Here is a 53,353-nt window from a genome sequence, read left to right as displayed (position 1 = left end):
GGCCATGACTTCGACGGCTGGTTCCGCTCGTCCGAGGGGTTCGAGACGCTGCGCGATGCGGGCCAGGTCGCCTGCGCGGAATGCGGGTCGGTGCGGGTGGATCGCGGGCTGATGGCCCCGGCCGTCACCGAGAAGCGCACGCCCCTGACCGCGCCGCGCAGCCCCGCCGAGGCCGCGCTCGAGGCGCTGCGCCGCAAGATCGAGGACAGCTCGGACTATGTGGGCCTCAGCTTTGCTGAGGAGGCGCGCGCCATGCATGACGGCGACCGCCCGGCCCGCGCCATCCATGGCGAGGCACGCCCCGACGAGGCGCGGCGCCTGATCGAGGACGGCGTGCCCATCGCCCCCCTGCCCTTCCTGCCGCGCCGCCGCGCCAACTGACGCCACCCGCGCGAACCGGGGTCACCCGCGCCATGGCGCGAACGGACGTCACGTCCTGCGGCCCCTTGCCCTTTCCGCCCCGCCCTCCTAAAAGCCCCGCCGACGCATACCTTTGGGCGGGGGGCCTTTTATGCCGCTTCTGGTGATGAAATTCGGCGGCACCTCGGTGGCCGATCTGGACCGGATCAGGAACGCCGCCCGCAAGGTGCAGCGCGAGGTCGAGCGTGGCCATGACGTCATCGTCATCGTCAGCGCCATGTCGGGCAAGACCAACGAGCTGGTGGGTTGGGTCGAGCAGACCTCTCCGCTGTTCGACGCGCGCGAATACGACGCGATCGTCAGCTCGGGCGAGAACGTGACGGCGGGGCTGATGGCCCTGACCCTGCAGGAGATGGGCGTGCCCGCGCGCAGCTGGCAGGGTTGGCAGGTGCCGATCAATACCACCGCCGCCCATTCCGCCGCCCGCTTCGTCGAGATCCCGCGCAAGAACATCGACCAGAAATTCGCCGAAGGCTTCAAGGTCGCGGTCGTCGCAGGCTTTCAGGGCGTGGCGCCGGACGGGCGCATCACCACGCTTGGGCGCGGCGGGTCGGACACCACCGCCGTGGCCTTCGCCGCCGCCTTCGACGCCGAGCGCTGCGACATCTACACGGATGTGGACGGGGTCTATACCACCGATCCGCGCATCACCTCGCGCGCCCGCAAGCTGCCCCGCATCGCCTTCGAGGAGATGCTGGAGCTGGCCTCGCTTGGCGCCAAGGTGCTGCAGACGCGGTCGGTCGAACTGGCGATGCGCTACAAGGTGCGGCTGCGGGTGCTGTCGTCCTTTGAAGAAACCGACGAGACGTCTGGCACGCTGATCTGCGATGAGGATGAAATCATGGAATCGAAAGTCGTCAACGGCGTCGCCTCTTCGCGCGACGAGGCCAAGATCACGCTGGTCACGGTCGAGGATCGCCCCGGCATCTCGGCCGCGATCTTCGCGCCGCTGGCCGAGGCGGGGGTGAACGTGGACATGATCGTCCAGAACATCTCGGAAAAGGATTACGACGATCACCCGGGTTCGGTGACCGACATGACCTTCTCGGTGCCGATCAACCAGGTCGAGCGCGCCAAGCGGGCCATGGAAGAGGCGCGCCAGTCCGGCCATATCGCCTATGACGAGCTGGTCGTGGACACCGAGGTCGCCAAGGTCTCGGTCGTGGGCATTGGGATGCGCAGCCATGCGGGCGTCGCCGCGCGCATGTTCAAGGCGCTGGCCGATGAAAACGTCAACATCAAGGTCATCGCCACCAGCGAGATCAAGATTTCGGTGCTGATCGACCGGAAATACATGGAACTGGCCGTGCAGGCGCTGCATGATGCCTTTGAGCTGGACAAGGCATAGACCTTGACGGTCCGGCCCCGAACGGGGCCGGTGAGCAGGCGGAAGGCGGGCCCAGGCGATGCAGGATCGCACCGATAGCGACTCGCGCAAGCTGCTGCGGCGGCTTAAGGATATCCTGGCCGCCGCGGGCGGCGGGCAGGATCGTCTGGACGAGATCACCCATCACATCGCCGATTCGATGGGGACCGAGGTCTGTTCCATCTACCTCTTCCGCGATGCCGACACGCTGGAGCTGAGCGCGACCGAGGGTCTGCGCCCCGAGGCCGTGCATCAGACCCGCCTGCGCTTGGGCGAGGGGCTGGTGGGCCGCGTGGCCCGCACCGGGCGACATGTGAATACCGCCAATGCGCCGTCCCAGCCCGGCTTCCGCTTCATGCCCGAGACCGGCGAGGAGGTCTTTCCCGCCTTCCTGGGCGTGCCGATCCAGCGGGTCGGCGAGCGGCTTGGCGTCTTGGTCGTGCAATGTTCGACCGCCCGGCAGTTCAGCGATGACGAGGTCTATGGGCTGGAAGTTGTCGCCATGGTGCTGGCCGAGATGACCGAGCTGGGCGCCTTTCAGGGCAGCCAGTCCGACAGCCTGCCGCTGGCCCATCGCTTCCCCCTGATGCTGCGCGGCGCCACCGGGCAGGAGGGCGCCGCCGAGGGCCATGTCTGGCTGCACGAGCCGCGCGTGGTGATCGCCAACCCGGTGGGCGACGATCCGGACAAGGAACATGCCCGTCTGCACGAGGGCGTCGAGACGCTGCGCCTGACCGTCGACAAGATGGTCGCCGCCGCCGACATGGGCGGGGATGGCGAACATGCCGCCGTGCTGGAAACCTATCGAATGTTCGCCCATTCGCGCAGTTGGTTGAAGCGCATGGAGGAGGACATCCGGCTTGGCCTGTCCGCCGAGGCCGCGGTCGAGAAGGAGCAATCAGCCGCCCGCGCCCGGCTGGAGATGGCCGCCGACCCCTATCTGCGCGACCGGCTGCACGATCTGGACGACCTGTCCAACCGCCTGCTGCGCATCCTGACCGGACAGGGCAGCGATACCGGCGCCGAGATGCCCCCCGATCCGATCCTGGTCGCCCGCAACATCGGCCCGGCGGAACTGCTGGAATACGGCCGCCGCCTGAAGGGCGTGGTTCTGGAGGAAGGCTCGGTCGGCAGCCATGCGGCCATCGTGGCCCGCGCGCTGGCCATCCCACTGGTCATCCATGCGGCCCGCATCACCTCCGAGGCGCTGAATGGCGACGCGATCCTGGTCGATGGCGATCAGGGCGTGGTGCATCTGCGCCCCGAGGAATCGGTCGCCAAGGCCTTCCAGGACAAGATCGCCATGCAGGCCGAGGCGCAGGACCGCTATGCCAGCCTGCGCAGCCTGCCCGCCACCGGCACCTGCGGCACGACGATCCAGCTCTACATGAACGCGGGGCTGATGGCCGACCTGCCCTCGCTGGAGGGGTCGGGGGCCGAGGGGGTGGGCCTCTTCCGCACGGAACTGCAGTTCCTGATCCGCAGCCATGTGCCGCGGCGCGCGGAGCTGGCGGGGCTTTATGCCCGGGTGATGGACAATGCGCAGGGCAAGCCGGTGATCTTCCGCACGCTGGACATCGGGTCCGACAAGGTCCTGCCCTACATGAAGCCGCAGGACGAGCCGAACCCCGCAATGGGCTGGCGCGCGATCCGGGTGGGCCTGGACAAGCGCGGCGTGCTGCGCATGCAGCTGCAGGCGCTGATCCGGGCCTCGGTGGGCCGGCCCCTGCATGTCATGTTCCCCTTCATTGCCGACATCACCGAATACGAGGCCGCGCATCGCATCCTGATGCAGGAGATGGCGCGCGAGCAGCGGCTTGGCCATGCGATGCCAAGCGACATCCGCGTGGGCGCCATGCTGGAGACGCCGTCCATGGCCTTCGCGCCCAAGCGGTTCTTCGAGATGTGCGACTTCATCTCGATCGGCGGCAACGACCTCAAGCAGTTCTTCTTTGCCGCCGACCGCGAGAACGAGCGCGTGCGGCGGCGCTATGACACGCTGAACGTGTCCTTCCTGTCCCTGCTGCGCCTGATCATCGCGCGCTGCGACGAGGCCCGCGTGCCTTTGTCCTTCTGCGGCGAGGATGCGGGGCGCCCGGTCGAGGCGCTGGTCTTCGCCGCCCTGGGCATCCGGCGGCTGTCGATGCGCCCGGCCTCGATCGGTCCGGTCAAGCACCTGATCCGCCGCGTGGACATCGCCGGGCTGCGCCGGGTGATCGACCAGGCCGAGGCCGAGGGGCTGACCAGTCTGCGTGGCCCGGTCACCGCCTGGCTGGCGCGGCAGTAGGCATGACGGGTGCGCGGGCCCACCCCGGGCGCTTTCCGGCTTGCGAGCGGGGCCGATTCCTGCCGATACTGAAACGACTTGGTGAGCGCGCTTGCTGCGTTGCAGCGGCGCGTCTATAGTCCAACGGTTCCATCGAGACATTCCCACACATGAAGCGCCGTCAATTCCTGAATGCCGCCACAGCCCTTGCCGCCGGCGGGTCCCTGATGGCGGTTCCTGCACAGGCCCAGACCTCGGCCGACGAGCAACCGGCCGGATTCGGCCCGCCTGCGCCGGCACCGTTCGATTTCGAACAGGTCGCGGCCCTGGCGGCCGAACGCTCGACACGCGTCTATGTCCAGCCCATTTCGGAACTCGTCGGCAGCTTTGCCGATCTGGATTACGACCGGTATCGCGGCATCCGCTTTCGCCGCGATCTGGATCCGCTGGCCGGGCAGGACCTGTTCGGCGTGGACCTGCTGTCGCCCGGCTCGATCTTCTACGAGCCGGTGCAGATCAACCTTGTCCGCGACGGCATCACCCGGCCCATCCCCTTCGATCCCGCGATGCTGGAATTCGATCCCGCGCAGTTCCCCGACGGCCCCGATCTGGAGACGATCGGCAACATGGGCTGGTCGGGCTTCCGGATGCGCACCTTCCTGAACCGCCCGGGCATCATGGACGAATTCGTCGTCTTCCAGGGTGCCAGCTATTTCCGCGCCGTGGCGCGGGGCACGCTTTACGGCCTGTCGGCGCGCGGGCTGGCGATCAAGACCGGCAGCCCGGACGGCGAGGAATTCCCGCTCTTCACCGATTTCTGGATCGTCGAGCCCGAGCCCGGCCAGACCACGGTGCGGATCTATGCGATCCTTGACAGCCGATCGGTCGCGGCCGCCTTCCAGTTCGACATCTCGCCCGGTGCGGTGACGATGGTGCGCACCCATGTCGCGCTGTTCCCGCGCACCGACCTGCGCGAGACGGGCATCGCGCCGCTGACCTCGATGTTCTGGTTCAGCCCGGCCTCGCGCCGCGAGGTGGACGACTATCGCCCCGCCTGCCATGACAATGACGGGCTGCAGATGCAGACCGGCGCCGGAGAGGCGCTGTGGCGCGGGCTGATGGCGCCGCGCAAGATCCAGATCTCCAGCTTCACCGACCGCAATCCGCAGGGCTTCGGGCTGGTCCAGCGCGCCCGCGACTTCGAATCCTTCCAGGATGCCGAGGCGATGTACCATCTGCGGCCCTCGGCTTGGATCCAGCCCGAAGGGGACTGGGGCGAGGGCGAGGTGCGGCTGATCGAGATCCCGGTCGAGAACGAGTTCAACGACAACATCGTCAGCTACTGGCTGCCCGAGGAGCCGCTGGTCCGGGGCGAGCGCCGCGATTTCCGCTATCGGATGAGCTTTGCCGCCCTGCCGCCCAGTGAACTGCCCCTGGCCAAGGTGCGGCAGGTCCGCTCGGGCCGCTCGATCAACGTCGAAACGACCCGCAGCTATGTCATCGACTTCGATCTGGGCCTGTTCCGCGAGACGCTGCCCAACTATCAGGTCAGCGCCTCGGAAGGGCGGATCGTGCATGCCTATATCAAGCTGCTGCCCGAACAGAACGCCCTGCGCCTGGCCTTCGAATTCGAGCCCGGGCGGGTCGTGCTGTCCGAATTGCGCGCCGTCCTGACCGATCCCGACGGGCTTGCGCTGAGCGAGACCTGGCTGACCCGCTGGACGGCATGACTGCGATGTCCGACCCGAGGCCGCCCGTCGGGCGCGAGGCTGCGCCGCATGACGCAAGCCACCGCCCGGCCGTGCCCCCCCTGGCGCCGCTGGACATGCCGGTGCAGGATTTTGCACGCGCAGCGCAGGGCGGTCCGGGCCGGGCCCAGAACAGCATGCGGGTCTGGATGGCGCGGCTGATCGCCTTCGGGGGCATGGCGGCGCTGGCCGTCACCGGCTTCTGGCAGATGCTGGCCGCTTTCGGGGCCAATCCGACGCCGATGCAGATCGCGCTGCTGGTCCTGTTCGTGCCGACCTTTGCCTGGGTCGGATTTTCCTTCTGCGGCACGCTGGCCGGGTTCCTGGCCCCGACGCCCACCACGCCCGAAGGGCCGAACGACGCCCGGCTGGTGGTCGTCATGCCGATCTATCACGAGGATGTGGCGGTCAGCACCGGCCTGCTGGTGGCGCTGGCGCGCGAGCTGGACGCGCTCGGGCTGGGCCACCGGACCGAGATCTTCGTGCTGTCCGACACCCGCAATCCCCAGATCGCGGTGACCGAGACGCTGGTGATCGAGGCGGCGCGCAGCCTGTCGCCGCTGCCGATCTGGTATCGCCGCCGCCTGACCAACGAGGACCGCAAGTCCGGCAACCTGGCGCAGTTCATCCGCAGCTGGGGCGGGCGCTATGACCAGATGGTCGTGCTGGACGCCGACAGCGTCATGTCCGGCGCCACCATCAAGGCCCTGTCGGCCCGCATGAACGCCGATCCGCGCATGGGCCTAATCCAGACCATGCCGGTGCTGGTCGGGGGCGAGACGATCTTTGCCCGCCTGACCCAGTTCGCAGGCCGCGTCTATGGCCCGATGATCGCGCGCGGCGTGGCCGCGTGGTCGGGCAATACCGGCAATTACTGGGGCCACAACGCCATCATCCGCGTCGAGGCCTTTGCCCGCGCCTGCGGGTTGCCCAGCCTGCCCGGCAAGGCGCCCTTCGGCGGCACGATCCTCAGCCATGACTTCGTCGAGGCGGGGGCGATGGGCCGGGCCGGCTGGACGGTGCGGCTGGACCATGACCTGCGCGGCAGCTACGAGGGCTGCCCGCCGACCCTTCTGGACATGGCCGCGCGCGAACGCCGGTGGGCGCAGGGCAACCTGCAGCATTCCCGCCTGCTGGGCATGCGGGGCCTGCGCGGCATCAGCCGGGCGCATTTCATCATCGGGATCATGGGATTCCTGATGAGCCCCCTGTGGCTGGCGCTGATCCTGGTGGGTCTGGTCCTGTCGGCCACGGTGCTTCTGTCCACCCCGGAATATTTCCCGAACTCGTATCAGCTGTTCCCCGACTGGCCGGTCTTCGACAGCCGCCGGATGCTGTGGCTGTTCCTGGGCGCGATGACCCTGCTGCTGCTGCCCAAGTTCATCGCCACCTTCCGCGCCTGGCTGCGGCCTCTGGCGCGGCAGTCGGGCGGGCGGGTGCGGATCTTTGCCAGCGCCCTCTTCGAGACGGTCCTGTCGGCCCTAATCGCGCCGGTGCAGATGCTGGTCCAGACGCGGCAGATCTTCGAGATCCTGTCGGGCCGCGACAGTGGCTGGGACGCGCAGACCCGGGCGGGCTCGATGCCCTCTTGGGGGGTGGTCGCGCGCCATCACTGGGCGCATGTGGTCCTGGGGCTGGCCACGCTTGGCGTGCTGGCCCGCTTCTCGCCCGAGCAGCTGATCTGGCTGTCGCCGATCCTGGCGGGGCTGATCATGTCGCCGCTGACTTCGCGCCTGTCGGCCAGCCCGGTCTTTGGCCGGTGGGCCCGGATGCGCGGCCTTCTGGTCACCCCCGAGGAACGCGATCCCCCGGCCATCCTGACCCATGCCGCCGCCATCACCCGCAGCCTGCCCCAGCCGGTCGCAGGCGCCACGGCGCTGATGCGTCTGGCCGAGGACCCGGACCTTCTGGCCCGGCACAGCGCCATGCTGTCCCCCCTGCCCGACGACCTGCCCCGCACCCTGCGGCTGGCCCGGGTCACTGCCGCCGCCAAGATCGACCATGCGGTCAGCCGCGGCGAGGCCCTGCAGGATCTGGACCCCGGCGAAACCGACGCCATGCTGCTGGACGCCGACCTTCTGACCCGCTGGAGCCGGCTGCCCGCATGAACCGTCTCATCGCGCTGGACATGCTGCGCGGCTACGCGCTGGTCAGCATCATGGTCAATCACATGCCGATCTCGGCCATGCGGCAGGTGACCCTGCCCAATTTCTCGATCTTCGACGCCTCCGAGATGTTCGTGCTGCTGTCGGGCTTTCTGGTCGGCATCGTCTGGCGGGCCGTCGAGGCCCGCGAGGGCCGCCGCATGGCGCAGCGCCGCTTCGGCCGCCGCGCCTTCGAGGTCTGGCGCGCGATGATCGTCGGTGCCGTGCTGATGGCCTTGCTGTCGGCGGCCCTGCTGGCGCTGGACCGGCCCCACACCGCGATCTGGAACCAGTATGCGATCTGGATCCTCGACAATCCCCTGGGCTTCGCCGGGACGGTCGCGACCTTCTGGGTGCAGCCCAACATCATCGACGTGCTGGCGCTGTACGTGATCCTGATCGCCCTGTCGCTGCTGGTCGTCCCGCTGATGCTGCGCGCGCCCTGGGCAGTGGCCGGGGCCTCGGTCCTGTTATGGTGGTACGCCCCGGGGCTGAACGCGATGGTTCCCAATCACCGGGTCGAGAACGGCTTCCTGTTCAACCCCTTCGGCTGGCAGATGCTGTTCTTCACCGGCGTGGCGATGGGCCTCTACCGCGAGAGGATCATGGCGACCCTGTGGCCATGGCGGCATCTGCTGACGGTGCTGGCTTTGGGCATGTTCGCCTTCGGCAGCGCCATCGTCATCGGCGCCAAGATCGGAGAGCCGGGCTTGGCCTTTCGCCAGGCGCTGAAGCTGGTCTATGGCAGCATCGACAAGTGGAGCCTGGATGGCACCCGTTATTTGGCCATCGTCGCCGCCGCCTGGCTGGTGGCCGTGCCCTTCGCGCGGCCGATGGAATGGCTGGCCGCCACCCGGCTTGGCGTGGCGCTGCAGCAGATCGGGCGGGGCGGTCTGCTGACCTTCGTGGCCTGCGTGCTGCTGTCGGTGCTGGGCGACGCGATGCAGATGACGCCCGCCGGACAGACGATCTGGCGGCGGCTGGCGGTGGACCTCTGGGCCTGCCTGGCGCTGTGGTGGATCGCGGCCCTGTGGCTGCAGCACGGCGCGCCCTGGCAGCGCGCCCGCAAGGCCGCCCAGGCGGCCCGCGCCGAGGCCCGGCGCCGCCTCCCCCCGCTCAGCTAGGGGCGGCTACAGCGCGACCGGCACGGTGCGGGCATATTGCAGCTTGCGGCCATGCCCTGCATCGGTGCCGCCCGCCGGGCCCGCCGCCCCCCGGGTCCACCACAGATCGAAGGCCAAGGTGTTCGCAACCGGATCATGGACCGGCACGAAGGACGCCTTGTAGAGGCAGGCGGGGCGCGGATGCAGCAGGGGCGTCAGGCTCCATTCGACCTCGGTCCAGGACCCCGGGGCGAAGATCCCGAAATAGAGGTTCCCGTCCTGGCGGGAATAGAGCAGGCAGACCAGCCGGTCGCCCACCCATTTCACCTCGTGGTGATGCGGCACCCGGAACAGGTCCAGCGGGATCTGTGCCTCGTCCAGCGTCCAGGGCCCCTGCAGCGCGGGCGCCGTCCAGTGATGCATCGCGGGCCGGTGGATCGTCCACATGTGCCACAGGCCGGTGTCGGGATCGAAGATCATCGTGGGCGACAGCATGATGTTGCGATCCGCCGGCATCCGCATCAGCTCGGACGGCTCGGACCAGCGATGGCCGTCGCGCGTCGTGCGGCACTTGAGCACCACGTCGGAATTGGCCACCCCCGGATCGCCCTCGGACCGGGGCTCGTAGGACCGATAGCCCACGACCAGCACCCCGGCGACCGGGTCATGGGTGAGGAAGGTGTCGCTGTTATAGGCGCCCTGCACCGGCTTGCGGACATCCAGCGGCTGCGGCGCATCGGCCAGAAGCGTCCAGTTCAGCCGGTCGTTCGAACCGTAGAGGAAGGGATCCTCCAGCGCGGGACCCGTGGGATAGGCGGTGATGGCGCAGAGATAGCGATAGCCGCAGACATCGACCGGCAACTCCACCATGCAGGGATGGATGACGTTCTCGCCCGGGGCATAGGTCGTCTGGAGGCTGGCGGCATAGGCCAGGCCCGCCGTGGCCACGCGCCCCAGCCAGCCGGTGCCGGGCCGGAAGTCCGGATCGCGATACAGATCCAGCGGCGCCGGGGCCCCTTGGTCGGCGAGGGCCTTCAGGGCATCATGGGCCTGCGGGGCGGGACGGCGGTCCAGCGGACAGGGCGCGGGCGCCAGCGGGGCCGGGCCCGCGGCCTGCACCGGGCCGATGACGTTCGAGGCGACCCATCGCCGCCCCGTGGCGGGACCGCGCGCCCGCACCCGGAGCCAAGCGCCCCGAAGGTCCTGCCCGATCGGAAGGCCGGGCGACCGGGCCCCGGGAATGGGCGTCCAGCCCTCGCCGCCCAGACCGGTGTCGTGGCGCTGCCACTGAACATCGGCGATCAGGCCGGCCGCGCGGCCCAGATCGACGCTCAGCAGGTCCTCTGCCCGAGGCTGCCCGCGAAGGGTCGGAAGGACCGGCACGCCGTCCAGCGCGAAGGCCCGTTCCACTCCCCAGAAAGGCTCGCGGTCGTACAGCGCCGCCATGCGGCAGGACCGCGACCGCAGAACCAGCCAGCCAGCCTCGACGGTCAGCGCAGACGCGCCCGGACCGGGCCGGAAGGTCGCCCCGAGGGGGCGTTCCTCGCCGCCGTCATCCTCGGGCTCGGCCAGATCGACGCGCCGCCACCACCGGCCATCCGCGTCCTTCAGCCGCCGGTTGGTCTCCTGACCGCTGCGCGGCCCCGCCTCGGGCAGCCAGACGCGCAGGCGCGGCACATGGGTCACCACCAGACCGCAAGCGCCGGGGATGGTCTGCGCGCGCGGCGTGCGGTCCCGGACGGCGACGGGGTTCAGGGCCGAGATCAGCCGGATCTGGTCGATGATCGCGGGCGCCACCTGGTCCGGGGCGGTCCCCTGCGCCAAGGCCGCCAGCGGAACCCGCTCTGACGCGCCCCAGCAGGGATAGCCCTTGAACAGCGGATCGTCCGGCTGATTGGGGCCGCGAATGACCAGATCGCCCTCCTCCAGCGAGAAGATGCGGCGCAGGCCGGGCCGTGGCGGGGCCGCCAGCACAGCGTCGCGCGAGGGAAAGAACCGGACCGCATGGGCCAGAAGACCCGGATCCAGATGCGCCACGACCTGCGCCAGATCGGCCGGAGGGGGGGTGCGGAACGGGGCCGACAGCGCGGACCAGACGGTGTGCAGGGCATCCGATCCCGTTGCGAGGCGGCCAGCGGGCGCGTCCATGGTCATGCCTGGACTCTTCCGCCGTCTGGCCGAACGCCGCGATTCGCCTGAAAGGATGCGCGCAGCGGACCGTCCTTCAACCGTGGGATGACAGGAAGATGCTGGAACGCCAGCTGTCTTAGAGAAGAAAACATCACCAAATACCCAATTCGAAAGATCAAGACGCCCTTTCGCCCGATCGCCGCAAATCACGCTCCGGTTGCCGGAAAAAAGGCGCTTTAAACCACCGGACACCAGACAGTTCATTATATCAAGTTTCCCAGGGGTGCGAGACCGGCGGCAAACTGTCTTTTCCTGCAGCTTCGCAAAATAAGGACCTATCGCTTTGGATAGGTCGCAGCTGTGCAATTTAATCTTTGATAATTACACGCCAATGTTTTCCTGATCTTTTGTACAGGTGCGCTGATCTCGACGTTTTGTATGAAACGGTTTAGATCATTCTCATCTGATCGCCCTTGTTTTGCTGGCCATGCCAGAGGGCAGAGCCGGGGGCCGGGGTCGGCGTTCGATCCTTTGATCCTTAAATGGTGGGTGATTTTTTATGCACGAAAAATGGCGTTTGCCCCCGGCTGACATCCTGCATGTTCCGACATTGCACGGGAATATCTCCTATATCGGCAGATCGCCCAGCTGGATCGTCCGCAAGGTCGAACCTGCCGAAATCCGCGCCTTCGCGGCCAGCGACCACGACGAGCTGCAGGCGCTGCAACAGACCTCGATCAACCGCCGCATGGAGATCCTGCCCAAGAATGCGCTGGAGGTCCGCAGCTCTCCGGTGGTGCTGCAGAACGCGCGCTTTGCGCATGGTCTGGTGACGCTGTCGGGGCGGTTCTGGCTGAACGGCGCCTCGGGCAACCGGGCCCGCAAGAAGTTCGAATCGGCCAATCCCGCCAAGGGCGAGGACAGCCCCCATATCGCCCTGCTGCGGGAATCGCGCGATCACCCCATGTCGCCGATGCCGGTCTATGATCCGGCGGACGCCGCCGATCTGGACATCTCGATCGAGCTGAAGAACGGCTTCAATTACTACCACTTCCTGACCGAGACCCTCGGCTCGCTGGCGCATTACCTGGATGACAGTTCGGGCAAGCCGATCTCGCTGCATTTGCCTGACAATTCGATCAAGGGCTTTCTGCGTCGCTTCATCGACGCGATCTATCCCAGCCTCAGCCCCCGCGTGCAGTTCGTCGTCAAGCCCACGCGCTTCGATGCGGTGCGCTCGGTCTACAGCCATCAGCACTATCTGTCGGCGGTCAACGACCCCACGGTCGACCAGGCGCTGCGCAACGAGGGCACCGATCCCCTTTGGATGCAGATGGCCACGGATCCGCTGCATGTGAAGAAGGCCTGCATGCAGTCCTACGAATCCAGCCTGGGCCTGCTGCGCAAGGTCGCCCTGCTGCAGATGGAGCTGGCCAATATCGGCCAGACCCCGCGCCTGATCTGGATGGATCGCGACGAGGGCGGCGAGGCGCGTGCGCGCGGCATCAGCGGCCACGAACCTCTGCTGGCCGAACTGACGGCCCGGGGCTTCCAGAAGGTGGTCTTCGAGCGGCTGTCCCCGCTGGAGCAGATCGCGACCATGAACCGGGCCGACATCGTCATCGCGCCGCATGGGGCGGGATTGGCCAACATGGTCTTTGCCAAGCCCGGCGCCCGGGTGATCGAGCTGGGGAACCGCCAGATCCAGCTGCACAGATGGGGCGATTTCTTCAAATGCGCGCATGTCTCGCGCTGCCGTTACGACACCGTCTTCGCGGATATCGAAGGCCATGACGATCCGACCACGAACCCGCCGATCTCGGCCGGGCTGCTGGGCATCCGGATCGGCGCGCGGGCCAAGGACCGCATTCTTCAGATCGTCGATGAAACCCTCTCGCAGCCCGATCGCTCCGTCTTCGGCGATCACGGCGGAGCAATACAGAGCGCCTGATCCCCAGCATGCCTTTCAAGACCCCTGCGCGCCACGGCGCGCCCTCTGCGCATGGGTCTTCCCTGGCGGTGATCATCGTGAACTACGGCACCGCCGATCTGACGATCGCGGCGATCCAGAGCGTGCTGGACCGCCACCACGGCGGGCGCCGGGTCCAGATCCACGTCGTCGACAATGCCTCGCCCGAAGACGATGCGCGCCTGCTGGCCCGGCATCATGCTGCCCAAGGCTGGGGCGCGCGGGTGACGCTGTGGCTGGAACCGGTGAACCACGGTTTCGGACGCGCCAACAATCTGGTCATCGCCGCGCTTCAGGCCCGGGCGGACGCCCCCGATTACATCTTCCTTCTCAATCCCGACGCGGCACTTGAAAACGAGGCGCTGGAAATTCTGGCCGACCGTCTGGACGCCACGCCCGGCGCGGCGGTGGCCGGGGCCGGGATCGCCTTGCCCTCGGGGCGGCAGGTGACTGCGGCCTTCCGCTTTCCCTCGGCCCGCGCCGCCTTTGCGCAGGCCACCAATTTCGGTCCGATCACCCGGCTCTTCGGCGCCCGGCTGGTGCCCCTGCCGCCCGATCATCCCGACGGTCCGGTCGATTGGGTCGCGGGCGCCGCCGTCCTGATCCGCCTGTCGGTGCTGCGCCGGACCGGGGCCTTCGATCCGGACTTCTTTCTGTATTTCGAAGAGGTCGAACTGATGTTCCGCATCCGCCATGCGGGCCATCAGGTCCTGTACGTGCCTGCTGCCCGCGTGCGCCATGCCGAGGGCGCGGCGACCGGCGTGAAGGAGGATGACGGCCCCCGCAAGCGGCCTCCGGCCTATTGGTACGAGTCGTGGGGCCACTATCATCTCAAGACCTCGGGCCGGGGCGGGGCGCTGCGGGCGGCGCTTGGCTGGCTGGCCGGGGCGGCGCTCAATGCCCCCCTGGCCCGCCTGCGCGGTCAGGCCCCGGGCCGACCCAAGGGGTTCTTTCGCGACTTCCCGCGCCATGCGGCCAGGGCGCTGATGCCGGGATGGCCCCAATGACCCGCGAGAACTGGAAGATCCGGGCCGCCGATGATGTGCGCTTCGTCCCCGGCCGGGGCCATCCGAATGCCAACCCCGAAGGCATCGGCATGGCCGCGCTGATCGCCGAGGATTACCGCAGCCATGACCGCGACTGGTTCTCGGAAGGGTTCTGGGCGCTGTTCTGGCACCGGTTCGGCAATTGGCGCATGGGGCTGCCCAAGCTGCTGCGCGCGCCGATGACGCTGCTCTATCGGATCATGTTCCGGTGGGTCTCGCGCTCGACCGGCATCTATCTGCCCTACACGGTCCGGGTCGGGCGTCGCGTGCGGCTGGAGCATTTCGGCGGCATGATCCTGGTGGCGCAATGGATCGGTGACGACGTGACGATTCGCCAGAACACCACCTTCGGCATCGCCCGCCGAGATGCCCTGGACGACCGCCCCGTCATCGGGGATCGGGTCGAGGTCGGGGCGGGCGTCGTGATCCTGGGGGCGGTGTGCATCGGCGAGGATGCGATCATCGGCGCGAACTCGGTCGTGCGCCGCGACGTCGCCCCCGGCGCCATAGTCGGCGGCGTTCCCGCGCAAGAGATCGGCCGGACCAGACAGCCCAAATGACGCCTCAGCGCCTCTGAAAGACCCGCTGCCAAGCTTGATCGCAGGACCAGGTCGCGATCCTCAAAACCAGCATCGTCGTCAGAAGAAGGGAAATGGTGCACCCGGAGCGATTCGAACGCCCGGCCCCCAGATTCGTAGTCTGGTGCTCTATCCAGCTGAGCTACGGGTGCAACATGAGGGTGGAATTAACGGGAGGTCCGGGGGGATGCAAGGGCCAAAGGGCAAAAAAGATGAAGTCTTTTTGACAGTCCGGGCCCGACGGTCGCGAGCCCTGCAGACGGCCCCCGTCCCGCCCCGCTCAGCGCGTGGCCTCGGCGCCCACGGCCAGGCCGCGCGGAATGTGGATGCAGAACTGGCTGCCCTCGTTGTCGCTGCGCAGCAGGTTCAGGCGGCCGCCATGGCCGCGTATCAGATCGTCGGCGATGGTCAGGCCCAGGCCCGTGCCGCCCCGCCGGGTGCTGCCGGTGAAGGGCTTGAACAGGTATTCGCGGGCGCGGTCGGGCAGGCCCGGGCCGCTGTCGCAGACCTTGATCCACCAGTCGGTCTCGCTCTCGCCGGCGCCGATCTCGATCGTGCCGGGCTGGCCCGTGGCCTCGATCGCCTGACGGGCATTGCGCGACAGGTTGGCCAGCACCCGGTACAGCTGGTCGCGGTCGGCACGGATGGTCAGGCTGGGCGGGATGTCGGCCAGGAACTCGACATGGCCGGCCGTCTCGCCGGCCAGCGCCTCGGCCTCGATCACCTCGGCGGCCAGCTGCGCCAGATTGAAGCGCGACAGCGTCGGCGCCGGTTCCTCGGCCTTGCCGAAGGCCAGGGTCGTCTCGCAGAGGTTCACGGCACGGGTGATCGACTTGACCAGCTTGGGCGCGGCACGGCGCACGGCGGGATCGGCGCTGTCCTCCAGACGGTCGGCGAAGATCTGGGCCGTGGTCAGGATGTTGCGCAGATCGTGGCTGATCTTGGCCACCGCCTGACCCAGCTGGGCCATGCGCTCCTTCTGCTTCAGCGACGAGGTCACGGTCTGCTGCATGGATTGCAGCGCCGATTCCGCCTCGCGCAGCTCGGCCAGCCGGGCATCGGGGATGATGATGTGGCGCCCGTCCTCGGGCGCGCTGGCATAGGCGGACATGTGGCTGATCACCCGCCGGATCGGCACCAGAATCAGCCGCTGCGCCGCCAGGAACAGCAGGACGGCGGTCAGGATCGAAAACGCCGCCGACACGGCCAGCAGCCGCAGCCCGTAATCGATCATCGCCAGACGCAGCGGCGCGGTCTCCATGGTGATCTCGATCAGCTGTCCGGCCTGGTTGACCGGGGCGCCGATCACCCGGATCACCTGGTTCTGCCGGTCGGCCAGGGCGGCCAGCGAATCGTCGATGGTCTGCAGCACGCCCTCGGTCCGCAGATCGTAGGTCGCGGCGATGGGCCCGGGGATGCGCGAGGACAGGACCAGCTGGCGGACATCGTCGCGCCGCAGCACGACGTTGAAGACGCCTGCGGTCTGCAGCAGCTCGGATTCCAGATCCAGCGCGATCGACTCGTCCGTCGCCAGCAGCGCGAGGCTGGCGATCTGCGCGCGCTCCAGGCGGCTTTCCAGGTAATCCAGCCGGAATCCGGCCAGCGAGGGCAGCAGAATGAACAGTTCCGCCAGAAGGACGAACATGGTCGTCAGTGCAGCGAATCGGCCAGAGATCGTGTTCGGTCGCATCTTGTCCGGGGTTATGTCGGGGCGGAGGGCACTTGTCAGCCGCGCCATTGCGGGATGTCACATCAAACGAATGTGATTGCGAGGGGGTTCCCTGCACGCCCCGGACAGCGTTTTCGGGTTTCGGCGGTTGACGTGGGCCGTCATTGGCCCTAATCAGCGGGCTTCGAAACAACCGGCGCCGTGGCGCAGGGCAGTTGCGTGCAACCTGCCCTGTTCTGGTGCCCCCCGCAAGAACCGACCCGGAGACTGACCATGAAGCGCACCTTCCAACCGTCGAACCTCGTTCGTGCGCGCCGCCACGGCTTTCGCGCGCGCATGGCCACCAAGGGCGGCCGCCGCGTTCTGAACGCCCGCCGCGCCAAGGGCCGCAAGCGTCTGTCGGCCTGATCCTTCCGGATCCGGTCGGTGGCCACGGCCGCCTTATCGAAGGCTTGCGACATGCCGCCATGCCATCATCCCGATGACACTCAGTCCAGGGATGATGGCATGGCGGCATGTCGCATGTCCGGCCCCGACCGCTTCCCGATGCCGCCCGTCCTGCGCCAGCGCGCCGAGTTTCTCGCGGCGGCCCGCGCCCGGCGTCAGGGAATGCCCGGGTTCCTGCTGCAGGCCCGGCGCCGCGAGGATGACGGGCCCGCGCGGATCGGCTTCACCTGCTCCAAGAAGATCGGCAATGCCGTCGCGCGCAACCGCGCCAAGCGCCGCCTGCGCGAGGTGGCGCGGCTTGGCCTGCCAGGGCATGGCCTGCCCGGATGGGATTACGTCCTCGTCGGTCGCCCCGAGGCCACCATCGCCCGCGATTTCGCCGAATTGCGCGCGGATTTCGCCCGCGCGATGGACAAGATCCACCGATGAGCCCGCTGGCGCGCCTTCTGGCCCTGCCGGTGCGCGGCTATCGTCTGGTCGCCTCGCCCTGGGTCGGGCATGGCTGCCGGTTCCAGCCCACCTGCTCGGCCTATGCGCTGGACGCGCTGGCCCGACATGGGGCCCTGCGCGGCGGCTGGCTGGCGCTGCGGCGGATCGGGCGCTGCCACCCCTGGGGCGGGCATGGCTATGACCCGGTGCCCGGCGCCGATCCCGATCACGAAAGGGCCCGCGATGCTGGACGACGCTGACACGACCGAGATCCATCCGCTGTTCGCCGGCGCCCCGCAGAGCACCGAGTTCCGCAAGCTGCGCAAGCGCCTGATCCGAGAGACCCGCGCCGCGATCGAGGATTTCGCGATGGTCCGCCCCGGCGACCGTTGGCTGGTCTGCCTGTCGGGCGGCAAGGACAGCTATACCCTGCTGGCCGTGCTTCACGAGCTGCAATGGCGCGGGCTGCTGCCGGTGGACCTGCTGGCCTGCAACCTGGATCAGGGTCAGCCGAACTTTCCGGCCACGGTGCTGCCCGAGTTCCTCAAGGCACGCGGCGTGCCGCACCGGATCGAATATCGCGACACCTATTCCATCGTGACGGACAAGGTACCCGCCGGGCGGACCTATTGCGCGCTCTGCTCGCGGCTGCGGCGCGGGAACCTCTATCGCATCGCCCGCGAGGAGGGCTGCTCGGCCGTGGTGCTGGGCCATCATCGCGACGACATGCTGGAAACCTTCTTCATGAACCTGTTCCACGGCGGACGGCTGGCCACCATGCCGCCCAAGCTGCTGAACGAAGAGGGCGACCTGACCCTGCTGCGCCCGCTGGCCTATGTGGCCGAGGCCGATTGCGACCGCTTTGCCCGGGCCATGGCCTATCCGATCATCCCCTGCGATCTGTGCGGCAGTCAGGACGGGCTGCAGCGCGTGCAGGTCAAGCGGATGCTGGACGAATGGGAAACGCGCAGCCCGGGGCGGCGGCAGGTGATCTTCCGGGCGCTGATGAACGTGCGCCCCTCGCATCTGCTGGATCGTGAACTGTTCAATTTTTCAGGACTTCTGGCGCCAGAACCGACCGGGATCGCGGGGGCGGTGCCCGTCCTCGGCGATCCCAAGCCCGGCCATTAACACACCGACAAGACATTTGCCCTAATTCTGATGCCGGTGATTCCGTGAAAGGTCCGGCATGTCGATGAACGTAACCCGCCTGTTCTCGCCCCTTCGCAGCCTTCTGGGCCAGTCGGATCAGGCCCGCGACGTGTCGCGCAGCCTGCTGCTGCTGCGGCTGGAAAACACCCGGACCCTGGGCAGCTTTCTGGACCGCCTGGCCATGCAGCACCTGCTGGAGCATTTGACCCAGACCCTGGGCCAGGCCGTGCGGCCCTACGATCCGGTGCAGCTGGCGGCGCCGGGGCATTTCTCGGTGCTGCTGCACAATCGCACGCTGCGCGATGCCGCCGCGGTCGCCCGGCGCCTGCTGCTGCAGGGACAGGGGCCGGTCTCGCTGGCCGGCCAGCAGGTGACCCCGGTGATGACCGGCGTGCTGATCCATGCCGATGCCCCCGACCTGCCCCCGGTCGCCGCCATGATGGAGAATGCCCGCCAGCGCATGCAGATGGTGGCCGAGGCCGATCTGGGGCGGCTGTCGCTCTATTCCCACGACCCGCAGCTCTGCGGGCCGCGCCTGCCCTCGACGGTCAGCGACGCGATCGTGGCCGGGCAGATGGTCGCCTGGTTCCAGCCGCAGATCTGCTGCAATTCCGGCGACATCTCGGGGTTCGAGGCCTTGGCACGCTGGCATCATCCGGTGCATGGCCTGCTGACGCCGGGCGCCTTCCTGGCGCAGATGACCCCCGCCGATCACAATACCCTCGCGCTGTTCATGCTGGCCCAGGCCCTGTCCGCGCTGCGCTGCTGGGACGAGGCCGGGTTCCAGGTGCCCACCGTCTCGATCAACATCTCGAATTGCGAGCTGTCCGACCGCGGCTTCGCCGACTGCCTTCTGTGGGAGATGGACCGGCACGACATCCCGCCAAGCCGCCTGGTGGTCGAGGTGCTGGAAAGCGTGGGGCCGATGACCTCCAATGCCGAGACCCGCGACAATCTGCGCCGCCTGGCCCGCGCCGGTTGCCGGATCGATCTGGACGATTTCGGCACGGGCTATGCCAGCCTGGATGCGATCCGCCAGTTCGGCATCAACCGCATCAAGATCGACCGCAGCTTCGTGACAGGCTGCGATCTGGACGAGGGACAGCAGCGCATGATCCTGGCCATCCTTGCCTTGGCCGAGCGGCTTGGCCTGTCGGTCCTGGCCGAAGGGGTCGAGACGCGCGAGGAATTCGCCTTCCTGTCGCAGATGGGCTGCGACGAGCTGCAGGGCTATGCCATCGAACGCCCGATGCCGCTCAGTGACAGCTGCGCCTTCCTGGCCCGCCACCGGCAGGCCGCCGCCGACCTGCCGACCATCGCCTGGCGAGGCTAGGGGCGCGGCCCTGCCCGCCTTCCTGCCGCCACGTCATCCCGGTCCCTGCCCGGGGCGCCCTGCCCCCGTCCTTGCGCGAATTCCCTTGCAATCCTGCCCCGAATGGCAAATGCGCTTGACCTTTAGGGGTGCGTTCTGTTGAACCGGCCCGACTGACGCGATGACAGTGGTGACCGAATGGAAGACAACAACCGCAATCTGATCCTGGCGACGGTCCTGTCGTTTCTGGTGATCCTGGTCTGGTATACGGTCTTCGCCCCCGAGCCGGTCTCCGACCAGCCCTCGGGCGTTCCCTTGGCCGAGCAGAGCGTCGGCGACCAGCCGCTGGCTCCCTCCGTGCCCGGCGCCACGACGGCGGCCCCCGCCGATCTGGCCGCCGTGCCCGAGACGGCGGAACCGGCCGGGCGCGTGGCGATCCAGTCGCCGGCGCTGGCAGGGTCGATCTCGCTGGCCGGCGGGCGCATCGACGACCTGCTGCTGACCCGCTATGACGAGACCCAGGACGACGGCGCGCCCGACGTGCGCCTGCTGTCGCCCTCGTCCGCCACGGCGGATGACCGCGTCAACATCAACGTGACCCAGCCCTATTACGCCGTCTATGGCTGGACCCCCGGGCCGGGCGTCGATGCCGCCCTGGTGCCCAATCCGGCCACGGTCTGGACCCAGGAATCGGGCGATGTCCTGGCACCCGGCCAGCCGGTCACGCTGGCTTGGGACAACGGGGCGGGGCAGATCTTCCGCCGCAGCTTCGCCTTGGATGAAAACTATCTGTTCAGTGTCTCGCAGAGCCTGGAAAACAACGGCGATGCCGCCTTCGCCGCCGCGCCCTATGGTCTGATTGCCCGGCACGGACGCCCGCAGACCGAGAACTTCTTCATCCTGCATGAAGGCGTGGTCGGGATGCATGACGGCACCCTGATCGAGACCAAATACGATGCCATGACCGAGCTGGACCCGATCGCACGCGAGGGCCGGGCCGATGTCTATGAGATCGGCGGCAATGGCTGGATCGGCTTTACCGACAAGTACTGGATGACCTCGCTGGCGCCCGCGCCGGGGCAGGCCTTCACCGCCGTCGTGAAATATGTCGACGGGGCCGACATCTATCAGACCGAAGCCCGGTTCCCGATGCAGACCGTCCAGCCCGGCACCTCGCTGTCCGCCGACAGCTACCTGTTTGCCGGTGCCAAGGTGTGGGAGGTCCTGCGCGACTACGAGGCCACCCCGGGCATCGAGGGTTTCGTCGATTCAATTGACTGGGGCTGGTTCTACTTCCTGACCAAGCCGATCTTCCAGCTGCTGCATTTCCTTAACAGCTATATCGGCAACATGGGCTGGGCGATCATCGCGCTGACCTTCGTGCTGAAGACGCTGGTCTTCCCGCTGGCCCGCAAATCCTACATCTCGATGGCGAAGATGAAGGAATTGCAGCCGCAGATGGAGGAGATCAAGACCCGCACCGGCGATGACCGCATGAAGTTCCAGAAGGAAGTGATGGAGCTGTACAAGCGCGAGAAGGTGAACCCCGCCGCGGGTTGCCTGCCGATCCTGCTGCAGATCCCGATCTTCTTCTCGCTCTACAAGGTGATCTTCGTCACGATCGAACTGCGGCATGCGCCTTGGCTGGGCTGGATCCAGGATCTCTCCGCCCCCGATCCCTCCAGCCTGCTGAACCTCTACGGGCTGCTGCCCTATGGCGTGCCGGCGCAGGGGACGCTCCTGCATTCGCTGACCCTGCCCGCGCTGGCCATCGCGCTTGGCATCAGCATGTGGCTGCAGCAGCGGCTGAACCCCGCGCCCACCGATCCGGCGCAGAAGATGATCTTTGCCTGGATGCCGTGGATCTTCATGTTCATGCTGGGCGGCTTCGCCTCGGGCCTGGTGCTGTACTGGATCACTAACAACGTGATCACGATCCTGCAGCAATACACGATCATGACCATGCACGGCGCGCGGCCCGATCTTCTGGGCAACGTCAAGTCCTCGATCCCGACACGCAAGCGCGTGGCGCAGGCCAAGCCCGGCGACAAGGGCAAGGGAAAGTGACGGCGCATCTGGCCCTGATCCGCCGCCATCCGATCAAGTCGGTCGGCGGAGAGGGGCTGGACGAGGTGACCCTGCAGGCGGCCCGCCGCCTGCCCGGCGACCGCGAATGGGCGGTCCTGACCGAGGCGGGCGAACGCCACGCCCTGAGCCATCAGACCGACGGGCAGCCGGATCGCTGGCTTCCCAAGTCCTGCTTCCTGCGCGGCGTCGTCTCGGCGGATCTGCAGGCCGTCACCGGCGGCTGGTCCGAGGGGCGGCTGACCCTGTCCCATCCCCGCCACGGCAGCCTTGACCTGGATCCCGCCACCGAGGGCGCGCGCCTGATCGACTGGCTGCGCCCGCTCTGGCCCCAAGGCGCGCCCGCACCCTCGCGTCTGGTGCGCGGAGCGGCGATCTGGACCGACCAGAAATGGCCGTGGATCTCGATCCTCTCGTTGGCCAGCCTGCGCGATCTGGAAAGCCGCACCGGGCAGTCCTTCGGCACGCATCGCTGGCGCGGCAATCTGTGGGTCGAGGGCTGGGCCCCCTTCGCCGAACGCGACCTGATCGGCCAGTCCCTCCGCATCGGCGCGGTCGAATTTCGCATCGCCGCCCATGTCGGGCGCTGCGACGCCACCAGCGCGAATACCGATACCGGCCAGCCCGACATCGACATGGTCGCCACGCTGGACCGCCTTTACGGCCACACGGATTTCGGCGTCTTCGCCGAGGTCGTCACCGGCGGCCCGCTCCGCCTTCAGGATCAGGTCTCCGCATGAAAGTCGCCTTCCCCACCGCCCCCGATCCCGATCCCGAGGCCGCCGAGGCCGCGCGCCTGCTCTTCGCGGGCCCGGTCGATTTTGTGAAGGGCGTCGTCCACATGGACGGGTTGCCGCCCCCGAACCGCCCCGAGGTCTGCTTTGCGGGCCGCTCGAACGTGGGCAAGTCCAGCCTGATCAACGCCCTGACCGGGCGCAAGGGGATCGCGCGCGCCTCCAACACGCCGGGCCGCACGCAGGAGATCAACTATTTCGCCCTGGGCGAGCAGGCCTATCTGGTCGACCTTCCGGGATACGGCTTTGCCAAGGCGCCCCTGGCGATCGTCGCCAAGTGGCAGGCGCTGCTGAAATCCTATCTCGCCGGGCGCCAGACCCTGCGCCGCGCCTTCTGCCTGATCGATTCGCGCCACGGCGTGAAGGATGTCGACCACGAGATCATGACGCTGCTGGACCGGTCTGCTGTCCCCTTCCAGGTGGTGATGACCAAGACCGACAAGCTGGGCCCCAACGCGCTTCTGCCGGTGCTGGACCAGGTCCGCGAGGCCCTGCAGAAGCACCCCGCCGCCTATCCCGAACTGGTGGTGACCAGCTCGGAAAAGGGCCATGGCATCGCCACCCTGCGCACGATCATCGCCGGGCTGGACTGATCCGTCCTGCCGTCCTAGGGTCGCCCCCGTCAACACGGGGCTTTTCAGGATGAGAACGCAGAACATGAACCGGGACTGGATCGCCACCGCTCGCACCCTCTCCGAGGCGCTGCCCTATCTGCAGCGCTATTCGGGCTCGGTCGTCGTCGTCAAGTTCGGCGGCAATGCGATGGGCGACGACGAGGCGATGGCCGAGTTCGCCCGCGACGTGGTGCTGATGAAGCAGGTCGGCATGAACCCGATCGTCTGCCACGGCGGCGGCCCGATGATCAACGACCTGCTGGCCAAGCTGGGCATCGAAAGCCGCTTCGTGCGCGGCAAGCGCGTGACCACCAAGGAGACCGTCGAGGTGGTCGAGATGGTGCTGTCCGGCCTCGTCAACAAGCGCATCGTCCAGGCCATCAACGACGCGGGCGGCCGCGCGGTCGGCATCTCGGGCAAGGACGACGACATGATGGTCTGCGAGGCCGACGATCCCGAACTGGGCTTCGTCGGCCGCCCGGTCGAGATGAACGTCCAGATCATCCGCGACCTCTATACCGCCGGGATGATCCCGGTCATCGCCCCGGTGGCCACCGGGATGGAGGATAACGAGACCTTCAACGTCAACGGCGACACCGCCGCCGGCGCCATCGCGGGCGCGCTGCAGGCCGACCGCCTGCTGCTCCTGACCGATGTGGCGGGCGTCAAGGATGCCAGCGGACAGGTCGTCACGCAGCTGCATCCCGATCAGGTCCGCGCGATGATCGACGACGGCCAGATCGCCGGCGGCATGATCCCCAAGACCGAGACGGCGTTGAAGGCGCTGAAGGACGGCGTCCGCGCCGTGGTGATCCTGGACGGGCGCGTGCCCAATGCCTGCCTGCTCGAGCTGTTCACCGAACATGGCGCCGGTTCGCTGATCCGCACGACCGAGCCCCGCGTGAAGCCGCGCGGCCTCCGGCAGGGCGAGGTCGGTTTGTGACCTGACTGCTTGCCGGACCGGCAACGCCTGTGGCAGGCTGCTGGAACTGACGGCATGGCACAAGAGGCAGACCCTTCATGACCCCACTCGGACACCGACGCCTGATCCTGACCCGCCATGCGAAATCGGCCTGGGACGACCCCCTGCTGGACGACCATGACCGGCCCCTGAACGACCGCGGCCGCCGCTCGGCGCGCGCGCTCGGGGACTGGATGGCCAGCCGGGGCTACGAGCCCGAAGAGGTGCTCTGCTCCTCCTCGGCCCGCACGCAGGAAACCTGGGCGGTCCTCGCCGGCGCGCCGCTCGAGGTGCGCCCGGTCATGCGGATCGAGCCCGGCCTCTACCAAGCAGGCGCCGACCGGATGATGGCGATCCTGAAGACCGCGACCATGCCCACGGTGATGATGCTGGGCCACAATCCCGGCATCTCGGACCTGGCCGCGCTCTTGCCGGCCCGCCTGCCGATGGATCCGGACTTCCGCCGCTATCCGACCGCCGCGACGCTGGTCGTCGACTTCCAGGTGGACGCGTGGGACCAGATCCGCCCCGGCGAGGGCAGCGTGATGGATTTCATCCGCCTCGACGGCCGCATCTGACCCCACCCCTGCGACGGTCCACAAATATCCCGGGGGGAGCGCAGCGGGGGGCAGAGCCCCCCTCCCCCTGCGCCGTCAATGCCCCAGGATCTGGCTGAGAAACAGCTTCGTCCGCTCGGATTTGGGGTTGTTGAAGAAGTCGGTCGGGTTGTTCTGCTCGACGATCTGGCCCTGATCCATGAAGATCACGCGATTAGCCACAGCTTGGGCAAAGCCCATCTCGTGGGTGACGCAGATCATCGTCATCCCCTCTTCGGCAAGCGCGATCATCGTGTCCAGGACCTCCTTGATCATCTCGGGGTCCAGTGCGCTGGTCGGCTCGTCGAACAGCATGATCTTGGGCTGCATGCAGAGCGAGCGCGCGATGGCCACGCGCTGCTGCTGGCCGCCCGACAGCTGGCCCGGATACTTGTCGGCCTGCTCGGGGATCTTGACCTTCTCCAGGAACCGCATCGCGGTCGCCTCGGCCTGCTTCCTGGGCACCTTGCGCACCCAGATGGGCGCCAGGGTGCAGTTCTCCAGCACGGTCAGATGCGGGAACAGGTTGAAATGCTGGAACACCATCCCGACCTCGGATCGCACCTTGTCGATGTTCTTGATGTCGCTGGTCAGCTCGACCCCGTCGATGACGATATGGCCGGCCTGATGCTCCTCCAGCCGGTTGATGCAGCGGATCAACGTCGACTTGCCCGACCCCGAGGGGCCGGCGATCACGATCCGCTCGCCGCGATGGACGGTCAGGTCGATGTCGCGCAGCACGTGGAAAGATCCGAACCACTTGTTCATGTTGCGGATGTCGATGGCGATCTCGTCGCTGACCGTCATCTGGCTGCGGTCGATCTGGCGGGTGGTCTGTTCGCTCATGGCGCCGGTCCTTACCTGTGGTCACGTTGCAGACGGCGTTCCAGATACATCGAGTATCGCGACATGCCGAAGCAGATGAGAAAGAAGATGCCGCCCACGAAGATGAACGGCTCCCAGTAGATGCCCTTCCATTCGATATTGGCGCGCACCGCGTCCGACATGGATTTCAGCGGGTCATAGAGGCCCACGAAGGTCACCAGCGTGGTGTCCTTGAACATGCCGATGAAGGTCGAGACGATCCCCGGGATCGAGATCTTCAGCGCCTGCGGCAGCACGATCAGCCGCTGCGCCTTCCAGTAGTCCAGCCCCAGGGCGTCGGCGGCCTCGTACTGGCCCTTGGGCAGGGCGGCCAGGCCGCCGCGGATCACCTCGGCCATGTAGGCGGCGGCAAAGATCGTCACCATGATGATGACCCGCAGGATGATGTCGAAGCTGGTCCCCGGCGGCAGGAAATAGTTCAGCAGCAGCGAGGCCACGAACAGCAGGGTGATCAGCGGCACGCCGCGGATGAACTCGATGAAGATCACCGACAGAGACTTGATCAGAAACATGTCCGACTGCCGCGCCAGCGCCAGCACGATGCCCAGGGGCAGCGACAGCGCGATGCCCGCCACCCCGATGGTCAGCGACAGAAGGAAGCCGCCGAAGCGGTCCGAGCGCACCGATTCGATGGACAGCGACAGCATCCGCTCGGCATCGCCCGTCGCGTCCCCCGCGAGGACCATCCAGAAGACCAGCGTGACCAGGATCGCCGCCACCGTGGCCAGCAGCCCGGACACCCGCGACAGCAGCCTCCAGGCGACCCATCCCAGGGCCGGCCCGACCAGCACGAAGATCGGCCCCCACAGGCTGCCGCCCCATAGCAGCCACACCCCCAGCAGCGGGTAGAGGGCCGAGAAGGGCAGAAGCCAGGTGATGTTGCGCTCGGACAGGTAGCCGCCGCCGGCCAGCACCAGCACGGCAAAGGCCAGCCAGACCACCGGGGCGCCCAGCACCACCATCGCCCACAGTGTGACGACGGCGGTGATCGCCAGCACCACCCGGCGGATGGTCAGCGAGGCCGAGAAGAGCACCGGCGCCAGCGCGACCATCAGCAGCCCGAAGGTCATGGTCGGGCGCCAGTAAAGCTCTCTGGGATAGAAGCCGAACAGGTACTGGTTCCAGCGCTCGCGGATCACCGCGAAGCAGGCGCCGCGCGCAGTGTCGCCCCAGGTGGCGGTGATGATCTCGCGGCACTCGTTCAGGCTGGAGGCGTTCCAGACCGAATGGGCGAACCAGTCCCAGAAGGTCGCGATCAGGAACCAGACGATCAGCAGCCCCAGCAGGGTCAGGATCGTGTTCACCGGGCCCGAGAACAGATTCTCGCGCATCCATCTGACCGCCCCCGATTCGCGGATCGGCGGCGCGGCAGAAGGCAGCATCGTGTCGCGGACGAAGGGAACGGTCTGGGCATGGGTGTCGCTCATCTTACCGTTCCTTCAGCTTGACGCGGGCGTTGAAGACATTCATCCCCGACGAGATGATCAGGCTGAGCACCAGATAGGTCAGCATCATCAGCACGATGGCCTCCAGCTCGCGGCCCGTCTGGTTCAGCGTGGTGCCGCCAAGCGTACCACGCAGATCCATGTAGCCGACCGCGATGGCCAGCGAACTGTTCTTGGTCAGGTTCAGGTATTGCGAGATCAGCGGCGGAATGATCACCCGCAGCGCCTGCGGCAGGATCACCAGGTTCATCGTGCGGTTCGGGCGCAGGCCCAGGGCAAAGGCTGCCTCGGACTGGCCCCGGCTGACCGACAGGATGCCCGCGCGCACGATCTCGGCGATGAAGGCGGCGGTATACAGCGTCAGCGCCAGCCACAGCGCGACCAGCGAGTTCGACACGTTCAGCCCGCCGGTGAAGTTGAAGCCCTGCAGGCTCGGCGCCTCGAAATGCAGGCCGAAGACCCAGATCAGGACCAGCGAGGGCACGGTCATCACGGCCAGGTTCTTCCACCAGGTCACCGGGCGGTCGCCGGTGCGGTCCTGCATGGTCTGCGCATGGGACAGGATCGCGCGGCGAATGAACCAGCCGCCGACCAGCGCCACGACGAAGGCGATGGTCGCCCAGTTGAAGGTGATGCGTGCGCCCAGGTCCAGCGACCCGGGATCGTTGGTCATCGCCAGCGTCGGGATCGAGGTATAACGGTTGGTCAGCGCCACATGGTCGAAGAAGATCATCGAGGCGGCGGGATCGTCGCCGCGATAGGCGTTGGGCGGCGGCATGATCTCGGTGAAGATCGCATAGACGATCAGGATCCACAGCAGCAGCGGCATGTTGCGGAAGATCTCGACAAAGACAGTCATCAGCCGCGCGAAGAGCCAGCTTTTCGACAGGCGCGACACACCCACGATCACGCCCAGCACGGTGGCCGCGATGCAGCCCAGCACCGCCACGATCAGCGTGTTCAAGAGCCCCACGACCGAGGCGCGCAGATGCGTGTCATCGGCGGTATAGGGGATCGGCGTCTGCGAGATGTCGTATCCCGCGCGGCTCCACAGAAACCCGAAATCGAAGCTCTTGCCCATCAGGGCCAGGTTGCGGATCGTGTTGTCGATCAGCCACCAGCCGGCGGCCATGACCAGGATGAACACGATGACCTGAAAGGTCAGCGACCGATACCGCCGGTCATTGACCAGCATGCTCAGCCGGAACGGCGCATGCGCCGGGGCCGGGACGTCCGTCATCTTCTTTTCCCCTGTCACCGCCAGCCGGCTTTGCGCCGGTCGTTTAAGGTCGGTCGTCTCGTTGCGAAGAAGGTGCCGGCCCCCGCGGGGGCCGGCACCGGTCGTGTCAGCCGATCAGCGGAAGGGCTGCGCGTACAGAAGGCCGCCCTGCGTCCACTGCGCGTTCAGGCCGCGCGCCAGACCGATCGGGGTCTGCTCGCCGATATTGGCGGCGAAGATCTCGCCATAGTTGCCATTGGCCAGGATCGCGCGGCGCGCCCATTCGGCGTCCAGGCCCATCATGGCGCCCAGCTCGTCAGTCGTGCCCAGCAGGCGCTGGACTTCCGGGTTGGTCGAGGACCGCACCAGCTCCTCGATGTTGCGCGAGGTGACGCCGTATTCCTCGGCGGCGATCAGCGCGTTCAGCGTCCAGCGGGCGATGTCGCCCCAGTTGTTGTCGCCATGGCGCACGGCCGGGCCAAGCGGTTCCTTCGAGATGATCTCGGGCAGGATGATGTGGCTTTCCGGATCGGCAAAGGCCGCCCGCGTGGCCGCAAGTCCCGAGGCATCGGTCGTGTAGGCGTCGCAGGCCCCGGCCATGTACTGCTGTTCGCCCTCGGCATTGCTGTCGATGTTGACGGGCGTGTAGTCCATCTGGTTGGCGCGGAAATAGTCGGCCAGGTTCAGCTCGGTCGTCGTGCCGGTCTGGATGCAGATGGTCGCACCGTCCAGCTCCTTGGCCGAGGTCACGCCCAGCTCGCGGCTCACCATGAAGCCCTGGCCGTCGTAATAGTTGACGCCCACGAAATCCAGCGCCAGGTCGGTGTCGCGCGAATAGGTCCAGGTCGAGTTGCGGGCCAGCACGTCCACTTCGCCCGAGCTGAGCGCGGTGAAGCGCGTCTGGCCGGTGGTCGGCACGAACGAGACCTTGTCGGGATCGCCCAGCACGGCGGCGGCCAGCGCGCGGCAATAGGCGACGTCGAAGCCCGTCCAGTTGCCATTGGCATCCGGGGCAGCAAAGCCCACGAGACCGGTATTGACGCCGCAGTTCAGCTCGTCACGCTCCATGACCTGAGCAAGGGTCGCCCCTCCCTCCTGAGCCATCGCCATGCTTGCCAGCACCGTTGTCGCGGCCACCGTTCCCAGGAAAACCGATTTTTTCATTGCTACCTCTGTGTTGGAGCCCCTGTCGGACCGCGAGGGGCCGGCAGAGGCAGTGCGGGCCCTTGAGGGCCCTTGTCGGCATAGCACGGCGAACTGCCGTCCTATTAGGCGGTATTGTGCCGATACAAGTTCACGCGTCAAGAACCCCGTCGGGAATGGGGGAGTCTTTCAATCGGGCCGCGAAAGCATCCACAGGCGTTCTGCCCACTCGATGGCCATCCGGCGGCCCTCGGCGGCCTCGCGCGCCTCGTCGTCGCCCCCCCACCGTTCGATCTGGAAATCCTCGTCGATGCGCGACAGGCGGTGCGCCTCGGCCCCGTCGATGCGCCCGGCCACGACCGCCAGCCCCAGCACCAGAGAGCCCGGGATCGTGACCAGATCGTGCAGCGCAGTCAGCCCGTACAGGTCCAGCGCGTCGATCTGCGCCCGCAGGCGGGCCAGCGCGGCCGGATCCTGATCGACGGGAATGACCCCATGGGTGATGCGCAGCGGCGCGCGCAGATGGGTCGCCGCCCAATCGATCAGCGGATCCCAGTCCGCCGCCTGCCGGGCGATCAGCAGCTCGGGTTCGGTTGCCCGATAACACAGCAGGTCGGTGCCGCCATATTCAGCAAGCATGGCAGCGACACCCTCGGCCTGCGGAGCGACCTTTTCGACCGCCGAATTGGCGGCGCGGGTCAGCGGCATGGTCCGGGGATCGATCGTGCCCTGCTGCGCCTCCCATTCGGCGGCCAGGGCGCGGGCCAGCCTCTCGGTCGGCAGGATCAGGCGGTGCTTGTTCGGGGTCAGCAGCTGGCGGTCGTCCAGAAGGATCTCGACCCCGCCCTCGGCCGCGCGCAGAGTGACGGTCGTCCAGAACCGCCGGGCCTTCCATTCGCTCATGCCGCCCACTCCTCGATGGCCTGCGTCAGGGTCGCGAAATCGTCGGTGATCCGCGCAGCTCCGGCCTGCGTCAGCGCCGCGACGGGGTGATAGCCCCAGCTGACGCCAAAGCCCGTCATCCCGGCCGCGCGTGCCATCTCCATGTCGAAGCTGGTATCGCCGATCATCACCGCGCGCGCGACCTCGGTCCCCGTCTCGGCCAGCGCCGCCTGCAGCATTGAGGGATGCGGCTTCGACGGGTGGCCGTCCGCCGTCTGCAGGCTGAGAAACCGCCCCTGCAGCCCATGCGCGGCGATCATCGCGTCCAGCCCCCGGCGCGACTTGCCCGTGGCCACCGCCAGGATCAGGTCGTCGCGCCCGGCCAGCCGGTCCAGACAGTCCATCGCCCCATCATAGAGCGGCGCCGCATGGTCCAGCCGTGCCCGCATGAAGCTGTCCTTGTAGCCCGCCACGATGCGCGCCTGCGTGTCGGGATCCGCCTCGGGCGCCAGCTGCGCGACCGCGACGGGCAGCGACAGGCCCACGATGGACAGGACCTGCGCCTTGGGCAGCGGTTCCAGCCCGACCGAGGCAAAGCCGAAGCTCATCGCGTGGTAGATATGGGTCTGGCTGTCGATCAGCGTGCCGTCGACATCGAAGACGACCAGCCTCATTCGACCTCCGCGAACGGATCGTCGGGCACGTCGTTCTCGTGCCAGCCCACGGATTTCCACGTCCGGCCCATATGCTCGGGCAAGGGCGCGGTGATGGTCATGCGCTTCTTGGTGATCGGATGGTCGAAGGTGATGGATCGCGCATGCAGGTGCAGCTTCTTGCTGATCTCGCCGCCCAGCTGCGCGCCCCAGCCATCGCCCAGGTTCTCCTGCCCCGAGCCGCCATACTTGCCGTCGCCAACGATGGGATGGCCCAGCTCGGCCATATGCGCGCGCAGCTGATGGGTACGCCCGGTGATCGGCACCAGCGCGCACCAGCTGGCCCGCGTGGCCAGGGCGTCCAGAACCGCATAATCGGTGGTGGCGCGCTTGGCGCCCTCGGTCTTGTCGATGTCGCGGGGATGAACGGCCATCATCTTCTCGTTGTCGCCGCCGCGCCCGGACCCACCCTTGACCAGACCGTAGCGGATCGTGCCCATGCGTGGATGCGGCACGCCCGCCACCGCCGCCCAATAGATCTTGCGGGTGGTGCGCGACCGGAACGCCTCGGACAGCGCACGGGCCACCCGATCGGTGCGCGCCAGCAGCAGCACGCCCGAGGTGTCCTTGTCCAGCCGGTGCACCAGCTTAGGGCGCTCCTTGAAGCCGAAGAGCAGCGCCGTGGTCAGCCCGTCCACATGGCGCCCGCCCAGGCCGCTGCCGCCCTGGCTGGGCAGGCCCGGGGGCTTGTTCAGGGCGATGATATGCTCGTCCTTCCACAGCACAGCCGCCTGGATCATCTGCTCGTCGCTGTCACTGACGCGGGGGCCCAAGGGCCGCTCGGACCGCTCGGCTGCGGGCAGGGCGTCGGGCAGCGGCGGGATGCGCACCTCCTGCCCCGGAGCGATGCGGGTGGCGGCCTTCACGCGGCCCCCGTCGACACGCAGCTCGCCCTTGCGGCACATCTTCTCGATGGCCACCTGCGACAGCTGCGGAAAGCGTTTCTTCAGCCAGCGGTCCAGACGCATCTCTGCGTCGTCGTCGCCCACCATGATGGTCTGCACGGCACTCATGCCCAAAGTCCTCGTCCAACGGCCAGACCCGCGATCACCGCCACCAGCGACATCACGACCGACACCAGAATATAAAGCCCCATTCCCCAGACCTGGCCGCGTTCCCACAGGGTCAGCGCATCCAGCGAAAAGGCCGAAAAGGTCGTGAATCCCCCCAGAACGCCGGTCAGCAGAAGGGGCGCATAGTGATGGCCGAAGCGTTCGGCACAGGCCACCGCCAGCAGCCCCATCAGAAAGCTGCCCAGAATATTGACCAGTGCCGTTCCGATGGGAAAGCCCGGCCCGTGCCAAGCGATCGCACGATAGACCGAATAGCGGGCCACCGCACCTATCGAGCCACCCAGGGCGACCTGAAGGAAAGGATTCATCATCGCCTGTCCTTGTGACCGGAGGGCCGCAAAGTCAACCGCCGCGCTTCAGCCGCTGGCTGACGAACCAGTCCAGACGGCGCTTCAGCTCGCGTTCGAAGCCCCGCTCGACCGGGACATAGAGGACCGGGCGCTTCAGCCCGTCGGGGAAATAGTTCTGGCCGCTGAACCCGTCCTCGGCGTCGTGGTCATAGGCATAGCCGGTGCCATAGCCCTGATCCTTCATCATCTTGGTGGGCGCGTTCAGGATATGGGCGGGGGGCATCAGGCTGCCGGTGCGCTTGGCCTCGGCCCGCGCGTTCTTGTAGGCGGCGTAGCCGGCATTGGATTTCGGAGCCAACGCCAGATAGATCACCGCCTGCCCCAAGGCCAGCTCGCCCTCGGGCGAGCCCAAGCGTTCGTACAGCGCCCAGGCATCCAGGCAGTGCCGGGCAGCGGCAGGATCGGCCAGGCCGATATCCTCGATCGCCATGCGGGTGATGCGGCGGGCCAGATAGCGGGGATCCTCGCCCCCCTCCAGCATCCGCGCCAGCCAGTAGAGCGCGGCATCGGGGTCGCTGCCCCGCACCGACTTGTGCAGGGCCGAGATCAGGTTGAAATGCTCGTCCCCAGACTTGTCGTATTTCGCCGCGCGCTTGTTCAGCCGCTGCGCCAGCGTGTCGGGGTCGATCGGGCCCGCGATCTTCCACGCCGCCACCTGCTCGATCAGGTTCAGGGCGGCGCGGCCGTCGCCATCCGCCATTTCCAGCAGCGTGTCGCGGGCCTTGGCGTCCAGCGGCAGCTTGCGGCCCAGTTCCCGCTCGGCGCGTTGGGCCAGCAGCTCCAGATCGGCCAGGGACAGACGCTCCAGCACGATCACCTGCGCGCGCGACATCAGCGCGGCGTTCAGCTCGAAGGACGGGTTCTCGGTCGTGGCGCCGACCAGAAGGATGGTGCCATCCTCCATATGCGGCAGGAAGCTGTCCTGCTGCGCCTTGTTGAAACGGTGGATCTCGTCCACGAACAGCAGCGTGGCGCGGCCTTGGGTGCGGCGCAGCCGGGCGGCCTCGAAGACCTTGCGCAGGTCGGGCACGCCGGTAAAGATCGCGCTGATCTGCACGAAGGCCAGGTCGGTCTCGTCCGCCAGCAGACGCGCGATGGTGGTCTTGCCCACGCCGGGCGGCCCCCAGAGGATCAGCGAGGAGAGGCTGCCCGCCCCCAGCATGGCGCCGAGAGGTCCGTCCGGGCCCAGCACCTTGGCCTGCCCGATGACCTGCGCCAGGCGCGCAGGCCGGATGCGGTCGGCCAGAGGACGGATCCCCGCCGCGGGCGCGGGGTCCGAGGACGGGGCAGTGTCGAACAGATCGGCCATGGCGGCTCCCCTTCCGGGCGCTTGCCTGCCGGGTCTAGTGCATCTTGGCGGTCAGGTCGATGGCGACGCACTGGAACTCGCCGTCGTCGATCTGCATCTTGGGGCCGATCGCAGCTGCGGTCAGGCCGCAGCGCCCGTACCAGCGCGGCCAGTGCGACCCGGTCAGCGCGATCAGCTGCGTGGCGCCCAGATCGCGGGCCGATCCGGTCATCGCATCGACCATCGCGAAATGGACCTTGCGACGATAGGCCTGCGGGATCGCATGGCTGACGAAGACGCGCGAGCATTCCCAGACATGCGCATCGACGGGCGCCTTGTCATACAGCAGATCCTGCGGGATCGAGCCGCCCAGGATCCCCTCCTGCGCATCGCGGATCATGTAGGAATAGATGCCGCACCGGGCCGAGGTCGGCGTCAGGCGGATGCCGGCCAGGATCAGGCCCTTGTCATGGATGGCGATCCAGCGGCTTTGGGGGGTGTCGTACTGGTCGAACTCCATGTCCTCGGATTCGGGCAGGCTCCAGTTCTGCTGGACGATGAAGCTTTGCTTGCGGGCGCGGAACAGGTTGGCGAACAGCTCTCCGTGGTGGTGAAGGTTCGAAAAGGAAAGGGTCGTGGTCTGCATCTTCTACTCCTGGCGAAACGAGGGCACCCAGATCCGCCTCGCGGCCGTTCGGGTAAAGTCTACAGCAACCGGTATTCCTTGGCCCGTTGCAGGGCCTCGGCCGTGGTCCGGGCTTTCAGCCGTTCGCGCACCGAGATCAGCCGGGCCTTGAACGCGCTTTCGGTGATGCCAAGCTTGGCGGCGGCTGCCGCATGCCGGTCGCCTTGCGCAATGCAGCGCAGGGCTTCCTTCTGCGCCTTGGTCAGGCTGGCCGGCGGCTCGGTCAGTTCGTGCAGCCGCTTGACCGTGGTCGAGACCTCGTCGATCTCCTTGTCCGAGAACTCGCGATCCGCGCGGGCAAAGGAGGCGATGGTGCGCGAGGCGATCGGGCCGTGGGAAAAGGTCAGGCCATAGATCAGCCCGTGGTCTGCCGCATCGCGCAGGATGTTGAACGGGTCGGGGATCGGCAGGGCAGACCAGCGGCAGGCGCCGGTCGTGGAAAATCCCCAGGCAATCGTGGGGTCGCGTAACGCATAGGCGTTCTTGGAGTAGAATTCGGACCATTCTTCTGCATAGGTCTGGAATTGCATCAAAGGGGCTGCAAATCGAATATGCAGGCCCACGAAGTATCCGGCCGGGGCAATCGTGCCCAGTTTCCGAAGTCCGCTGTTAATGTCTGCACGTGATGACATGGCTTTTTAGATATATCGATGCTGTTGAGGTCAATGTCCAAAATAAAGTATCTTGATCTTTGTTTGCTGGCCGCGCAACAAAGACATATAGTGCTGCGTCATGCCCCGCATGCCGGGTCAAAAGATCATTAGGCTCATCACGACAGACCATAGAGGGCGCCTGCCCCCGGCGGAAGCCGAGATCTTCGGTCTGCCCTTACGTCATGCAAGAGGATCCGCTGCCATAAGAAAACCCCGCCGCGAAAATCGCGCCGGGGTCCGGGTCGTCGATCGCGGGAAGATGCGATCAGTCTTCCATCGCGAATTCGGTTTCCAGACGCGCGCGATCCGCCGCACCCTTGGCCGAGACGTCGCGGTCGACCAGCTCGATGATCGCCATCGGTGCCATGTCGCCATAGCGGAAGCCGGCCCGCATGATGCGGACATAACCGCCTTGGCGGTCCTTGTAGCGGGCCCCCAGCACGTCGAACAGCTTGGCGACATGCATGTCCTGCTTCAGCTGCGCATCGGCCTGGCGGCGCGCATGCAGATCGCCGCGCTTGGCCAGCGTGATCAGCTTTTCGACGATCGGACGCAGTTCCTTGGCTTTCGGCAAGGTCGTCTTGATCTGCTCGTGCTCGATGAGCGAGCCCGACATGTTGGCGAACAGCGCCTTGCGGTGTTCGTGGGTCCGGTTGAGGCGGCGATAGCCGCGAGCGTGACGCATGATATTCTCCTACAGCGTGTTTTGCTTTGTCCGGCAGCCCATGCGTGCGGGCCACTCTCCTTGGGGCAGATGCCCGGCAGTCCCGGCGGAGGTCGCCCCCCGCCGTATATCTCAGAACTGGTCGTCGAAACGCTTGGCCAGATCCTCGATGTTCTCCGGCGGCCAGTCGACCACATCCATGCCCAGATGCAGGCCCATGCCCGACAGCACTTCCTTGATTTCGTTCAAGGACTTGCGGCCGAAGTTCGGGGTCCGCAGCATCTCGGCCTCGGTCTTCTGGATCAGATCGCCGATATAGACGATGTTGTCGTTCTTGAGGCAGTTGGCCGAACGGACCGACAGCTCCAGCTCGTCAACCTTCTTCAGCAGGCGCGGATCGAATTCCAGACCGTCGTCGCTGTCCTGACGCGTCGCCGATTCGGGCTCGTCGAAGTTCACGAAGACCGACAGCTGATCCTGAACGATGCGCGCGGCATAGGCCACGGCATCCTCGGGGGTCAGCGATCCGTCGGTCTCGATCTTCATGGTCAGCTTGTCATAGTCCAGAACCTGCCCCTCGCGGGTGGGCTGGACCTCGTAGCTGACGCGCTTGACCGGCGAGAAGATCGCGTCGATCGGGATCAGCCCGATGGGCGCATCCTCGGGGCGGTTCTTGTCTGCGGCAACATAGCCCTTGCCCGTCTGCACGGTCAGTTCCATGTTCAGTTCGGCGCCATCGTCCAGGTGGCAGATGACATGGTCGCGGTTCAGCACGGTGATGCCGGCCGTTTCTTGGATGTCGCTGGCCTTGACCTCGCCCGGGCCCTTGGCGGACAGGGTCAAGCGCTTGGGGCCTTCGACGTCCATCTTCAGCGTGACGCCCTTGAGGTTCAGCACGATGTCGGTCACGTCCTCGCGGACGCCGGCGACGCTGCTGAACTCGTGCAGGACGTTGTCGATCTGGACCGCGGTGATCGCGCCGCCCTGCAGCGACGACATCAGCACGCGGCGCAGCGCGTTGCCAAGCGTCAGGCCGAAGCCCCGCTCCAGCGGCTCGGCAACCAGAGTTGCCGTGCGGGTCGCGTCGGCGCCCGGCTTGACGACCAGCTGGGTGGGCTTGATCAGTTCGGCCCAATTCTTGTGGATCATGGATTTTCCTCCATACCTGTCTGCCGCCCATGTCCAAGGCAGCAAACGCCCGAGGTGAAATGCGAACGTCCGGCCCGTGCGGCTGTACCGCGCGGGCCGGTCAAAGATGATCCAGGATCAGACGCGCCGACGCTTGGGCGGGCGGCAGCCGTTATGGGCGATCGGCGTCACGTCACGGATCGCCGTGATGTTGAAGCCGGCAGCGGCCAGCGCGCGCAAAGCCGATTCGCGGCCCGAGCCGGGGCCCTGGACTTCGACGTCCAGTGTGCGGACGCCATGTTCCTGTGCCTTGCGGCCGGCGTCTTCGGCAGCCATCTGGGCGGCATAGGGGGTCGATTTGCGCGACCCCTTGAAGCCCATCGTGCCGGCCGAGGACCAGGCGATCGCATTGCCCTGAACGTCGGAGATCAGGATCTTGGTGTTGTTGAAGCTGGAATTCACATGCGCAACGCCGGTGGCGATGTTCTTGCGTTCCTTGCGCTTCATGCGGGTCTTGTCACGTGCCATATCGCTTGCCCCTTATTTCTTCTTGCCGGCGATCGGCTTGGCCGGGCCCTTGCGGGTGCGCGCATTGGTATGCGTGCGCTGGCCACGGACCGGAAGGCCGCGACGGTGACGAAGACCGCGATACGAGCCCAGATCCATCATGCGCTTGATGTTCATCTGAACTTCGCGGCGCAGGTCGCCCTCGACGGTCAGGTTGGCATCGATATATTCGCGGATGGCCAGAACTTCGGCATCCGACAGATCATTGATGCGGCGGGACTGGTCGATGCCGGTCGCTTCGCAGATCTGGGTCGCGAACAGCGAGCCGATGCCATGGATATAGGTCAGAGAGATGGGGACACGTTTCCCCGTCGGAATGTTGACGCCAGCAATACGAGCCACGCGTTATCCTTTTCAGTTGCGGTTCCGTAACGCCGGAACCTTTTTTCACAACGCAAGGCCCGAAAGCTGTGCCTTCGGGCCAAATCGATGGTCCACCCACGAACTGGGTGATTCTCTTGCGAGATGCCGTGACTTATCGGCAGTTCACGGCAAGGTCAAGACGGCAGGGCCGCCGCGATCTGGGTGGCCACCTGATCCATGGGGGCCATGCCGTCCACGGCCTTCAGATTGCCCTTGGCATAGTAATAGCCAAGCAGAGGCGCGGTCTTCTTGTAATACTCGCGCAGGCGTTCGGCGAAGACCTCGGGCGTGTCGTCGCGGCGCACGGGCTGGCCCGCGGCAAGCGAATCCTCGGCGCGCTTGACGATGCGCCCGACCAGAGCCTCGTCATCGACCTGCAGCTCGATCACCGCGTCCAGCGCCATTCCCGATTCTTCCAGCAGACGGCCCAGGGCATCGGCCTGCGGCAGCGTCCGCGGAAAGCCGTCGAAGATGAAGCCCTTGCCGCCCTTGTCCAGCTGCTCGCGGATCAGGCCGATCACGATCTCGTCGGTGACCAGCTCGCCCCGGTCCATGACCTCGGCCACCCGCCGGCCCATCTCGGTCCCCGAGGACCGGGCGGCCCGCAGCATGTCGCCGGTGGACAGCTGGACCATCCCCTTCTCGGCGACCAGGCGGCTGGCCTGGGTGCCCTTGCCGGCGCCCGGCGGCCCCAGCAGGATGATGTTGATGGTCATGGCGTGTCCCCCTCGGTTTGCGGCCCTTCATGTGGCCTTGTCAGCAACGGTGGTCCGGCGTCGCGGCGGCTCCTCAGCGCCGCGACGGCAGGCGGCGCGGTTTGGGCGTGCCGGGCTTGCGCTTGCCGCGCAGCTGCGACTTCTCGATCAGCCCTTCGTATTGATGCGCCAGCAGGTGGCTTTGCACCTGGTTGATCGTGTCCATCGTGACCGAGACCACGATCAGCACCGAGGTGCCGCCCAGATAGACCGGGATCGAGAACTGGTCGCGCAGGATCTCGGGCATCAGGCAGACGAGGGCCAGATAGGCCGAGCCGATGACCAGAAGGCGATTGACCACATAGTCCAGGTATTCCTGCGTGCGCTTGCCGGGACGGATGCCGGGGATGAAGCCCCCCTGATTCTTGAGGTTCTCGGCCACGTCATCGGTCTTGAAGGACACGTTCTGGGTATAGAAATACGTGAAGAACACGATCATCGCCGCAAAGAACAGCAGGTACAGCGGCTGCCCGGGGCCGAAATAGGCCAGCACGACCGACATGATCGGCCCGGCCTCGTTGCCCGAGAAGGTCGAAATGGTGATCGGCAGCAGCAGAAGCGAGCTGGCGAAGATCGCCGGGATCACGCCCGCGGGGTTCACCTTGACCGGCAGGTGGCTGGTCTGGCCGTCATAGACCTTCATGCCGACCTGACGCCGGGGATACTGGATGCGGATCTTTCGAAGCGCCCGTTCCATGAAGACCACGAAGGCGATGATCGCCACCAGCATCACGATCACGAACAGGATCACCGGGGTCGAGATGGCGCCCGTGCGGCCCTGCTGGAAGAAGTTCGCCAGCGCCGCCGGGATCTCGGCCAGGATGCCCACGAAGATGATCAGGCTGATGCCGTTGCCGACGCCGCGGGCGGTGATCTGCTCGCCCAGCCACATCAGGAACATGGTGCCGCCGACCAGGGTGATGACGACAGAGGCCTGGAAGAACAGCCCCGGCTCGTGCGCAAGGCCCCCAGCCTCTAGGCTGCGCGCCAGACCATAGGCCTGGAACAGCGCCAGCAGGACGGTGCCGTAGCGGGTGTATTGGTTGATCTTCTTGCGGCCCTGCTCGCCCTCTTTCTTCAGCTGCTCCAGCGTGGGCACCATCGAGGTCAGAAGCTGCACGATGATCGAGGCCGAGATATAGGGCATGATGCCCAAGGCGAAGACGCCCATCCGGCCAAGCGCGCCGCCGGTGAACATCGACAGCATCCCGCCGATGCCGGTCGAGGCCTGTTCCATGAAGTTGCGCAGCGCCGCGCCGTCGATGCCCGGCACCGGGATATAGGTGCCGATGCGGTACATGATCAGCACGCCGATCGTGAACCAGATCCGCTGGCGAAGTTCCGTGGCCCGGCCGAGCTGCCCCCAGGAGAGGTTCGCGGCCATCTGTTCTGCGGCTGACGCCATGCTGTTCCGTCCCGTGTCATGACAGCGCCGCCGGCCCGTTTTCGCGCGGACCGGCGGCGCCTGAAAACCTAGTTGCTATCTATGGGGCGCGGACGCCCCGATCAACAGCTTATTCAGCCGCCGCTGCTGCTTGCACGGGCAGCTGGACCTTGCCGCCGGCCTTCTCGACCGCCTCGACGGCCGCCTTCGACGCGCCCGTGACGGTGATCGTCATCGCGCCCGACAGCTCGCCCTTGGCCAGCAGACGGATGCCGTCCAGCTTGCGGCGGACCAGACCCGAGGCGACCAGCGCGTCCTCGGTCAGCTCGGCGGTGCCGTCAATCTTACCCGCGTCGATGAAGCCCTGGATCTGGCCCAGGTTCACCACGGCGTAATGCTTGGCGTTCGGCTTGGTGAAGCCGCGCTTGGGCAGGCGGCGATACAGCGGCATCTGGCCGCCCTCGTATCCGCCGATGGCCACGCCCGAACGTGACTTCTGGCCCTTGATGCCGCGTCCTGCGGTCTTGCCCTTGCCCGAGCCCGGGCCGCGCGCGACGCGCTTCTTGGTGCGGTTGGCGCCGTCGTTGTCGCGGATTTCATGCAGTTTCATGTCGCTTCTCCTTGGCCGGACACTCCCTCGAAGCGAAACAGGGGGACACGGCTTGTCTTGGTGGATGAATCACTGTGCCGATGGGCACCGGCGGGCTATACGCGCAAACCCGTCCGCGTTCAAGCGATCTGCCACGGCCCCCGGGAAAACGCACCGCTCACACCAGCTTGTGTCTTGAGCGCGCCGCCATCCTTGCTACCTAGGGGCGAACCCAGACCCCGAAAGCACCCCCATGTTGCGTCCGATCCTGATCGCCCTCGCCCTGCTGGCCGCCCCCGCAGCGCCCGCGCTGGCGCAGGAGGCCCAGCCCACCTTCTGCACGGCGCGGATCAACAACCGCGACGTGGTGATGGGCTATGACAAGGCCGAGGCACGCCTGTCCGAACACTATTCCCGGCGCGAGCAGTTGGCGGCGCGGATGGGCGGCGAGGCCTGCCCCAGCTATGTGGTCCTGCGCAGCCTCACCCCGGAACTCAGCGACGACGAGCGCGGCCCCTTCTGCCTGCGCGAGGACGAGGACGGCGATTCAGTCATGGGCTATGACCTGGGCCCGCGCGACGCCTATGGCCGCTGCGAGGAACCCTCGGGTCTCTGCCGGCGCGTGAACCGCACGCGCGAGGCCTCGGTCGCCATCGCCGGCGCGGCGGCGCGGCGCAGCTTCAACGGGGTCGAGACGGCGGCGGGCACCAAATCCGGCGCGGTGATCCTGTCGGGGACGGCGGGGACCATCACCAGCGCGCTCGGCTCGATCGGCGGGGCGGCGGCGGCGGTCGCCTCGGCGCCGGCGGTCCTGGCCGGGGCGGCGGTCAGCGTCGTCGCCGTGGGCGGCGCGGTCTATGCCTGCAGCGGCGACTAGAAATCCAGCCAGACGCCCAGCCTGACCGCGCGTTCGGCGGGACCGCGCAGAGGCTGCACCAGTCCGACCTCCAGATGCGCGGGCCCAGTGATCGGGAAGACCAGCGAACTGGCCAGCTTGGCCGTCAGCTCGGCGTCGCGGCGATCCTCCAGCCAGAGGCTGTTGACGACCCGCAGCCGCTCGGTCGGGCGCAGGCCCAGGGTCAGGTCGGCCTTGAGGGTGGTCTCGGCGATGCGGAAGGCCCGCGCGGCGGCGGTGCCGCGACGATCCTCGGGCAGGTCCGGCCCCCCGGCGGCCCGAGCCGTCAACTGCGCCGTCATCCAGCCGCCGCCCGCCCAGCCCTCGAAGCCCCGGCCCCAGGCCAGCGTGCCCTGCACCACCGGCAGCACCCGGTCCTGCCGCCGGATGACCCCTGCCCCGGCGGACAGGCTCAGCCGATGAGGCCCCGTGCCGTCATCCAGCGACCGCTGCGCCCAGACCACCGCGCTCAGCTCTCCCGCCCCCGAGCGCCCCAGCTCCAGCCCCAGGGTCGTCGCGGCCAGGCCGTATTCGCCGTAAAGCCCGGTATAGCGGTTTCCCTCCACATCCCGCTCGGTCGAGAGCGACAGAAAACTTCGCCCGGCCTCGCGCGGCCAGGGGCCGGCCATCGCCGCCAGCGGCATCAGGGTCATCAGCAGGATCAGGGCGGATCGGATCATCGGGGGCCATGTCGCGGGACCAGTCACCCCGATCCTAAGACACCCTGGGGTTGTGCGCGAGAGTCTTGTGCGCCAGATCCTCGCGCTGCCCGGCATCCGGGCAGGACATGCGAAAAGGGCCGGGATGCAGATCCCGGCCCTTCACGACAAGATGCGGGGCGCCGTGGCGCCCCGATCGGATCAGTTCTTTTCTTCGATGATGGTCACAAGATGCGGGATCTTGTTGACCATGCCGCGCACGGAGGGAGTGTCCTCCAGCTCGCGGGTGCGGTTCATCTTGTTCAGGCCCAGACCCTTCAGCGTCGCGCGCTGTTCGGCGGGGCGGCGGATCGGGGATCCGATCTGCTTGACGACGATGGTTGCCATGTCTGCTGCTCCTTACGCGTCGACGTCGACGGCGACGGCGTCAGCCGGCTTGTCGGTCGGCTGGTTGGTCGAGGGCAGGATGTCGGCCACCTTCTTGCCGCGACGGGTCGCGACCGAACGGGGGCTCGATTCCTTCTTCAGGCCGTCGATCGTGGCGCGGATCATGTTGTAGGGGTTCTGCGAGCCCTGCGACTTGGCCACGACGTCCTGCACGCCCAGCATCTCGAACACGGCGCGCATCGGGCCGCCGGCGATGATGCCGGTGCCCGGAACAGCGGTGCGCATGATCACCTTGCCGGCGCCATGACGACCTTCGATGTCATGGTGCAGGGTGCGGCCGTCGCGCAGCGGCACGCGGACCAGACCGCGCTTGGCCTGCTCGGTGGCCTTGCGGATGGCCTCGGGGACCTCCTTGGCCTTGCCCTTGCCGAAACCGACGCGGCCGCGCTGGTCGCCGACAACGACCAAGGCTGCGAAGCCGAAGCGCTTGCCGCCCTTGACGGTCTTGGACACGCGGTTGATGGCAACCAAGCGGTCCTGGAATTCCGGGTTCTCTTCGCGGTCGTTGCGACCGCCCCGGCGATTGTTGTCACGTTCTGCCATGAGGCATTCCTTATCAGGTGGCGCGCGCCTGGCGCCGGTTGTCTCGATCCCGGTGAACCGCCCCCTGTGCAGGGGCGGGTTCCCGGATCATCGGGAAGGCGCCGCCCGACCGAACGGCGCCTCCCACAGGATCAGAACTTCAGGCCACCCTCGCGGGCGGCGTCGGCCAGAGCCTTCACCTTCCCGTGGAAGATGAAGCCGCCACGGTCGAACACGACTTCTTCCACGCCGGCGGCTTTCGCACGCTCGGCGATGGTCGAACCGATCTTGGCCGCAGCCTCGACATTGTTCTTGCCGATCAGGCCCAGGTCCTTCTCCAGCGTGCTGGCCGAGGCCAGGGTCACGCCCTTGAGGTCGTCGATCACCTGCACGAAGATGTTCTTCGAGGACCGGTGGATCGACATGCGCGGACGTCCGTTGGACATCGCGCGCAGCTTGTTCCGAACGCGCAGGCGGCGCTTCTGGAACAGCTCTTGCTTTTTCAGTGCCATTTCATGCGCCCCTTACTTCTTCTTGCCTTCCTTGCGGAAGACGAACTCGCCCTTGTAGCGGATGCCCTTGCCTTTATACGGCTCGGGCTTGCGCCACTCGCGGATGTTCGCTGCGACCTGGCCAACAAGCTGCTGGTCCATGCCTTCCACAACGACTTCGGTCTGCTTCGGAGACGAGACCGTGACGCCTTCCGGCACCACGAAGATCACGTCATGCGAATAGCCAAGGGCCAGCTTCAGGTCCTTGCCTTGCATGTTGGCGCGGTAACCCACGCCTTGGATCTCCAGCTCTTTCTTGAACCCGGTGGACACTCCCACCGTCAGGTTCTCGACCATCGAGCGGGTCATGCCCCATTGCTGGCGCGAACGCTTGGACGTTCCGCGCGGCTTGACCGCAACGGAGCCGTCTTCCAGCACCAGATCCACATCATCGGTCGCCGTGAAGCTGCGGGTGCCTTTCGGCCCCTTCACTTCGATGGTCTGACCCTTGATCTCGGCCGTCACGCCCTTGGGCAGTTCGACCGGCTTCTTACCAATACGAGACATTCTGCCCTCCTTAGAACACGGTGCAGAGGACTTCGCCGCCGACATTGGCAGTGCGAGCCGCTGCATCCGACATGACGCCCTTGGGGGTCGAGACGATCGAGACGCCCAGACCCTGACGGACCTGCGGGATTTCCTTGGCGCCGGTATAGACCCGGCGCCCCGGCTTCGAGACCCGCGACAGTTCCCGGATGACCGGGCTGCCGTCGTGGTACTTCAGACCGATTTCCAGCTCTTTGTGGCCTTCGGTCGTGGTCACTTCCTCGTAGCCGCGGATGTAACCTTCGTTCTTCAGCACGTCCAGAACCCAAGCGCGCAGCTTGGAGGCGGGGGTGCGGACGGTCGATTTGCCGCGCATCTGCGCATTGCGGATGCGGGTCAGCATATCGCCGAGAGGATCGTTCATCATCTTGTGTGCCCCCTTACCAGCTGGACTTGACCAGGCCGGGGATCTGACCGAGCGAGCCGAGCTCGCGCAGCATGATCCGCGACAGTTTCAGTTTGCGGTAATACGCATGCGGACGACCGGTCAGTTGGCACCGGTTGTGCAGGCGCGTCGCCGACGAATTGCGCGGCAGTTCGGCCAGCTTCAGCGTGGCCTTGAACCGCTCTTCCATCGGGCGGGACTGGTCCTTGATGACCTCGTTCAGTTCAGCACGCTTTGCGGCGTATTGCTGGACCAGACGTTCGCGCTTCTTCTCGCGCTCGACCATGGATTTCTTTGCCATATCTTCTTTCCCTCCGCGATCAGCTGGTGAACGGCATGTTGAAATGCTTCAACAGCGACTTCGCTTCCGCGTCGGTCTTCGCGTTGGTGCAGATGATGATGTCCATCCCCAGAACTTCGTCGACCTTGTCGAAGTTGATTTCCGGGAACACGATGTGTTCTTTCAGGCCCATCGCATAGTTGCCACGGCCGTCGAACGAGGTCGACTTGACGCCGCGGAAGTCGCGGACGCGGGGCAGTGCGATGTTGATCAGGCGGTCCAGGAATTCGTACATCCGGTCGCCGCGCAGGGTCACCTTGCAGCCCAGAGGCATCTCCTCCCGCACGCGGAAGCCGGCGATCGACTTCTTGGCATGGGTGATGACGGCCTTCTGACCGGCGATCAGCGACAGCTCGTCGGCTGCCTGCTTGACCTTCTTGGTGTCCTTGACGGCTTCGCCGACGCCCATGTTCAGGACGATCTTGTCCAGACGCGGGATCTGCATGTCGTTCTTGTAGCCGAACTCTTCCTTCAGCGCGGCCTTGATCGTCTCTTGGAAGACCGTGCGCAGGCGCGGCGTATACTTGGCTTCGTCCAGCATCAGATCACGTCTCCCGTGGTCTTGGCAAAGCGGACCTTGCCGCCGTCTTCCATGCGGAAGCCGACGCGGGTGGCCTTGCCGTCCTTGTCCATCAGCGCCAGGTTCGACAGGTCGATCGGCATGGCCTTCGCCACGCGGCCGCCCTGGCTGTTCTGGGATTGCTTGGTGTGGCGGATGGCAACGTTCACGCCGTCGACGACGGCCTTGTTGTCCTTGGGCATGACAGCGGTGATCTCACCCTGCTTGCCCTTGTCCTTGCCGGCCAGCACGACGACCTTGTCGCCTTTTTTCAGCTTGGCAGCCATTACAGCACCTCCGGCGCAAGCGAGATGATCTTCATGAAGTTCTTCGCGCGCAGTTCGCGCACGACCGGCCCGAAGATACGGGTGCCGACCGGCTCGCCCTGATTGTTCAGGATGACGGCGGCGTTGCGGTCGAAGCGGATGGAGGTGCCGTCTTCACGGTTCACTTCCTTGGCGGTGCGAACGACGACGGCCTTGCGGACGTCCCCCTTCTTCACCCGGCCCCGAGGGATGGCTTCCTTGACGGACACGACGATGATGTCGCCCACCGACGCATAGCGACGGTGCGAACCACCCAGGACCTTGATGCACTGAACCCGGCGAGCGCCCGAGTTATCAGCAACATCCAGATTGGTCTGCATCTGGATCATTTGGTTTCTCCCGACCTTTGGGGACCGCCACATGGCGCCCCAGGGTTTCGATCATTTCTGATCTGTGATGATGGACTTTTAAGCCGAAGCCGTTTCGTCCGTCAGGACAGTCCAGCGTTTCGTCTTCGAGATCGGGGCACATTCGACGATGCGAACGAGGTCCCCGATCTTGAACTGGTTCTGCGCGTCATGCGCGCGGTATTTCTTCGACGAGCGCACGATCTTGTGCAGCACGGGATGCTTGAAGCGGCGCTCGACAGACACGGTGATCGTCTGTTCGTTCTTGTCGCTGGTGACGCGGCCTTGCAGAATGCGTTTGGGCATGACCGGGGCTCCTTAGTTCGAGGCCGCGGCGTCTGCCGCTTTCTGGTTCAGAATCGTCTTCACACGGGCGACGTCACGACGGACGACACGCATGCGCGCGGTGCTTTCAAGCTGGCCGGTGGCCTGCTGGAAGCGCAGGTTGAAGGCCTCTTTCTTCAGCGCAACCAGCTGATCCTTCAGCTGGTCGGGCGTCTTCGTCAGCAATTCTTTGGCGTCCATGACGCGTCTTCCTTTCAACATCACCGGAGAGCCCCTGTCGCCAGGGCCACCCTGATTCCGGTGGAGTTTCGTGATGAAGGCCTGCGCATACAGGCGCAGCGCCCCGATTGCAACCCTTTTCCCGGCGTCCGGGAAAAGGGAAACCCCGCCGATCGCTCGGCGGGGTCGTCAGGGTCGCGGATGCCTGCGGACAGGCAGCGGCGCTTACCAGTCTTCGCGGGCCACGATCCGGGTCAGGACCGGCAGCTTCATCGCGCCGAGGCGCAGGGCCTCGCGGGCGATGACGTCATTGACGCCGTCGATCTCGAACATGATCCGGCCGGGATGGACCCGGGCCGCCCAGAAGTCGACGGACCCCTTGCCCTTACCCATCCGCACCTCGGTGGGCTTGGACGAGACCGGGACGTCCGGGAAGATCCGGATCCAGACCCGGCCCTGACGCTTCATGTGGCGGGTGATCGCGCGGCGGGCCGCCTCGATCTGCCGCGCGGTCACACGCTCGGGCTCGGTGGCCTTCAGGGCGAAGGAGCCAAAGTTCAGGTCGAACCCGCCCTTGGCCTCGCCGTGAATCCGGCCCTTGTGCTGTTTGCGGAACTTCGTCCGTTTCGGTTGCAGCATGTTTTCTACTCCTTACCGGGCGTCGCGGCGCGGGCCACGGGGGGCGGGGCCTTCCTGAGCCTCGGCAGTGCGGCGATCATGGGCCTGGGGATCATGTTCCATGATCTCGCCCTTGAAGATCCACACCTTCACACCGATGATCCCGTACGGGGTCGTGGCTTCGGACAGTGCATAATCGATATCGGCGCGCAGCGTGTGCAGCGGCACACGACCTTCGCGATACCATTCGGTCCGGGCGATCTCGGCACCGCCGAGACGACCCGCGACGTTCACACGGATGCCCAGGGCCCCCATGCGCATCGCGTTCTGGACCGAGCGCTTCATGGCGCGGCGGAACGAGACCCGACGCTCCAGCTGCTGGGCGATCGACTCGGCCACCAGCTGCGCATCGACGTCGGGCTTGCGCACTTCGACGATGTTCAGGTGCAGCTCGCTGTCGGTGAAGTTCGCCAGCTTCTTGCGCAGGGTTTCGATATCCGCGCCCTTCTTGCCGATGATGACACCGGGGCGTGCGGCGTGAATGGTCACGCGGCACTTCTTGTGGGGACGCTCGATGATGACGCGGCTGATGCCGGCCTGCTTGGCCTCCGTGTGGATGAAGCCCCGGATCTTCAGGTCTTCAAGCAGCAGATTGCCATAGTCCTTGTCGTCGGCGTACCAGCGGCTGTCCCAGGTGCGGTTGACCTGGAGGCGCATGCCGATCGGATTGACCTTCTGACCCATTACGCTTGCTCCTCGACTTGGCGCACCTTGATGGTGATTTCCGAAAACGGCTTCATGATCTTGCCGAAGCGGCCACGTGCCCGCGGACGGCCACGCTTCATCACCAGGTTCTTGCCGACCCAGGCCTCGGCGACGACCAGGTTGTCGACGTCCAGACCGTGGTTGTTCTCGGCATTCGCGATGGCCGACTGCAGGCATTTCTTCACGTCACCGGCGATCCGCTTGTGCGAGAAGGTCAGGTCGGACAGCGCCTTGTCGACCTTCTTGCCCCGGATCAGCTGTGCGACCAGGTTCAGTTTCTGCGGCGAGGTGCGAAGCATCTTCGTCTTGGCGAAGGCCTCGTTCTCCGCCACGCGGCGCGGATTGTTTTCCTTACCCATGGCGATTACTTCCTCTTCGCTTTCTTGTCGGCCGCGTGACCGTAATAGGTCCGCGTGGGCGAATATTCACCGAATTTCTGACCGATCATCTCTTCGCTGACATTCACCGGGATATGCTTGTGCCCGTTGTAGACGGCAAAGGTGAGGCCCACGAATTGCGGCAGGATGGTCGAACGACGCGACCAGATCTTGATGACCTCGGACTTGCCGGATTCCCGGACCTTTTCCGCTTTCTTGAGCACATAGGCGTCAACAAAGGGGCCTTTCCAAACAGAACGTGCCATGGATCAACGCCCCTTCTTTTTCGCGTGGCGCGAACGCAAGATATACTTGTCGGTCGCCTTGTTGCTGCGGGTCTTCTTGCCCTTGGTGTCTTTGCCCCAGGGCGTGACCGGCGTGCGGCCACCCGACGTGCGACCCTCACCACCACCATGCGGGTGGTCGATCGGGTTCATGGCGACGCCGCGGACGCTCGGGCGGATGCCCTTGTGGCGGTTGCGGCCGGCCTTGCCGAGGTTCTGGTTCGAATGGTCGGCATTCGACACGGCACCGATGGTGGCCATGCATTCCTGACGGACCAGACGAAGCTCGCCCGAGGATAGGCGGATCTGGGCATAGCCGCCGTCGCGACCGACGAACTGGGCGTAGGTGCCTGCCGAACGGGCGATCTGGCCGCCCTTGCCGGCCTTCAGCTCGACATTGTGTACGATCGTGCCGATCGGCATGCCGCTGAAGGGCATGGCGTTGCCCGGCTTCACGTCGACCTTGGCGCCGGCGATGATCTTGTCACCGATCGCCAGACGCTGCGGCGCCAGGATATAGGCCTGCTCGCCGTCTTCGTACTTCACCAGCGCGATGAAGGCGGTGCGGTTGGGATCGTACTCGATCCGCTCGACGACCGCCGACATGTCGAATTTGGTGCGCTTGAAATCGACGATGCGATACAGGCGCTTCGCCCCGCCGCCCTTGCGGCGCATGGTGATCCGTCCGGTATTGTTCCGGCCGCCCTTCTTGGTCAGGCCCTCGGTGAGGGTCTTGACGGGGCGTCCTTTCCAAAGCTCCGAACGGTCGATCAGAACCAGCCCGCGCTGGCCAGGCGTCGTCGGTTTGTACGACTTCAATGCCATCTTTCTGTCTTCCGTTGCTTTGGACCGAGGTGGTCCGTTTCAGTCACATGCGGCGGCCCCGGGCGATGCCGGGGCCGCCAGATCGCGTCCGGTGCTTACAGACCGGTCGAGACGTCGATGGTGCTGCCGGCTTCCAGCGTCACATAGGCCTTCTTGACGTCGCTGCGACGGCCGGGCTGGCCGCGGAAGCGCTTGGTCTTGCCTTTGGTGATGGTGGTGTTGACCGCCTTCACCTTGACGCCGAACAGGGCCTCGACGGCCTGCTTGATCTGCGGCTTGTTGCTGTCCTTGGCCACCTGGAACACGACGCCGTTGTTCTCGGACGTCATGGTGGCCTTTTCCGTGATGATCGGCTTGACGATCACGTCGTAATGTTCGGCTTTCGCGCTCATTTCAGACGAGCCTCCAGAGCTTCGACACCGGCGCGCGTGATGACCAGGGTGTCACGCTTGAGGATGTCATAGACGTTGGCGCCCATCGACGGCAGGATGTCCACACCCTCGATGTTGCGCGCGGCACGGGCAAAGTTCTCGTTCACTTCGGCACCGTCGATGACCAGCACGCGCTTCCAGCCGTTCTCGCGAACGGCCTTGGCGACGGCGGCGGTCTTGGCGTCGGCGAGGTTCAGATCCTCGATGATCACCAGTTCACCCGCCGTGGCTTTCGCCGACAGGGCATGACGCAGACCCAGGGCGCGGACCTTCTTGGGCAGATCGAAGGCGTGCGAGCGCGGGGTCGGGCCCTTGTAAACGCCACCCTTGCGGAAGATCGGCGCCTTGCGGGACCCGTGGCGTGCGCCGCCGGTGCCCTTCTGGCGATAGATCTTCTTGGTCGAGTAGCTGACCTCGGACCGTCCCAGCACCGAATGGGTGCCGGCCTGCGCCTTGGCATGCTGCCAGCGCACGACGCGCTGCAGGATGTCGCCGCGCGGCTCCAGCCCGAAAACGTCGTCCGACAGGTCGATCGACCCGGCAGCGCCGGAGTCCAGCTTGATCACATCAAGTTTCATTGCTTGTCTCCTTCCGGCGCGGCGTCGGTTTCGGCAGCCGGGTCCGCATTCGGATCGACGGCGTCCTTGTCCGACTGGATCGACTCTTCGGCCTCGGCCAGGGCGGCAGCTTCCTGCTCGGCGGCCAGACGGGCGGCCTCCTCGCGGGCGGCTTCTTCCTCGGCAGCGGCGGCGACTGCGGCTTCCTCGGCCAGGCGCTTGGCCTCGTCCGCGGCAGAGCGCAGGGCTGCGGGATAGATCAGGTTCTCGGGCGTGGCCTTCTTGACCGCGTCCTTGATGGTGACCCAGCCACCCTTCGACCCGGGAACCGAGCCCTTGACCATGATCAGGCCCCGGTCGCTGTCGGTGCGCACGACCTGCAGGTTCTGCGTGGTCACGCGGACGGCGCCCAGATGGCCGGCCATCTTCTTGCCCTTGAAGACCTTGCCGGGATCCTGGCACTGGCCCGTCGAGCCGTGCGAGCGGTGGCTGACCGACACGCCGTGCGAGGCGCGAAGACCGCCGAAGTTGTGACGCTTCATGGCGCCCGCAAAGCCCTTGCCGATCGAGATGCCCGCGATGTCCACGAACTGACCTGCAAAGTAATGATCCGCGGTGATTTCCTCACCGACATTGATCAGGTTCTCTTCGGCGACGCGGAATTCCACGATCTTGCGCTTGGGCGCGACCGAGGCTTTCGCGAAGTGACCGCGCATCGCGGCGGTGGTCCGCTTGACCTTGGCGGTGCCGGCGCCCAGCTGGACGGCGGTGTAGCCATCGGTCGCGGCGGTGCGCTGAGCGATGACCTGAAGGCCGTCCATCTGCAGCACGGTGACGGGAACCTGACGGCCATCCTCGAGGAACAGACGCGTCATGCCCAGTTTCTTGGCGATGATACCAGTACGCAACATGATTTCGCTCCTCAGACCTTGATCTCGACATCCACGCCGGCGGCGAGGTCGAGCTTCATGAGGGCGTCCACGGTCTGCGGCGTCGGGTTGACGATGTCCAGCAGACGCTTGTGCGTGCGGATTTCCCACTGGTCGCGCGACTTCTTGTCGATGTGCGGACCGCGAAGGACAGTGAATTTCTCGATCTTGTTCGGCAGCGGAATCGGGCCGCGAACGGTTGCGCCGGTGCGCTTGGCGGTGTTGACGATCTCCTGGGTGCTGGCATCCAGCACACGATAGTCAAACGCCTTCAGCCGGATCCGGATATTCTGGCTTTGCATATGAAAGACATCCCTCTTGCGGGGAGTTCCAGTCGAGAGGCTGACGACGCACCACGCGGCGCCAGCATCGGACCGTAAAAAATGACAGCAGGCCGCCCCGGTGGGTGGCGGCCCGATCCAAGGTCACCGATTCGCGCCCAAGACGGCCGCTCCGGTGACGATTGCGCTGCCTTAACGGCTTCCCCCGCCCGGGTCAACAGCCGCGACGCCCCGATCCGGACATGTCCGGCGCCAAGGGCCCCGCTTTCATTTTGGCCGAAATATCCCGGGGGGAATCGCCGTCAGGCGATGGGGGGCAGCGCCCCCCCTGCCCCGTTCAGGCCCTACCCTGTTCAGGCGTTGTACAGCGGCATGACCCCGGCCTCGGCATGGATCTCGTTCACCACCGCCCGGTCCAGCTTCATCGCGCCCGCCAGATCGTTCAGATAACGCGCCTCGGCCTCGCTGTCGAAGTCGATGGCCAGCAGCGACATCAGATAGACCTGACGCTCCATCCCCTCGGGAATGTCGCGCGCCAGCCCGGCCGCGTCGACCGGCGCCGCCATCTGGTCGCGGATGAACTGCCGCTCCTCCTCGTCCAGATCGTCGCCCAGATGTCCCATCAGCCGCTTGCGCTCGGCCTCGTCGATGGTCCCGTCGGATTTCGCCGCCTGGATCATCGCGCGCAGCATCAGCCCGGCCATCTCGTTCTGCTCGGGCGTGGGCGCCACCTGCGGCTCGCCGTCATGGGCCAGCGCATCGTCGAAGAGCGCGCCGAAGCTGGCCTGGTTCGAGGGCTGCGAATCCTTCTGCGCCAGATGGCCCGCAGCACCGCCCGCGGCCGCGCCGCCCAGCAATCCGCCCAGCATCTGCCCCAGCCCGCCGCCCGAGCTGCCCTGCGACACCCGTCCGGCATCGTTGCGACCGCCCAAGCTGTCCAAGAGCCCGCCGAGCGACCCGCGCCCCGAGGTTCCGCCGCCGCCGCCCAGGGCCCGGCCCAGCATCTGGCCCAGCCCGCCGCCCGATCCGGTCCCGGCGCCCGGCGCCGTGCCGCCGCCCGTGTTGTTGCCCAGCAGATTGTCCAGAAGCCCGCCGCCACCGGTCCGGCTGCGGGCGCCGCCCTGCTGCTGGCTGTTCATCATGCTGCCGATCCCCTTGGCCAGCATCACGCCGGCGGCGACCTTGGTCAGGCTTTTCATCAGGCTCATGTCCGTATCCTCCTGGATGCGCGGCGGGCCTGCTGCCCGCCTTGTCGCGGGGAAAACGACGATCCCGCGCGCAGGTTCCTGCGACGCCCGCGACCTCGCGGAACTTTGCCCGGCGGGGGCCCTCCACCCGCGCCCCGACGATTGCAGCCGCCCCGCGCCCGGCAGCCCTTGATTTCCCCCCGCCCGGCCTATAGATCGCGGCGCACGTCAATTCGGGGCCGTCTCAGCCATGCCCCGCGGTATCCAGGAGGCCTACATGGGCAAGGCAAAGTTTGAACGGAACAAACCGCACGTCAACATCGGCACGATCGGCCATGTCGACCACGGCAAGACGACACTGACCGCGGCGATCACCAAGTATTTCGGCGAATTCCGCGCCTAT

The 53,353-nt window shown here is 66.5% G+C and carries 63 protein-coding genes and 1 tRNA gene (1 of these 64 cut by a window edge); 21 read left to right on the top strand and 43 right to left on the bottom strand.

Annotation, left to right across the window (positions count from 1 at the left end):
• From FA743_RS16945 to opgC, 6 genes are all read left to right on the top strand, one after another.
• Nucleotides 1–381, top strand: the 3' portion of a protein-coding gene (locus FA743_RS16945; RefSeq protein WP_136887263.1) for a DUF1178 family protein. The gene continues 30 nt to the left of window position 1, outside the view; only the last 381 of its 411 coding nucleotides appear in the window; the start codon falls outside the window, past its left edge; it ends in the stop codon at nucleotides 379–381.
• Nucleotides 382–511: 130 nt separating this feature from the next.
• Nucleotides 512–1,768 (top strand): aspartate kinase, encoded by a 1,257-nt coding sequence (locus tag FA743_RS16940; RefSeq protein WP_136887262.1) that lies wholly within the window; start codon nucleotides 512–514, stop codon nucleotides 1,766–1,768.
• Nucleotides 1,769–1,826: 58 nt separating this feature from the next.
• The gene (ptsP, locus tag FA743_RS16935; protein WP_136887261.1) at nucleotides 1,827–4,073 is read left to right on the top strand and encodes a phosphoenolpyruvate--protein phosphotransferase; all 2,247 of its coding nucleotides are present in this window, start codon (nucleotides 1,827–1,829) and stop codon (nucleotides 4,071–4,073) included.
• Nucleotides 4,074–4,222: 149 nt separating this feature from the next.
• On the top strand, nucleotides 4,223–5,782 hold the full coding sequence (locus FA743_RS16930; protein ID WP_136887260.1) for an OpgD/OpgG family glucan biosynthesis protein: 1,560 nt from the start codon (nucleotides 4,223–4,225) through the stop codon (nucleotides 5,780–5,782).
• Between the two features lie 5 nt (nucleotides 5,783–5,787).
• A complete protein-coding gene (mdoH, locus tag FA743_RS16925) occupies nucleotides 5,788–7,908 on the top strand; it encodes a glucans biosynthesis glucosyltransferase MdoH (protein ID WP_246055013.1) in 2,121 nt (706 codons plus the stop codon).
• Entirely contained in the window at nucleotides 7,905–9,068 is a 1,164-nt protein-coding gene (gene opgC / locus FA743_RS16920; protein ID WP_136887258.1) for an OpgC domain-containing protein, read from the top strand. The genes mdoH and opgC overlap by 4 nt, the downstream gene beginning before the upstream one ends.
• A gap of 6 nt (nucleotides 9,069–9,074) precedes the next feature.
• Here opgC and FA743_RS16915 read toward each other — a convergent pair whose 3' ends face one another.
• Entirely contained in the window at nucleotides 9,075–11,201 is a 2,127-nt protein-coding gene (locus FA743_RS16915; protein WP_136887257.1) for a hypothetical protein, read from the bottom strand.
• A gap of 586 nt (nucleotides 11,202–11,787) precedes the next feature.
• Here FA743_RS16915 and FA743_RS16910 point away from each other — a divergent pair.
• From FA743_RS16910 to FA743_RS16900, 3 genes are read left to right on the top strand one after another with little or no spacing between them, the layout of a single operon-like run.
• Nucleotides 11,788–13,128: a glycosyltransferase family 61 protein gene (locus tag FA743_RS16910; protein WP_169308925.1), complete on the top strand. Its 1,341-nt coding sequence runs from the start codon at nucleotides 11,788–11,790 to the stop codon at nucleotides 13,126–13,128.
• An 8-nt stretch (nucleotides 13,129–13,136) separates the two neighbouring features.
• Nucleotides 13,137–14,153 (top strand): glycosyltransferase family 2 protein, encoded by a 1,017-nt coding sequence (locus FA743_RS16905; RefSeq protein WP_136887255.1) that lies wholly within the window; start codon nucleotides 13,137–13,139, stop codon nucleotides 14,151–14,153.
• Nucleotides 14,150–14,752: a serine O-acetyltransferase gene (locus FA743_RS16900; RefSeq protein WP_211242306.1), complete on the top strand. Its 603-nt coding sequence runs from the start codon at nucleotides 14,150–14,152 to the stop codon at nucleotides 14,750–14,752. The genes FA743_RS16905 and FA743_RS16900 overlap by 4 nt, the downstream gene beginning before the upstream one ends.
• Before the next feature lie 93 nt (nucleotides 14,753–14,845).
• Here FA743_RS16900 and FA743_RS16895 read toward each other — a convergent pair.
• Together FA743_RS16895 and FA743_RS16890 are read right to left on the bottom strand one after the other, a co-directional pair.
• Nucleotides 14,846–14,922 (bottom strand) — tRNA-Arg (locus FA743_RS16895).
• Nucleotides 14,923–15,050: 128 nt separating this feature from the next.
• Nucleotides 15,051–16,460: a sensor histidine kinase gene (locus tag FA743_RS16890; protein WP_136887254.1), complete on the bottom strand. Its 1,410-nt coding sequence runs from the start codon at nucleotides 16,458–16,460 to the stop codon at nucleotides 15,051–15,053.
• A gap of 252 nt (nucleotides 16,461–16,712) precedes the next feature.
• Between FA743_RS16890 and rpmH the strand changes: the two genes are divergently transcribed.
• The 10 genes from rpmH to FA743_RS16840 all read left to right on the top strand — a co-directional run bounded on the left by rpmH (nucleotide 16,713) and on the right by FA743_RS16840 (nucleotide 24,811).
• Nucleotides 16,713–16,847: a 50S ribosomal protein L34 gene (gene rpmH, locus FA743_RS16885; RefSeq protein ID WP_028725980.1), complete on the top strand. Its 135-nt coding sequence runs from the start codon at nucleotides 16,713–16,715 to the stop codon at nucleotides 16,845–16,847.
• 99 nt (nucleotides 16,848–16,946) lie between these two features.
• Complete coding sequence (gene rnpA / locus FA743_RS16880; protein WP_136887253.1) at nucleotides 16,947–17,315, top strand: ribonuclease P protein component; 369 nt, start codon at nucleotides 16,947–16,949, stop codon at nucleotides 17,313–17,315.
• Nucleotides 17,312–17,575 carry a membrane protein insertion efficiency factor YidD gene (yidD, locus tag FA743_RS16875; RefSeq protein ID WP_136887252.1) on the top strand — a complete coding sequence of 88 codons (264 nt, stop codon included), beginning with the start codon at nucleotides 17,312–17,314 and terminating at the stop codon, nucleotides 17,573–17,575. Before rnpA ends, yidD begins: the two co-directional genes overlap by 4 nt.
• Entirely contained in the window at nucleotides 17,559–18,446 is an 888-nt protein-coding gene (gene ttcA, locus FA743_RS16870) for a tRNA 2-thiocytidine(32) synthetase TtcA (RefSeq protein ID WP_136887251.1), read from the top strand. The genes yidD and ttcA overlap by 17 nt, the downstream gene beginning before the upstream one ends.
• A 58-nt stretch (nucleotides 18,447–18,504) precedes the next feature.
• The gene (locus FA743_RS16865) at nucleotides 18,505–19,800 is read left to right on the top strand and encodes an EAL domain-containing protein (protein ID WP_136887250.1); all 1,296 of its coding nucleotides are present in this window, start codon (nucleotides 18,505–18,507) and stop codon (nucleotides 19,798–19,800) included.
• Between the two features lie 177 nt (nucleotides 19,801–19,977).
• Nucleotides 19,978–21,846 (top strand): membrane protein insertase YidC, encoded by a 1,869-nt coding sequence (gene yidC / locus FA743_RS16860; RefSeq protein ID WP_136887249.1) that lies wholly within the window; start codon nucleotides 19,978–19,980, stop codon nucleotides 21,844–21,846.
• Nucleotides 21,843–22,604: an MOSC domain-containing protein gene (locus FA743_RS16855; protein WP_136887248.1), complete on the top strand. Its 762-nt coding sequence runs from the start codon at nucleotides 21,843–21,845 to the stop codon at nucleotides 22,602–22,604. The genes yidC and FA743_RS16855 overlap by 4 nt, the downstream gene beginning before the upstream one ends.
• Nucleotides 22,601–23,251 carry a ribosome biogenesis GTP-binding protein YihA/YsxC gene (gene yihA, locus FA743_RS16850; protein ID WP_135313766.1) on the top strand — a complete coding sequence of 217 codons (651 nt, stop codon included), beginning with the start codon at nucleotides 22,601–22,603 and terminating at the stop codon, nucleotides 23,249–23,251. The genes FA743_RS16855 and yihA overlap by 4 nt, the downstream gene beginning before the upstream one ends.
• 64 nt (nucleotides 23,252–23,315) lie before the next feature.
• Nucleotides 23,316–24,215: an acetylglutamate kinase gene (gene argB, locus FA743_RS16845; RefSeq protein WP_136887267.1), complete on the top strand. Its 900-nt coding sequence runs from the start codon at nucleotides 23,316–23,318 to the stop codon at nucleotides 24,213–24,215.
• A gap of 77 nt (nucleotides 24,216–24,292) precedes the next feature.
• Nucleotides 24,293–24,811, top strand: coding sequence for a SixA phosphatase family protein (locus FA743_RS16840; protein ID WP_136887247.1), 519 nt, complete (start codon nucleotides 24,293–24,295; stop codon nucleotides 24,809–24,811).
• Between the two features lie 75 nt (nucleotides 24,812–24,886).
• Here the strand turns inward: FA743_RS16840 and FA743_RS16835 are convergent, their stop codons facing one another.
• The 18 genes from FA743_RS16835 to rplO all read right to left on the bottom strand — a co-directional run bounded on the left by FA743_RS16835 (nucleotide 24,887) and on the right by rplO (nucleotide 40,636).
• Nucleotides 24,887–25,675: an amino acid ABC transporter ATP-binding protein gene (locus tag FA743_RS16835; RefSeq protein ID WP_136887246.1), complete on the bottom strand. Its 789-nt coding sequence runs from the start codon at nucleotides 25,673–25,675 to the stop codon at nucleotides 24,887–24,889.
• An 11-nt stretch (nucleotides 25,676–25,686) separates the two neighbouring features.
• Entirely contained in the window at nucleotides 25,687–27,141 is a 1,455-nt protein-coding gene (locus tag FA743_RS16830; RefSeq protein ID WP_136887245.1) for an amino acid ABC transporter permease, read from the bottom strand.
• A gap of 1 nt (nucleotide 27,142) precedes the next feature.
• Nucleotides 27,143–28,399: an amino acid ABC transporter permease gene (locus FA743_RS16825; protein ID WP_246055012.1), complete on the bottom strand. Its 1,257-nt coding sequence runs from the start codon at nucleotides 28,397–28,399 to the stop codon at nucleotides 27,143–27,145.
• Between the two features lie 114 nt (nucleotides 28,400–28,513).
• Nucleotides 28,514–29,542, bottom strand: a complete 1,029-nt coding sequence (locus FA743_RS16820) for an amino acid ABC transporter substrate-binding protein (protein ID WP_136887244.1) — start codon at nucleotides 29,540–29,542, stop codon at nucleotides 28,514–28,516.
• 168 nt (nucleotides 29,543–29,710) lie between these two features.
• Complete coding sequence (locus tag FA743_RS16815) at nucleotides 29,711–30,424, bottom strand: ATP12 family chaperone protein (protein WP_136887243.1); 714 nt, start codon at nucleotides 30,422–30,424, stop codon at nucleotides 29,711–29,713.
• The gene (locus tag FA743_RS16810; protein ID WP_136887242.1) at nucleotides 30,421–31,077 is read right to left on the bottom strand and encodes an HAD-IA family hydrolase; all 657 of its coding nucleotides are present in this window, start codon (nucleotides 31,075–31,077) and stop codon (nucleotides 30,421–30,423) included. Before FA743_RS16810 ends, FA743_RS16815 begins: the two co-directional genes overlap by 4 nt.
• Nucleotides 31,074–32,129: an RluA family pseudouridine synthase gene (locus tag FA743_RS16805; RefSeq protein WP_136887241.1), complete on the bottom strand. Its 1,056-nt coding sequence runs from the start codon at nucleotides 32,127–32,129 to the stop codon at nucleotides 31,074–31,076. The genes FA743_RS16810 and FA743_RS16805 overlap by 4 nt, the downstream gene beginning before the upstream one ends.
• A complete protein-coding gene (gene crcB, locus FA743_RS16800; RefSeq protein ID WP_136887240.1) occupies nucleotides 32,126–32,500 on the bottom strand; it encodes a fluoride efflux transporter CrcB in 375 nt (124 codons plus the stop codon). The genes FA743_RS16805 and crcB overlap by 4 nt, the downstream gene beginning before the upstream one ends.
• Nucleotides 32,501–32,531: 31 nt before the next feature.
• A complete protein-coding gene (locus FA743_RS16795) occupies nucleotides 32,532–33,848 on the bottom strand; it encodes a replication-associated recombination protein A (protein ID WP_136887239.1) in 1,317 nt (438 codons plus the stop codon).
• Between the two features lie 34 nt (nucleotides 33,849–33,882).
• Entirely contained in the window at nucleotides 33,883–34,473 is a 591-nt protein-coding gene (locus FA743_RS16790; RefSeq protein ID WP_136887238.1) for an acyl-homoserine-lactone synthase, read from the bottom strand.
• Between the two features lie 59 nt (nucleotides 34,474–34,532).
• A complete protein-coding gene (locus FA743_RS16785) occupies nucleotides 34,533–35,144 on the bottom strand; it encodes a helix-turn-helix transcriptional regulator (RefSeq protein ID WP_136887237.1) in 612 nt (203 codons plus the stop codon).
• Nucleotides 35,145–35,430: 286 nt separating this feature from the next.
• Nucleotides 35,431–35,850: a 50S ribosomal protein L17 gene (gene rplQ / locus FA743_RS16780; protein ID WP_136887236.1), complete on the bottom strand. Its 420-nt coding sequence runs from the start codon at nucleotides 35,848–35,850 to the stop codon at nucleotides 35,431–35,433.
• A gap of 111 nt (nucleotides 35,851–35,961) precedes the next feature.
• Complete coding sequence (locus FA743_RS16775; RefSeq protein ID WP_119885000.1) at nucleotides 35,962–36,978, bottom strand: DNA-directed RNA polymerase subunit alpha; 1,017 nt, start codon at nucleotides 36,976–36,978, stop codon at nucleotides 35,962–35,964.
• 117 nt (nucleotides 36,979–37,095) lie between these two features.
• A complete protein-coding gene (rpsK, locus tag FA743_RS16770; RefSeq protein ID WP_042247912.1) occupies nucleotides 37,096–37,485 on the bottom strand; it encodes a 30S ribosomal protein S11 in 390 nt (129 codons plus the stop codon).
• A 12-nt stretch (nucleotides 37,486–37,497) separates the two neighbouring features.
• Nucleotides 37,498–37,866, bottom strand: a complete 369-nt coding sequence (gene rpsM / locus FA743_RS16765; RefSeq protein WP_136887235.1) for a 30S ribosomal protein S13 — start codon at nucleotides 37,864–37,866, stop codon at nucleotides 37,498–37,500.
• 155 nt (nucleotides 37,867–38,021) lie between these two features.
• A complete protein-coding gene (locus FA743_RS16760; protein WP_136887265.1) occupies nucleotides 38,022–38,597 on the bottom strand; it encodes an adenylate kinase in 576 nt (191 codons plus the stop codon).
• A 79-nt stretch (nucleotides 38,598–38,676) separates the two neighbouring features.
• Entirely contained in the window at nucleotides 38,677–40,047 is a 1,371-nt protein-coding gene (secY, locus tag FA743_RS16755; protein WP_136887234.1) for a preprotein translocase subunit SecY, read from the bottom strand.
• Between the two features lie 109 nt (nucleotides 40,048–40,156).
• Nucleotides 40,157–40,636, bottom strand: coding sequence for a 50S ribosomal protein L15 (gene rplO, locus FA743_RS16750; protein ID WP_136887233.1), 480 nt, complete (start codon nucleotides 40,634–40,636; stop codon nucleotides 40,157–40,159).
• 232 nt (nucleotides 40,637–40,868) lie between these two features.
• Between rplO and FA743_RS16745 the strand changes: the two genes are divergently transcribed.
• Complete coding sequence (locus FA743_RS16745; RefSeq protein ID WP_136887232.1) at nucleotides 40,869–41,492, top strand: hypothetical protein; 624 nt, start codon at nucleotides 40,869–40,871, stop codon at nucleotides 41,490–41,492.
• Here the strand turns inward: FA743_RS16745 and FA743_RS16740 are convergent.
• From FA743_RS16740 to FA743_RS16635, 22 genes are all read right to left on the bottom strand, one after another.
• The gene (locus tag FA743_RS16740) at nucleotides 41,489–42,190 is read right to left on the bottom strand and encodes a hypothetical protein (RefSeq protein ID WP_136887231.1); all 702 of its coding nucleotides are present in this window, start codon (nucleotides 42,188–42,190) and stop codon (nucleotides 41,489–41,491) included. The genes FA743_RS16745 and FA743_RS16740 overlap by 4 nt on opposite strands.
• Nucleotides 42,191–42,370: 180 nt before the next feature.
• Nucleotides 42,371–42,556, bottom strand: a complete 186-nt coding sequence (gene rpmD, locus FA743_RS16735) for a 50S ribosomal protein L30 (protein WP_135313785.1) — start codon at nucleotides 42,554–42,556, stop codon at nucleotides 42,371–42,373.
• A 12-nt stretch (nucleotides 42,557–42,568) separates the two neighbouring features.
• Complete coding sequence (rpsE, locus tag FA743_RS16730) at nucleotides 42,569–43,159, bottom strand: 30S ribosomal protein S5 (RefSeq protein WP_136887230.1); 591 nt, start codon at nucleotides 43,157–43,159, stop codon at nucleotides 42,569–42,571.
• A 131-nt stretch (nucleotides 43,160–43,290) separates the two neighbouring features.
• Nucleotides 43,291–43,650: a 50S ribosomal protein L18 gene (gene rplR / locus FA743_RS16725; protein ID WP_045982153.1), complete on the bottom strand. Its 360-nt coding sequence runs from the start codon at nucleotides 43,648–43,650 to the stop codon at nucleotides 43,291–43,293.
• A gap of 12 nt (nucleotides 43,651–43,662) precedes the next feature.
• Nucleotides 43,663–44,196, bottom strand: a complete 534-nt coding sequence (rplF, locus tag FA743_RS16720) for a 50S ribosomal protein L6 (RefSeq protein WP_136887229.1) — start codon at nucleotides 44,194–44,196, stop codon at nucleotides 43,663–43,665.
• A gap of 10 nt (nucleotides 44,197–44,206) precedes the next feature.
• Entirely contained in the window at nucleotides 44,207–44,599 is a 393-nt protein-coding gene (rpsH, locus tag FA743_RS16715; RefSeq protein ID WP_136887228.1) for a 30S ribosomal protein S8, read from the bottom strand.
• 16 nt (nucleotides 44,600–44,615) lie between these two features.
• Nucleotides 44,616–44,921: a 30S ribosomal protein S14 gene (gene rpsN / locus FA743_RS16710; RefSeq protein ID WP_135313789.1), complete on the bottom strand. Its 306-nt coding sequence runs from the start codon at nucleotides 44,919–44,921 to the stop codon at nucleotides 44,616–44,618.
• 19 nt (nucleotides 44,922–44,940) lie between these two features.
• Nucleotides 44,941–45,501, bottom strand: a complete 561-nt coding sequence (gene rplE, locus FA743_RS16705; RefSeq protein WP_136887227.1) for a 50S ribosomal protein L5 — start codon at nucleotides 45,499–45,501, stop codon at nucleotides 44,941–44,943.
• On the bottom strand, nucleotides 45,501–45,806 hold the full coding sequence (gene rplX / locus FA743_RS16700) for a 50S ribosomal protein L24 (protein WP_135313791.1): 306 nt from the start codon (nucleotides 45,804–45,806) through the stop codon (nucleotides 45,501–45,503). Before rplX ends, rplE begins: the two co-directional genes overlap by 1 nt.
• Nucleotides 45,806–46,174, bottom strand: a complete 369-nt coding sequence (rplN, locus tag FA743_RS16695; RefSeq protein WP_022708219.1) for a 50S ribosomal protein L14 — start codon at nucleotides 46,172–46,174, stop codon at nucleotides 45,806–45,808. Before rplN ends, rplX begins: the two co-directional genes overlap by 1 nt.
• 78 nt (nucleotides 46,175–46,252) lie before the next feature.
• A complete protein-coding gene (rpsQ, locus tag FA743_RS16690; RefSeq protein WP_131574405.1) occupies nucleotides 46,253–46,498 on the bottom strand; it encodes a 30S ribosomal protein S17 in 246 nt (81 codons plus the stop codon).
• Nucleotides 46,499–46,510: 12 nt separating this feature from the next.
• On the bottom strand, nucleotides 46,511–46,717 hold the full coding sequence (gene rpmC, locus FA743_RS16685) for a 50S ribosomal protein L29 (protein WP_135313793.1): 207 nt from the start codon (nucleotides 46,715–46,717) through the stop codon (nucleotides 46,511–46,513).
• A gap of 204 nt (nucleotides 46,718–46,921) precedes the next feature.
• Entirely contained in the window at nucleotides 46,922–47,335 is a 414-nt protein-coding gene (rplP, locus tag FA743_RS16680) for a 50S ribosomal protein L16 (protein WP_042247870.1), read from the bottom strand.
• A gap of 12 nt (nucleotides 47,336–47,347) precedes the next feature.
• The gene (rpsC, locus tag FA743_RS16675) at nucleotides 47,348–48,058 is read right to left on the bottom strand and encodes a 30S ribosomal protein S3 (RefSeq protein ID WP_135313794.1); all 711 of its coding nucleotides are present in this window, start codon (nucleotides 48,056–48,058) and stop codon (nucleotides 47,348–47,350) included.
• On the bottom strand, nucleotides 48,058–48,438 hold the full coding sequence (gene rplV, locus FA743_RS16670; protein WP_131574402.1) for a 50S ribosomal protein L22: 381 nt from the start codon (nucleotides 48,436–48,438) through the stop codon (nucleotides 48,058–48,060). The genes rpsC and rplV overlap by 1 nt, the downstream gene beginning before the upstream one ends.
• A gap of 5 nt (nucleotides 48,439–48,443) precedes the next feature.
• Nucleotides 48,444–48,722: a 30S ribosomal protein S19 gene (gene rpsS, locus FA743_RS16665; RefSeq protein ID WP_136887226.1), complete on the bottom strand. Its 279-nt coding sequence runs from the start codon at nucleotides 48,720–48,722 to the stop codon at nucleotides 48,444–48,446.
• A 3-nt stretch (nucleotides 48,723–48,725) separates the two neighbouring features.
• Nucleotides 48,726–49,565, bottom strand: a complete 840-nt coding sequence (rplB, locus tag FA743_RS16660; RefSeq protein ID WP_136887225.1) for a 50S ribosomal protein L2 — start codon at nucleotides 49,563–49,565, stop codon at nucleotides 48,726–48,728.
• Nucleotides 49,566–49,660: 95 nt separating this feature from the next.
• The gene (locus tag FA743_RS16655; protein ID WP_136887224.1) at nucleotides 49,661–49,957 is read right to left on the bottom strand and encodes a 50S ribosomal protein L23; all 297 of its coding nucleotides are present in this window, start codon (nucleotides 49,955–49,957) and stop codon (nucleotides 49,661–49,663) included.
• Nucleotides 49,954–50,574, bottom strand: coding sequence for a 50S ribosomal protein L4 (gene rplD, locus FA743_RS16650; protein ID WP_131574398.1), 621 nt, complete (start codon nucleotides 50,572–50,574; stop codon nucleotides 49,954–49,956). The genes FA743_RS16655 and rplD overlap by 4 nt, the downstream gene beginning before the upstream one ends.
• Nucleotides 50,571–51,464 (bottom strand): 50S ribosomal protein L3, encoded by an 894-nt coding sequence (rplC, locus tag FA743_RS16645; protein WP_136887223.1) that lies wholly within the window; start codon nucleotides 51,462–51,464, stop codon nucleotides 50,571–50,573. Before rplC ends, rplD begins: the two co-directional genes overlap by 4 nt.
• An 11-nt stretch (nucleotides 51,465–51,475) precedes the next feature.
• Nucleotides 51,476–51,784 carry a 30S ribosomal protein S10 gene (rpsJ, locus tag FA743_RS16640; protein WP_135313797.1) on the bottom strand — a complete coding sequence of 103 codons (309 nt, stop codon included), beginning with the start codon at nucleotides 51,782–51,784 and terminating at the stop codon, nucleotides 51,476–51,478.
• A gap of 332 nt (nucleotides 51,785–52,116) precedes the next feature.
• On the bottom strand, nucleotides 52,117–52,971 hold the full coding sequence (locus FA743_RS16635; protein ID WP_136887222.1) for a tellurite resistance TerB family protein: 855 nt from the start codon (nucleotides 52,969–52,971) through the stop codon (nucleotides 52,117–52,119).
• 256 nt (nucleotides 52,972–53,227) lie between these two features.
• On the opposite strand from FA743_RS16635, the gene FA743_RS16630 reads away from it, so the two are divergent.
• The coding region (locus tag FA743_RS16630) for a GTP-binding protein (RefSeq protein ID WP_246054983.1) at nucleotides 53,228–53,353 on the top strand (126 nt) is incomplete at its 3' end.

It is taken from the genome of Paracoccus gahaiensis, assembly GCF_005048225.1.
Taxonomy (GTDB): Bacteria; Pseudomonadota; Alphaproteobacteria; order Rhodobacterales; family Rhodobacteraceae; genus Paracoccus; species Paracoccus gahaiensis.
This window is presented reverse-complemented; position numbering and strand designations above follow the sequence as displayed.

What these genes read in the sequence shown, in the direction of transcription:
- FA743_RS16940 (WP_136887262.1), top strand. Translation starts at nt 512, where the DNA reads ATGCCGCTTCTGGTGATGAAATTCGGCGGCACCTCGGTGGCCGATCTG.
- ptsP (WP_136887261.1), top strand. Translation starts at nt 1,827, where the DNA reads ATGCAGGATCGCACCGATAGCGACTCGCGCAAGCTGCTGCGGCGGCTT.
- FA743_RS16930 (WP_136887260.1), top strand. Translation starts at nt 4,223, where the DNA reads ATGAAGCGCCGTCAATTCCTGAATGCCGCCACAGCCCTTGCCGCCGGC.
- mdoH (WP_246055013.1), top strand. Translation starts at nt 5,788, where the DNA reads ATGTCCGACCCGAGGCCGCCCGTCGGGCGCGAGGCTGCGCCGCATGAC.
- opgC (WP_136887258.1), top strand. Translation starts at nt 7,905, where the DNA reads ATGAACCGTCTCATCGCGCTGGACATGCTGCGCGGCTACGCGCTGGTC.
- FA743_RS16915 (WP_136887257.1), bottom strand. Translation starts at nt 11,201, where the DNA reads ATGACCATGGACGCGCCCGCTGGCCGCCTCGCAACGGGATCGGATGCC.
- FA743_RS16905 (WP_136887255.1), top strand. Translation starts at nt 13,137, where the DNA reads ATGCCTTTCAAGACCCCTGCGCGCCACGGCGCGCCCTCTGCGCATGGG.
- FA743_RS16900 (WP_211242306.1), top strand. Translation starts at nt 14,150, where the DNA reads ATGACCCGCGAGAACTGGAAGATCCGGGCCGCCGATGATGTGCGCTTC.
- FA743_RS16890 (WP_136887254.1), bottom strand. Translation starts at nt 16,460, where the DNA reads ATGCGACCGAACACGATCTCTGGCCGATTCGCTGCACTGACGACCATG.
- rpmH (WP_028725980.1), top strand. Translation starts at nt 16,713, where the DNA reads ATGAAGCGCACCTTCCAACCGTCGAACCTCGTTCGTGCGCGCCGCCAC.
- rnpA (WP_136887253.1), top strand. Translation starts at nt 16,947, where the DNA reads ATGGCGGCATGTCGCATGTCCGGCCCCGACCGCTTCCCGATGCCGCCC.
- yidD (WP_136887252.1), top strand. Translation starts at nt 17,312, where the DNA reads ATGAGCCCGCTGGCGCGCCTTCTGGCCCTGCCGGTGCGCGGCTATCGT.
- ttcA (WP_136887251.1), top strand. Translation starts at nt 17,559, where the DNA reads ATGCTGGACGACGCTGACACGACCGAGATCCATCCGCTGTTCGCCGGC.
- FA743_RS16865 (WP_136887250.1), top strand. Translation starts at nt 18,505, where the DNA reads ATGTCGATGAACGTAACCCGCCTGTTCTCGCCCCTTCGCAGCCTTCTG.
- yidC (WP_136887249.1), top strand. Translation starts at nt 19,978, where the DNA reads ATGGAAGACAACAACCGCAATCTGATCCTGGCGACGGTCCTGTCGTTT.
- yihA (WP_135313766.1), top strand. Translation starts at nt 22,601, where the DNA reads ATGAAAGTCGCCTTCCCCACCGCCCCCGATCCCGATCCCGAGGCCGCC.
- argB (WP_136887267.1), top strand. Translation starts at nt 23,316, where the DNA reads ATGAACCGGGACTGGATCGCCACCGCTCGCACCCTCTCCGAGGCGCTG.
- FA743_RS16840 (WP_136887247.1), top strand. Translation starts at nt 24,293, where the DNA reads ATGACCCCACTCGGACACCGACGCCTGATCCTGACCCGCCATGCGAAA.
- FA743_RS16835 (WP_136887246.1), bottom strand. Translation starts at nt 25,675, where the DNA reads ATGAGCGAACAGACCACCCGCCAGATCGACCGCAGCCAGATGACGGTC.
- FA743_RS16830 (WP_136887245.1), bottom strand. Translation starts at nt 27,141, where the DNA reads ATGAGCGACACCCATGCCCAGACCGTTCCCTTCGTCCGCGACACGATG.
- FA743_RS16825 (WP_246055012.1), bottom strand. Translation starts at nt 28,399, where the DNA reads ATGACGGACGTCCCGGCCCCGGCGCATGCGCCGTTCCGGCTGAGCATG.
- FA743_RS16820 (WP_136887244.1), bottom strand. Translation starts at nt 29,542, where the DNA reads ATGAAAAAATCGGTTTTCCTGGGAACGGTGGCCGCGACAACGGTGCTG.
- FA743_RS16815 (WP_136887243.1), bottom strand. Translation starts at nt 30,424, where the DNA reads ATGAGCGAATGGAAGGCCCGGCGGTTCTGGACGACCGTCACTCTGCGC.
- FA743_RS16810 (WP_136887242.1), bottom strand. Translation starts at nt 31,077, where the DNA reads ATGAGGCTGGTCGTCTTCGATGTCGACGGCACGCTGATCGACAGCCAG.
- FA743_RS16805 (WP_136887241.1), bottom strand. Translation starts at nt 32,129, where the DNA reads ATGAGTGCCGTGCAGACCATCATGGTGGGCGACGACGACGCAGAGATG.
- crcB (WP_136887240.1), bottom strand. Translation starts at nt 32,500, where the DNA reads ATGATGAATCCTTTCCTTCAGGTCGCCCTGGGTGGCTCGATAGGTGCG.
- FA743_RS16795 (WP_136887239.1), bottom strand. Translation starts at nt 33,848, where the DNA reads ATGGCCGATCTGTTCGACACTGCCCCGTCCTCGGACCCCGCGCCCGCG.
- FA743_RS16790 (WP_136887238.1), bottom strand. Translation starts at nt 34,473, where the DNA reads ATGCAGACCACGACCCTTTCCTTTTCGAACCTTCACCACCACGGAGAG.
- FA743_RS16785 (WP_136887237.1), bottom strand. Translation starts at nt 35,144, where the DNA reads ATGTCATCACGTGCAGACATTAACAGCGGACTTCGGAAACTGGGCACG.
- rplQ (WP_136887236.1), bottom strand. Translation starts at nt 35,850, where the DNA reads ATGCGTCACGCTCGCGGCTATCGCCGCCTCAACCGGACCCACGAACAC.
- FA743_RS16775 (WP_119885000.1), bottom strand. Translation starts at nt 36,978, where the DNA reads ATGATCCACAAGAATTGGGCCGAACTGATCAAGCCCACCCAGCTGGTC.
- rpsK (WP_042247912.1), bottom strand. Translation starts at nt 37,485, where the DNA reads ATGGCACGTGACAAGACCCGCATGAAGCGCAAGGAACGCAAGAACATC.
- secY (WP_136887234.1), bottom strand. Translation starts at nt 40,047, where the DNA reads ATGGCGTCAGCCGCAGAACAGATGGCCGCGAACCTCTCCTGGGGGCAG.
- rplO (WP_136887233.1), bottom strand. Translation starts at nt 40,636, where the DNA reads ATGAAACTGCATGAAATCCGCGACAACGACGGCGCCAACCGCACCAAG.
- FA743_RS16745 (WP_136887232.1), top strand. Translation starts at nt 40,869, where the DNA reads ATGTTGCGTCCGATCCTGATCGCCCTCGCCCTGCTGGCCGCCCCCGCA.
- FA743_RS16740 (WP_136887231.1), bottom strand. Translation starts at nt 42,190, where the DNA reads ATGATCCGATCCGCCCTGATCCTGCTGATGACCCTGATGCCGCTGGCG.
- rpmD (WP_135313785.1), bottom strand. Translation starts at nt 42,556, where the DNA reads ATGGCAACCATCGTCGTCAAGCAGATCGGATCCCCGATCCGCCGCCCC.
- rpsE (WP_136887230.1), bottom strand. Translation starts at nt 43,159, where the DNA reads ATGGCAGAACGTGACAACAATCGCCGGGGCGGTCGCAACGACCGCGAA.
- rplR (WP_045982153.1), bottom strand. Translation starts at nt 43,650, where the DNA reads ATGGCACTGAAAAAGCAAGAGCTGTTCCAGAAGCGCCGCCTGCGCGTT.
- rplF (WP_136887229.1), bottom strand. Translation starts at nt 44,196, where the DNA reads ATGTCTCGTATTGGTAAGAAGCCGGTCGAACTGCCCAAGGGCGTGACG.
- rpsH (WP_136887228.1), bottom strand. Translation starts at nt 44,599, where the DNA reads ATGAACGATCCTCTCGGCGATATGCTGACCCGCATCCGCAATGCGCAG.
- rpsN (WP_135313789.1), bottom strand. Translation starts at nt 44,921, where the DNA reads ATGGCAAAGAAATCCATGGTCGAGCGCGAGAAGAAGCGCGAACGTCTG.
- rplE (WP_136887227.1), bottom strand. Translation starts at nt 45,501, where the DNA reads ATGCTGGACGAAGCCAAGTATACGCCGCGCCTGCGCACGGTCTTCCAA.
- rplX (WP_135313791.1), bottom strand. Translation starts at nt 45,806, where the DNA reads ATGGCTGCCAAGCTGAAAAAAGGCGACAAGGTCGTCGTGCTGGCCGGC.
- rplN (WP_022708219.1), bottom strand. Translation starts at nt 46,174, where the DNA reads ATGATCCAGATGCAGACCAATCTGGATGTTGCTGATAACTCGGGCGCT.
- rpsQ (WP_131574405.1), bottom strand. Translation starts at nt 46,498, where the DNA reads ATGCCCAAACGCATTCTGCAAGGCCGCGTCACCAGCGACAAGAACGAA.
- rpmC (WP_135313793.1), bottom strand. Translation starts at nt 46,717, where the DNA reads ATGGACGCCAAAGAATTGCTGACGAAGACGCCCGACCAGCTGAAGGAT.
- rplP (WP_042247870.1), bottom strand. Translation starts at nt 47,335, where the DNA reads ATGCTGCAACCGAAACGGACGAAGTTCCGCAAACAGCACAAGGGCCGG.
- rpsC (WP_135313794.1), bottom strand. Translation starts at nt 48,058, where the DNA reads ATGGGTCAGAAGGTCAATCCGATCGGCATGCGCCTCCAGGTCAACCGC.
- rplV (WP_131574402.1), bottom strand. Translation starts at nt 48,438, where the DNA reads ATGGGTAAGGAAAACAATCCGCGCCGCGTGGCGGAGAACGAGGCCTTC.
- rpsS (WP_136887226.1), bottom strand. Translation starts at nt 48,722, where the DNA reads ATGGCACGTTCTGTTTGGAAAGGCCCCTTTGTTGACGCCTATGTGCTC.
- rplB (WP_136887225.1), bottom strand. Translation starts at nt 49,565, where the DNA reads ATGGCATTGAAGTCGTACAAACCGACGACGCCTGGCCAGCGCGGGCTG.
- FA743_RS16655 (WP_136887224.1), bottom strand. Translation starts at nt 49,957, where the DNA reads ATGAGCGCGAAAGCCGAACATTACGACGTGATCGTCAAGCCGATCATC.
- rplD (WP_131574398.1), bottom strand. Translation starts at nt 50,574, where the DNA reads ATGAAACTTGATGTGATCAAGCTGGACTCCGGCGCTGCCGGGTCGATC.
- rplC (WP_136887223.1), bottom strand. Translation starts at nt 51,464, where the DNA reads ATGTTGCGTACTGGTATCATCGCCAAGAAACTGGGCATGACGCGTCTG.
- rpsJ (WP_135313797.1), bottom strand. Translation starts at nt 51,784, where the DNA reads ATGCAAAGCCAGAATATCCGGATCCGGCTGAAGGCGTTTGACTATCGT.
- FA743_RS16635 (WP_136887222.1), bottom strand. Translation starts at nt 52,971, where the DNA reads ATGAGCCTGATGAAAAGCCTGACCAAGGTCGCCGCCGGCGTGATGCTG.